Origin of the sequence: Paraburkholderia antibiotica (genome assembly GCF_012927125.1) — a bacterium.
GTDB lineage: Bacteria > Pseudomonadota > Gammaproteobacteria > Burkholderiales > Burkholderiaceae > Paraburkholderia > Paraburkholderia antibiotica.
In genome coordinates this window covers 1-55,495 of the sequence record NZ_JABBFZ010000016.1, presented here as the reverse complement: position 1 = coordinate 55,495, position 55,495 = coordinate 1, and the positions used below count along the sequence as shown (strand labels likewise).

The window sequence follows — 55,495 nt, the reverse complement described above, 5'->3', positions numbered from 1 at the left end:
CGCTGGTGCCCGCGAGCGAGAGCCGGACCCCGAGATTGCGCGAAAAACCATAGTCGCCCTCGACGATCTGCGCCTCGATCAGCACCTGGCGGGTCGGCCGGTCGACGGCGACGATCAGCGCCGCAATCTGGTCGAGCCGCCCGGCCAGATCGGTCACGAACAGCAGATTGGTGCGCGGATCGGCGGTAACCGCGCCGCGTTTGGACAGCACGCGCTGCGTGCCGGAGCCGGTCAGCAGGCGCCGCACGTCCTCGGCATGTGCGTAATGCAGCTCGAAGGTACGGCTCGCGAGCGGTTCGAGGTCCGCGGCGCGCGCGTGCGCTTCGAAGCGTTGGCGCTCGCGCGCGGCCAGCTCGGCGGCCGGCGCGACCCAGATCACGTTGCCGTGGCGCTCCATCGCCAGATTGTTGACGTCGAGCAGCGTGTCGAACGCCGTGCGCCACGGCACCTTGTCGAGCCGTAACGACACGGCGCCGCGCACTTTGTCGCTGGCGACGATATTGAGGCCGGTGAACTCGGCGAACGCCTTGAGCACGGCGCCCAGGTCGGCGCGCTGGAAGCTCAGCGAGATCGGATTGTTGCCGGCCGGCAGGCCCGCGTCGGTGTTATTCGCGGCGTCGCTCAGGCGTTTGGGCGGCGGCAGCGGGACGGGCGGGCCTTCGAGCGCGGGCGGGCTCGTCGGGTCGTCGCGCGCTGCGGCTGCGGACTGGCGAGACGTCGACAGCACGGGGCCATTGGGGTCCAGCTCCGGAACCACACCCGGCGCGAGACTCGAAGGCAAGCTCGTTTGGGTCGCGTCGGCGTCCTGCGGCAGGTTCGCTGCCGCATCCGGGGCCGCGCCGTCGCCGAACGGATTCGCCACGTCACTGATGCCGCCACGCGGTAGCGGCGCCGTCTCGTACGTATCGTCGGTGGAGACGGTCCGGTCGTTGAGTGCCACGTAGGCCGGCAACGGCGGCAGCAGCGGCGCCGTTGACGCCTGCGCAATGCCAGCGCCGGACAACGCGCCGACATAAAGCCCCATCCAGCAGCCCACATTGCGTGCGACGCTCGCCCCGCACGCGTCCCAGCGCTTTCTCAAGCTCGTCATGAGGCCTCCATCAGCGTCAGCGTGCGCGTCGCGCCGCCGTTGGCGAGCGTGATGCCCTGCGCGTCGAGTTGCGTCACCCGCTCGACGCCCAGTTGCTGTCCGGTCGCGACCGTCGTCGCGCCATCCGGCGTGTCGAGCAACGCCAGCCCGCGCGTGCGATCGCGCAGCAGGCCGACGAGGCGCCATTGGACGGCATCGGCCGAAACGTCGCCGGCGGACATCTGCGGCTTCGCGAACGGGTCGAAGAACACGACGTCTTCGTCCTCGTCATCGTCGTCCGCCTCGTCGGCATCGAGGCTCGCGCCGGCGTTCGTCTGGCTAGCCTCGGGGACGGGCCGCAGCGCGTCGAACACGCGCAGCGTCGCGCTCATCGTCAGCGCGCCGCCGTCCTGCCTGACGGTCACGTCGACGGGAACGATCAGCACCGGCAGTTGCGTGAGGCCGTGAAAGAACGCCATCAGATGAACGAAGTCGGTGCGCGCGGTGAGTTGCAGCGGACGCATCCGCTCGATACCTTCGCCGCTCGCCGTACCCGGCTCCACCGCGAGCAACGCGACGCCGCTTTGCGTGGCCAGTTCGGAGACGATGCGCACGTCGTCGGCGGAACGCCACGGCATGGTGGCCGAAGCTGCGGCCGTGAACGTAGCCGATAACGTCGCGGCTTCACGGCGCAGCGACGGTAGCTGGGCAAGCGCGTGCTGCGCGTCCGCGAGACGCTGCATGCTGGCCGCGAGCGCGGCGCGACTCGCGTCGAGACCCGACATATCGGCGGTGCTCCAGCCGTAGGCGCCGACGCCGAACACGAGTGTGGCCAGGAGCGCCGCCACCGTCCAGCGACGACGCCCGCTCCACGCTTCGAGCGGCAAACGCGCGCGTCTGAGCCAGCGCGAAACACCGGCTGACGTAGGCGCCATGCCGACGGGGGCAAAAAAAGTCGTGCTCATCGTGCACCTCCGGATTGTTCTGATCGTGCGGACTTCGACGCACGCGCCGCCGTGGACATGGAAGCGGAAACGGCCGCGGCCCCAACCTGTCGGGCAGACTTCGGCGGCGGCTCGCCCCAACGCAGCCGCGCGCCGAACTCGATCGGGCCGCCCACCGCCTTGTCTGCTGCTTTGTCTGCTGCCTTATCTGCCGCCTTGTTGGCCCCCTTGCCCGCCGCCGCGCCACCACGCGCCGCCACTGGCCGATGCAGGTCGCGCATCTCCGCGCCCTGCACGCCGTGAACCGCGCCGAGCCGCTGCAGCCACTCGGCCGACGCGAGATGGCTGCCCGACGTCGCGAGCAACTCGGTCTCGTATTCGCGTTGCCGGAACTGCCGCAGCACGACGCCATCGCCAGGCTCGTAGCTGAGCGCCTCGAGCAGATCGCGCAGATGGGCGAGCGGCATCGCGAGACTGGTTGCGCGCACAATCTTGCTGCGCTGCTCGTCACGCACGCGTTGCCACTTCGCATGCTCCGCGAGCGGCGTCGCAAGCTGCGCGAGCGCCTGTTCGGTCGCCGCGCGCCGCGCTTCGAGCCGCGTCTTCGCCAACGCCTGCCAACCGGCCAGCGCGAGCACCGCCGCAGCGCCGACGCACGCCGCCACCGCCCAGTCGCGCAGACAGCGCCGCCGCGCGAGCCGCGCATCGCGCTGCCGGTACGGCAGCAGATTGAAGCCGCCCAGCCACGGCTCGACGACGCGCCGCTCACGCGTCGTGGCAGCCGCGCCAGTCCCAAACGGAAACGCAAACCCGCGCATCATTCGAGCACCCCGCGCAACGCGAGCCCGAACGCGACCGCACCGGCCGGCTCGTGCAGCAACGCGTCTTCGAATGGCTGCGCGCGGGTGGCCAGCAGCGCGCATTCGAACGGCAGCACGGAACAACCGAGCACGTCGCCGATGTCGGCGAGCGAAAAGCCGACGCCGTCGAGCAGATCGACTTCGCCGCCGATCAACGCGCAGTCGAACTCCGGTCCGTGCACGAGATCACGCAGGGCATCAGCGAGGTCGGAGTGCTCGGGCGCCGGGTAGCGCATCTCGGCGAGGATTCCGCCATCGACGATGCGCCAGCCGTACACGCCGTCCGAGCCAATCCACAGCGCCGCATACGGCTCGTTCGGATCGAGCTCGCGGTTCGCCGCGTAACGCAGCGCGCGCAGTGCCGCGTGCGGCTCGCCGTCGATCGCAGACAGCGAAATGCCCGCCGTCGCCGCGCACTCGATCCGCGCTTCGAGATGCTGCCGCGCGGTCGCGGCAATCGTCACCGAACGCACCGGCGACGGCGTTTCGTCGACAAACCAGTCGACCGCAAGCGCGTGCCGCTCGATCCCGGCAATGCGCTCCGCTTCGCCCATCACCGCCGGCGCGAGTCCGGCCAGCGCGGGACCGCCGTCCTCGTCCTCGCAGTAACTTTGCGCGGCGAGCTGCGCGAGCGGCACCGTCGTCGTCAGCGTCGCCGACGCGGGCATCGCCATCGCGCAGCGCAGTGCCTGACTCGCGCACACCTGCGGCAGCCCAGCGAACGCGTCGCGCAACGCACGAGCGACTGCCTGCCGGTCGACGATCTCCGTGCCCGTCATCACACCGGGCGCCAGCGGCACGGTGCTCATGTATTCGAGACGCAGCGCGCCACGCGCGCGCGAACGCCGGCTCAGTACCACCAACCGCACGCTTTGCGAACCGAGATCGATACCGGCGGCGAACCGCTGCCAGCCCGCCTGCACTGTCTGAAGCCACGAATTTGCATAGGTCATCACGCCCTCCCTTCGACTCGCGCAACGAACCATTTCGAACGCGAGTGACGAGCGATCATTGTCGGCAGACGGGCGTCTGAACGACATTCAGCCAAACGGCCAGCGCAGTGCCGAAGCCGCCCCGCGCGACATCAAACGGACTACAGTGGGGACTACAGCGAAGTCGTGACCGCGCCGCCCCGCACGCGCCATTCGTAAGCAGGACGAAAGCTGAAATGCGAGGCGGCTATAATCGCGGGACTGTTTTTCCGGTATTCCTATGCAAGCCACGTCTCCTACGTCCCCGCCGCCCGCCCCGAAAAAGCGCAAACGCCCGTTGTGGCAGAAGCTCGTCCTCGGCTTTGTCGGGCTGATCGTGGCGGGCATCGCATGCGTGGCGCTGCTGCTCGGCTACGCGCTCGTGGTCGCGACGCCGAACCTGCCCTCGCTCGATGCGCTGACCGACTACCGGCCCAAGGTGCCGCTGCGCATTTACACCGCCGACCACGTGCTGATCGGCGAATTCGGCGAGGAGCGGCGCGATATCGTGCACATCCAGGACGTGCCCGACAGTCTGAAGAAGGCAATCCTCGCGATCGAAGACGCGCGCTTCTACGATCACGGCGGCGTCGACCTCACCGGTATCGCGCGCGCCGGCTTCGTCGCGCTGACCAACGGCCACGCCACCCAGGGCGCGAGCACGATCACGATGCAGGTCGCGCGCAACTTCTTCCTCTCCAGCGAGAAGACCTACACGCGCAAGATCTACGAGATGCTGCTCGCGTACAAGATCGAGTCGAAGCTGACGAAGGATCAGATTCTCGAGGTGTACATGAATCAGATCTATCTCGGGCAGCGCGCGTACGGCTTCGCGAGCGCGGCGCGCGTGTACTTCGGCAAGGATCTGAAGGACCTGACGCTCGCCGAGTCGGCGATGCTCGCGGGGCTGCCGAAGGCGCCGTCCGCGTATAACCCGGTCGTCAATCCGAAGCGCGCGAAGGTGCGTCAGGAGTACATCCTGCAGCGCATGTACGAGCTGCACTACATCACCGAGGAGCAGTACGACGATGCGCGCCGCCAGCCGCTCGTCGTCAAGGGTCTCGGCAAGGAGTACAGCGTGCACGCGGAGTACGTCGCGGAAATGGTGCGGCAGATGATGTACGCGCAGTACCACGAAGAGGCGTACACGCTCGGCCTGAACGTCGTGACCACGATCGATTCGGCCGATCAGGACGTCGCCTATCGCGCGCTGCGCAAAGGCCTGATGGACTACGAGCGCCGTCACGGCTATCGCGGACCGGAAGCGTTCATCGACCTGCCCGCCGACGCCGACGAGCGCGAACAGGCGATCGACGACGCGCTGCTCGAACATCCCGACAACGGCGAAATCATCGCGGCGGTCGTCACCGCGGCGAGCCCGAAGCAGGTGCAGGCAACGTTCATCGACGGCAATGTCGCGACGATTCAGGGCGACGGCCTGCGCTATGCGCAGTTCGCGCTCGGCACGCGCGCGCAGCCGAATCAGCGCATCCGGCCCGGCGCGATCGTGCGGCTCGTGAAGAACGACAACGGCGACTGGTCGATCACGCAGTTGCCGCAAGTCGAAGGCGCGTTCATTTCGGTGGTCCCGCAGGACGGCGCGATTCGCGCGCTGGTCGGTGGCTTCGACTTCAACAAGAACAAGTTCAATCACGTGACCCAGGCGTGGCGCCAGCCGGGATCGAGCTTCAAGCCGTTCATCTATTCGGCGTCGCTCGAAAAGGGGCTGGGACCGGCCACGATCATCAACGACGCGCCGCTCTTTTTCAGCGCGGCCGAAACCGGCGGTCAGGCGTGGGAGCCGAAAAACTATGGTGGCGGCTTCGACGGTCCGATGACGATGCGCACCGCGCTGCAGAAGTCGAAGAACCTCGTGTCGATCCGCATCCTGAACCAGATCGGCACGAAGTACGCGCAGCAGTACATCACGCGCTTCGGCTTCGACGCGGATCGTCACCCGGCCTATCTGCCGATGGCGCTCGGCGCGGGTCTCGTCACGCCGCTACAGATGGCGGGCGCGTTCTCGGTGTTCGCGAACGGCGGCTACCGGGTCAATCCGTATCTGATCGCCGAAGTCACCGATCAGCGCGGCATTGTCGTGTCACGGGTGCAGCCGCTGGTGGCCGGACAAAACGCGCCGCTCGCGATCGAACCGCGCAACGCGTACGTGATGAATAGCCTGCTGCAGAGCGTCGCGCAGCACGGCACGGGGGCGAAGTCCAATTCGCTGAAGCGCACCGACCTCGGCGGCAAAACCGGCACCACCAACGATTCGCGCGACGCCTGGTTCGCCGGCTATCAGCACACGCTCACCGCGATCGCGTGGATCGGCTACGACAATCCGCGCAGCCTCGGCGACAAGGAAACCGGCGGCGGCCTCGCGCTGCCGGTGTGGATCGAGTACATGGGACGTGCGTTGAAGGGCGTGCCCGAGTACAAGATGGCGCGCCCCGACGACGTGACCGAAATCGGCTCGGAGCTGTATTTCGATGACTTCACGCCGGGACATGGCTTCGTCTCCACGGTCGGCGTCAGTCAGGCGACGCTCGATGCAGAAGCTGCGGCGAACGCCGCGTCGGTCGCGCCCGAACAGGTCGGCGAGCAGGAGAAGCAGGACATCATGAATCTGTTCCGCGGGCATTGAAGCCGAGGCGACGCATCGACGCGTCAGCGTCTCGCCAGAAAAGAAAAAAACCGCCGCGTTAGGCAAACGCGGCGGTTTTGTTTTTGGGGGCGGTGCACGGCGATTTACGCACGGCTTCGATGTCCACGCACGCCATCGCACCACGCGCATGATGCCACGGCCACATCCATCGTCACACGGCCGGAATCCGCACCGGCTCGCCCGCCTGCTCGCTCGCATATTGCGACAACGCCGAGAAAAACTCCGAGCCGCCGCGCGTATCGCGCCATTCGCCATCGATGAAACGGAAGTGGAAACCGCCGGCTTTCGCGGCGATCCAGATCTCTTTCATCGGCGGCTGGAGGTTGACGATGATCTTCGTGCGGTTCTCGAATTCGATCGTCAGAACGTTGCCGCTGCGCTCGAGTTCGATGTCGGCGTCGGTGTCGTCGAGCGCGCTCTCGATGGCGGCCAGCACGGCTTCCGCACGGGTCAGGTAATCACTATCGGACATGCTAAACTCCATCGATTATTCATTCAGGGACAGTCATGCGAGTCGTATCTCGGATGCGCGCGGCGGCGCCCGGCCGCGCGATTGTAGCGGTTTTAGCCATTCTCGCAGGTTGCGCGCTCGCCGGTTGCGGCCAACGCGGCTCGCTTTATCTGCCGACCGTACCGCCGCTGCCTGCCCCGCCGGCACATCGCACGCAAACGCCGCCGCCGGATCAAACGCAACCGGCTAACGGTAACGCAACAGGTAACGCTGCCGACATGGGCTCGATCCCGGACACCTCCGGCACGCCGCTCACGCTCGCGCCCGAAGAGCAACTCGCCACGCCGCCGGCTTCCGCCGCGTCGGGCCCGGCGGCACCGCTGCCCGCCTCTGCTGCCCCTCCCGTTCAATAAGACTTTCGCATGACTCGATCCGTATTTGACTACGTCGACGGCGTGTTGCACGCCGAAGGCGTATCCGCCATTTCCCTCGCCGAGCAGTTCGGCACGCCGCTCTACGTCTATTCGCGCGCCGCGCTGACCGCCGCATGGAATGCCTACGCGGGCGCCTGCGCAGGTCGCCGCGCGAGCGTGCACGTGGCCGTGAAGGCCAACAGCAATCTCGCGGTGCTCAACGTGTTCGCCCGACTCGGCGCGGGCTTCGACATCGTCTCGGGCGGCGAGCTCGCACGCGTGCTCGCGGCCGGCGGCAAAGCAGAAAACACCGTGTTTTCAGGGGTCGGCAAGCAGGCGGGCGAAATGCGCGACGCGCTCGCGGCGGGCGTCAAATGCTTCAACGTCGAATCGATTCCGGAACTCGATCGCCTGAATGCAGTGGCGGGCGAGATGGGCAAAAAGGCGCCGGTGTCGCTGCGCGTCAATCCGGACGTCGACGCGAAAACGCATCCGTACATCTCCACCGGTCTGAAGTCGAACAAGTTCGGCGTCGCCTTCGAAGACGCGCGCGCGACCTATCAGGCCGCCGCCGCGATGGCGAATCTCGAGGTGGTCGGTATCGACTGCCATATCGGCTCGCAGATCACCGAAGTCGCGCCGTATCTCGACGCGATCGACAAAATGCTGGAACTGGTCGAGCAGATCGAACAGGACGGCATGACGATTCGCCATATCGACGTCGGCGGCGGCCTCGGCATTACCTACGACAACGAAACGCCGCCGGAAATCGGCGAGTTCGTGCGGATGGTGCTCGATCGCATCGAGGCGCGTGGTCACGGCCATCGCGACGTGTATTTCGAGCCGGGCCGCTCGCTGGTCGGCAATGCGGGCGTGCTGCTCACGCGCGTCGAATTCCTGAAGCCGGGCGCGGAAAAGAACTTTGCGATCGTCGATGCGGCGATGAACGATCTCGCGCGCCCCGCGATGTACGAGGCGTATCACGGCATCGAACCGGTCGTGCAGCGCGACGTGCCGGCACACGTGTACGACGTGGTCGGCCCGGTCTGCGAAAGCGGCGACTGGCTCTGCCGCGAACGGCTGCTCGCGGTCGAACCGGGCGACCTGCTCGCGATCCGCTCGGCCGGCGCGTACGGCTTCGTGATGAGCTCCAACTACAACACCCGTGGGCGTGCCGCGGAAGTGATGGTGGATGGTACACAGGCGCATGTGGTTCGTGCGCGTGAAGAGGTCCAGCAATTGTTCGCGGGCGAAACGATTCTGCCGGCGTAAACGTCATGTGAGAGCGTGGCGTCCGATCCGGATGCCATGCCCAATGAAAAAGGCGAGGCCATCACGGCATCGCCTTTTTTGTTTTGCGCCCGACCCTGCGGGCCGAACCACCGCTCACCGTCAGCGTCGCGGTGTCTGCGCTGCGCGCCCACGCAGCCACACGATCAATCGCCACCCCAGCAACGCAATCATGATCGCGCCGTAAATCTTCGGCAGCAACAGATCGTGCTTGCCGGCCTTCATCCACCAGAAATGCAGGATCGCGAGCGCGCCGATTGGATAGATCGCGCGATGCAGCGTCTGCCAGCTTCGTCCGAGCTTGCGCACCATCGCGCGCGGCGACGTCACGGCCAGCGCGATCAGCAGCACGAAGGCCGCGAAGCCCACGGTGATGAACGGCCGCTTGCCGATGTCCTTCAGGATCGCCGCGAGATCAAACCACTTGTCGAACCACAGATACGTGGTGAAGTGCAGCGTCGCGTAGAAAAACGTGTAGAGCCCGAGCATGCGCCGGAAGCGCACGAACGCGGCGATGCCGGTGAGACGACGCAACGGCGTCACCGCCAGCGTGATGCACAGGAACACGAGCGTCCACAGGCCGGTCGAGCGCGTGATGAATTCGATCGGATTCGCGCCGAGCCGGTCGGTCAGACCGAACAGCACGAGGCGCGCGAGCGGATACAGGGCCGCGATAAAGACCGCGATTTTCGCCGGCACGACCCAGCGCGCGCCGCCGGCGGAGCGTGGCGTCGGTGCCGCCTTCGCGCGCGTACCCGCCGTCACGCGCGCCGCCGCGGGGTCGTTGCGGGGAGCCGGTTGCGTATCGGAAGCCATCGTCGCCGCCTCAGAAGTTCTTCTTCAGGTCCATGCCCTGGTACAGCGACGCGACCTGATCGCCGTAACCGTTGAACATCAGCGTCTTGCGCTTCGGCGTGAAAAAGCCGTCTTCGCCGATACGCCGTTCGGTCGCCTGGCTCCAGCGCGGATGATCGACGTTCGGATTCACGTTCGAATAGAAGCCGTATTCGTTCGCGGCGTAGGTGTTCCAGCTGGTCGGCGGCTGCTTCTCGACGAAGCGGATTTTCACCAGCGACTTCGCGCTCTTGAAGCCGTACTTCCACGGCACCACCACGCGCACCGGCGCGCCGTTCTGGTTCGGCAACACCTGACCGTAGACGCCCATCGTCAGCAGCGTCAGCGGATTCATCGCTTCGTCCATCCGCAGGCCTTCCGAATAGGGCCAGTCGAGCACTGGCGTGGACAGTCCCGGCATCTGCGACGGATCGGCGAGCGTGATGAACTGCACGTACTTCGCGTTGCCGGTCGGCTCGACGCGCTTGATCAGCTCCGCGAGCGGCACGCCGATCCACGGAATCACCATCGACCATCCTTCGACGCAGCGCAGCCGGTACACACGCTCCTCGAGCGGCGCGAGCTTCAGCAATTCATCGATGTCGTACACCTTCGGATTTTTGATCGCGCCCTCGACGCTCACTTTCCACGGCCGTGGCCGCAGCGTGCCCGCGTTCTGCGCGGGGTCGGATTTGTCGGTACCGAACTCGTAGAAGTTGTTGTAGGTCGTGATGTCCTTGAACGGCGTGATCTTGTCGAGCGCGACGAACTTCGCGTTGGTCTTCGCCGCGAGCTTCTGCGCCTTCGGGTCCGGCGACGTGTACGCGGCGAGCGCCTCGCCATTCACGCCGATCAGGCTGCCGAGCGCCATCGCGCCGGCCGCCTGCAGGATGCGCCGGCGGTTCTCGAACACATGTTGCGGCGTGATTTCGCTGCGCGCGATGTCATCGCCGGTCAGTTGAATTCTGTCGCTTCGCTTGATCCACATCGTGCTGCTCCTTGCCGGGTCGCCGGGATGTACCGCCGGCGGCCGCTATCTGATGATCGTCCGTTCGGACGCGTCTGTCATCCATGAAAACTTGCGCGGGTACTCGATCGGTGAACACATGGACGCAACGAATATTCCGCCAGTCGTGAAAAAACCGCCGGTGCGAATGCACGCGGCGGTTTTTTGTCGGTTCAGGTTCGGCGTAGCGGATTACAGCTTGCCGTAGCTATGCAAACCCGACAGGAACATGTTCACGCCAAGGAACGCGAAGGTCGTCACCAGCAGACCGGTCAGCGCCCACCATGCGGCGACCGCGCCGCGCAGCCCCTTCATCAGGCGCATGTGCAGCCACGCCGCGTAATTCAGCCAGACGATCAGCGCCCATGTTTCCTTCGGGTCCCAGCTCCAGTAACCGCCCCATGCTTCCGCGGCCCACAGCGCGCCGAGAATCGTCGCGATCGTGAAGAACGCGAAGCCGACTGCGATCGACTTGTACATCACGTCGTCGAGCACTTCGAGCGCGGGCAGACGGTCCGCCAGCACGCCGCGCTCCTTCGCCAGATACGCGACGGCCACCATCGCCGACAACGCGAAGCTGCCGTAACCGATGAAGTTCGCCGGCACGTGGATCTTCATCCACCAGCTTTGCAGCGCCGGCACGAGCGGCTGGATCTGCTGCGCGTCGCGCGCCACCGAATACCACATCAGGAAGCCGACTGCCGCGCTGATCACCAGCAGCACGAACGCGCCGAGCGCGCGCGTGTTGTAGTGCTGTTCGTAATACAGATAGAACAGCGCGGTGATCAGGCTGAACAGCACGAACACTTCATACAGGTTGGAAATAGGAATATGGCCGACGTCCGCGCCGATCAGGTACGACTCGTACCAGCGCACCATCAGACCGACGAAGCCCATCAGCACCGCGGCCCACGTCATCTTCGAGCCGATCGCGGCGCCCGTCGGCGAGCGCGACAGCAAGCCGATCCAATAGAACACGGTCGCGAATACGAACAGCGCGCTCATCCACAGGATCGCGGACTGGCTCGACAGGAAATACTTGAGGAAGAACGCGTTGTCGGCGCGGCTCAGATCGCCCTGGTAAATCTGAATGGCCAGCAGCGACAGCGCGGCGATCCCAACCATCAGCGGACGCACCGGCTTCCAGCGCCAGCCGAGCACGACGAACACCGGCACCGAGCACACCAGCACCAGCTTGTCGTAGTAGTTCATGAACGGGTGATAGCGCGACAGCGCAAACCCGGCGCCCGCAACGAGCAGCAGCGCGAACAACCAGTCGACGATGCCGAGCCGTTTCAGGAATGGCCGGTCGTCGTATTGCGCGAGTTCGGGCAAAGCGCCCGCGAACGCCTTGTCGGCGTGCTTGGCGGAGGAGGATGAGGAAACCTGAGTCAAGTCCATGATCTTACCGGGTCGAATCCTGTGAGCTTGCGTGCGGCGCGGCGGCCTGAGTGGACGAGCCGGCGGCGTCGGCTGCTTCGATGAGTTTCGCGCCCAGCGCGGCGCCCACGGCGTCGCGCGTCTGGACGAACTCCTTTTCGAAGTCGAGCGTCTTGCGTGCGCTCGACATCGCCATCACGACGTTCGTGCCGTGGTCGGTATCCTTGAGCCAGAACCACAGCCGCCGTTCGCGGACGTAGAACATCGAGAAGATGCCCAATACGAGAAGCAGGCTGCCAAGATACACGACTTTCTTGCCCGGCGCGCGCGTCAACTGAAATACCGAAGCTTGCACCTGCTTGAAGGAGTCAAGCTGCAAATAGACCGGCGATCCGTACAGAAAGCTGTCGGATATCGCATTCAGCGAACTCTGGATGAAGCGGCTCGAGTCCGCGTTGGCCACTGCGGCGGGCTCGCCATGCTGCTGCCGCGACAGCTGCCACAAATCCCACGTCACGCCTTCCAGCATGCGCAGCAGCAGGCCCGCGGCCTTCTCCTGCTCGCCCTTCGGCACCGAACGGTCGATAAAACCGGCGATCGCCTGGAAGCCGCCGAGCGTCTCGCCGTTCGGCATCTTCATGCTGGTGTCGGCGCCCGAGAAAAGGGTCAATACGCGCGATGCGCTTTCTTCCAGATGCTGCTGCAGATCGGGATTCGAGCCCGGCACCGAGCGTTGCGCGAACTGGTGAGCGGCCGTCGCGCGCATCGCCGGGTCTTCGAGCGTCGCGCGCAGGTTCATCCATTCGTTCAGCGTGCCGCCGCTGTCGGCGGGGATGCGCAGGTAGCGGAACGGATCGTCCGGATTCAGGCGCATGCCGGCGAGGAACATCTTCTCGCCGTTGACGTCGACCGGCAGCATGTAGTTGTTGTACTCGCGCGCCTGGCCATCCTTGCCGCGAATCTTGTACTGCACCGACGGGCCGACGTTGTGCAGGTCGAGCGGCTTCGAGGTCTTCGCGCCGGAGCCGAGGCGCTCGTCGAACGCTTCCTTCAGCGAGCGGTGCGCGGCGACACCGCGCGCATCGTTCTGGCCGTTGCCATTCGAGATGTTTTCGACGTTGATCGCGCGGAAGTCGGTGAATTCGACGGTCTGGCCGTCGGCGAGCGGCGTGGCCGTGCTCAGCGGCGCACTGCCGCCGATCGTGCCGCCGAACGGCGCGGTCTTCGCGCTCGGACCGGACATCGGATACGCGGTCATCTGCATCTGCGAGCCGCCGTCCTGGAAGCTCGACTGATAGATCGACACGCCGTCGTATTCGAACGGCTTGTTGACCTCGACACGGGCCGGCACGCGTGCGCCGGTCTTGTGGTCGATCACGACGATATCGCTCGCGAACAGCTTCGGCATGCCGGTCGAGTAGTAATCGACGATGAACTTGTTCAGCTCGATCGAAAACGGCAGGTCCTGGATCAGCGAGCCATTAGGCTGATTCAGGATCGCGGTCGACACGTGCTGCCCCTCGGGCACCCACGCGTAGCCGCGGAACGTCGGGTTCGATTGCGACAGACGATGCTCGGGCGGAATCTCGCTGATCACCGTATTCGCGTTGATCGGCGACTTGTTGAAGAGCCACATCTGCAGCTTGATCGGCAGATTGCTGTCGAGCAGACCGCCGAGGCAGATCACCACGATCGCGAGGTGCGCGGAGATGTAGCCGAACTTGGTCAGCGCGCCGCGCTTCGCAGCGATCAGCGTCGCGCCTTCGGACTCGCGCGTGACGAACTTGTAGCCGAGCTTCGCCGACAGCTTGCCGAGCACCGCCGCGGTCTGCGCACGCGTGCCGTGCACCGCGAACTCGCCCTTGTGATGGAACGCGCGCAGGCTGCCTTCGCGAACCTTGTCCTTCCAGCTTTTCGCGTCGGCGAGCATCTTCGGCCCGTTGCGGATCACGCACAGCGACACCGACACCATCAGGAAGCCGAGGATCAGCATGAACCACCACGAGCTGTACACCGTGTAGAGGCTCAGCGCGCGGAAGATGTCCGCCCAGAACGGGCCGAACTGGTTGACGTAGTTGGGATACGGATCGTCCTGCGTGAGGACGGTCCCGATGATGCTGGCGATCGACAGAATCACGAGCAGCGCGATCGCGAAACGCATCGAACTCAGAAGCTCGACGGTGCTGCGCATGACGCGATTGCCCGACTTCGACTGCAAACCCGACGTGGTGACGCTCATTCAAACTCCGACTGAACAGCAAAAAAGGGTGAAGGGCTGTCGTAGGCACGACGCCCTCACCCTTTTCTTGTTTTTCACCGGCCTCGCCGGGCCGGTTGCATGACGCGTGCGAGCTGCTTAACGCAGACCCGCGATGTAGTCGGCAACGGCCTTGATTTCGTTGTCCGACAGACGCGATGCTATCGCATGCATCGCGTCGTTGTTATTACGAGCGCCTGGACCTTGCGTGAACGCGGTCAGTTGCGCCACCGAATACTCGGCCCATTGTCCCGACAGGCGCGGATACTGGATCGGAATGCCCTGCCCCGTGGGTCCGTGGCAGCTTGCGCAAGCCGGCACGCCACGATCCGCAATCCCACCGCGATAGATCTGCTGACCTTGCGCCACGGTGTTCTTGTTGTGCGCGTAACCCGGCTTCGGCGTCTGCGTCGAGAAATAGGCCGCAACGTTGATCATGTCCTGATCGGACAGCGCGGCAGCCATGCCCGCCATGATCGCATTGTTGCGCGCGGGCTGTTTCGCGCCCGGTTGGATCTTGAAATCGCGAAGCTGTTTGACGAGATATTCGGGATGTTGGCCCGCCAGCTTCGGATACGCGCCGCCGGCACTGTTGCCATCCGCGCCGTGACATGACGCGCATACCTGTACCGCGATTGCCTGCCCTCGATTGATGTCCGGCTTTGCCGGATCCGCCGCTCGTGCCTGAATTGCCAAACCTGAAAGACCTGCCGCTACATGAAGCACCATCAGAGTCTTGCACAGTCGATTCATTCGCACACCCTGTCTCGTCTTGTGGGATTTTAGAGGTTCTGCAAAGTACGACGACGGCGACCGAATGACCGCCAGGAGGCCCCCAAGGCACGTGGGGCCGCCCCTTCAGGTTTTCAGTAAACCCTCATATTGTACAATAACTCGCTAATCGCTTAGACGCCAGTCGGGCTTGACCCCATTCCCGCTGCGGGCTCCGCGGCGTCACCAATCTGGCTTCCACCATGCCCTTCCTGCTCCACGAATCCCGCTTCTTTACCACCGTCAATCATCTGCGTGACTTGCCGGCCACCGCACAGCCCGAGATCGCTTTCGCGGGACGTTCGAACGCGGGCAAATCGACCGCGATCAACATCCTCTGCAATCAGAAGCGACTTGCGTTCGCGAGTAAGACGCCGGGACGCACGCAGCACATCAATTATTTTTCGGTCGGCAAGGCCGATGACGTGACCGCCTATCTGGTCGACCTGCCAGGCTATGGTTATGCGGAAGTGCCGGGCGCAGCGAAAGCTCACTGGGAGGCGCTGCTGTCCACCTATCTGCAATCGCGCGCACAACTGCGCGGCATGATCCTGATGATGGATTCGCGCCGTCCGTTGACGGAACTGGATCGACGCATGATCGAGTGGTTCGCACCGACCGGCAAGCCGATTCACTCGCTGCTGACCAAATGCGACAAATTGACGCGTCAGGAAAGCATCAACGCGTTGCGCACCGCGCAGAAGGGTTTGGCCGAATACCGTGCCGCCGGCTATCGCGGCGAACTGACCGCGCAGCTGTTCTCGGCGCTCAAGCGCACCGGCCTCGACGAGGCGCACGAGCTGATCGAAAGCTGGTTGATTCCCGACACGGCGGGCGTAACGGACGAAACACCGAGCGCCGGTTGAGCGTCATCGGCACGGAAACCGCGCGCCGGCATCATGCGAGACGCGTGAAATGCCGGCATCAGCAGCGTGAAACTGCACTTTCCGTCCGCCCATAAAAAAACCCGCCGCTTGAACGGCGGGTCAAACAGCCTAATCGAAAAAACGACAGGCACCCGCTCAGGGAGGAGAAGCGGGGAGGTCAGCGCAAGGCGCCTTGCTCGATCGGTATGATATACCATTGTCTCGAAAAGTTTCCGGGAGCGGAGCAAGGCACCATTGGTCCACTCCACCCATCCACGATCTTCGATTCGATAATGAGCTTCTACCCGCACTATCGTCCGCGCCGCATGCGCCGTGACGACTTCTCGCGTCGCATGATGCGGGAAAACATTCTCACCACCAACGATCTGATCTACCCCGTCTTCATCGTCGAAGGCACGAACGTGCGCCAGGCGGTGCCGTCGATGCCGGGCGTCGAGCGCGTGTCGGTCGATCTGCTGATGGGTGTCGCCGAACAATGCGTCGAGCTGGGCGTGCCGGTGCTGTCGCTGTTCCCGGCCATCGAGCCGTCGCTGAAGACGCCCGACGGTCGCGAGGCAGCCAACCCGGCCGGTCTGATCCCGCGCGCGGTACGCGAGCTGAAGAAGCACTTCCCGGAGCTCGGCGTGCTCACCGACGTCGCGCTCGATCCGTACACGAGCCACGGCCAGGACGGCGTGCTCGACGAAGCCGGCTACGTGATCAACGACGAAACCGTCGAGATCCTCGTCGAGCAGGCGCGTGCGCAAGCCGAAGCGGGCGTCGACATCGTCGCGCCGTCGGACATGATGGACGGCCGCATCGGCGCGATCCGCGAAATGCTCGAGAGCGAGAACCACATTCACACGCGCATCATGGCCTACGCGGCGAAGTACGCTTCGGCGTTCTACGGCCCGTTCCGCGATGCCGTCGGTTCCGCGACGAACCTCGGCAAGAGCAACAAGATGACCTACCAGATGGACCCGGCCAATTCGAACGAAGCACTGCGCGAAGTGCAAGCGGACATCAACGAAGGCGCGGACATGGTGATGGTGAAGCCGGGCATGCCGTATCTCGACATCGTGCGTCGCGTGAAGGACGAATTCCAGTTCCCGACTTACGTGTACCAGGTAAGCGGCGAATACGCGATGCTGAAAGCCGCCGCGCAAAACGGCTGGCTCGATCACGACAAGGTCATGATGGAATCGCTGCTCGCGTTCAAGCGCGCTGGCGCTGACGGTGTGCTGACCTATTTCGCGCTCGATGCGGCGCGGCTGCTGCGCGCTCAGAAATAAGACGATGCGCGGTTATCGCGCGCGGTTGTCGAGATGAAAAAACGGAGGCGGGCCATCAAGGTCGCGCCTCCGTTTTTTTATGCCGTGTTCTGGCTGATCGCAGCGTTGCGCGGTCGTTGCCTTTGGTCGTTGCGTAGTGCAACGAGTCGGTCGATTACACGCCCGGTGCGCCAGCCCGGTCCAGCGTGCGCAGGAATTTATCCGCGGATTCGTAGCCAACCACCCTCAGCACTTCCTTGCCGCCCTGATCGAAGAAAATAATGCCCGGCGGCCCGAATAGCTTGAAGCGCTTGAGCAGCGCCTGATCGTCGGGATTGTTCGCGGTGACGTCGGCGCGCAGCAGATTCATCTGCTTCAGCTTCGCCTGAACACGTGGATCGCTGAAAGTGAATTTCTCCATTTCCTTGCAGCTCACGCACCAGTCTGCGTAGAAATCGAGCATTGCGGGCTGTGCAGCCGTTTTGACGGCCTGGTCGAGCTGGTCCGTCGAACGTACCTGCGCGAATGTCAGATCGCTCTGTGATGCCGCTGCGCTCGCGCCTGAGGCATTTGCGATGCTCGCCTGATTTCCGCCGCGTGCAGCGAGCACGGCGAGCGGCCGCAGCGGATCCGACGATCCCGCCGCGAGACCGACCAGCAGCGTCGCCGCCCACACCGCCATCACCACACCGACCGCCCGGCTGAAGCGGCGCCACGCCGAGGCGCCAACAACCGGCGCCGAAAACAGCCCGAGCGCAACAGCGGCGATCAGCAACCAGAGCGCGCTCAGCAGCATCGTCGCGGCCGCGCCGAGCATCGGCCAGACGATCCACAACGCCGCGGCAAGCAACACCACGCCGAAAAACACCTTCACGCTGTCCATCCACTTGCCCGCGCGCGGCAGCAGCGTACCGGCGCCAAGGCCGATGATCAGCAGTGGCACACCAAGCCCGAGGCCCATCGAAAACAGAGCCGCACCACCGAGCACCGCGTTGCCGGTGTGCGCGATGAACGCGAGCACGGCGAAGAGCGGCGCAGTCATGCATGCGCCCACCACCAGCGCCGACAACGCGCCCATGACGGCGACCGCAGCGAATTTGCCGCCGGAACGCCCCTCCGAGGCGCGCGACATGCGATCGCGCCAACGCGCCGGCATCTCGATGTCGACACCCGCGATCAGCAGCAGTGCGAAAACGGTCAGCAGAACACCGAACGCACCGAGCACCCATGGATTTTGCAGCCATGCGCCGAGGCTTTGTCCAACAAGCGCCGCGGCGACGCCGAGCACCGTGTACACGAGCGCCATCCCAATCACGTACGCCAGCGATAACGCAAAACCGCGCCCCCGCGTGACCCGCGCGCCTTCACCAATGATGATTGCCGACAGGATCGGAATCATCGGATACGAACAAGGCAGCAGGCTCAAAATCGCGCCTGCGACAAAATAGAGCCCGATGATCGCGAAGAAGCCGCCTCGCTGCAGCAGCGACTGCGCGTAATCGGCACTCGTTGCGCGCTCATACCAAGGTTCGTCGTCGGCGGCGGCCGATTGCTGCGAGGCGGCCGCATCCGCAGTTGTGCTGCCGGCGGCTTGCAACGCGGCGCCGCTCACGTGATACACACGCTCCATCGGCGGATAGCAGATGCCGGCGTCCGCACAGCCCTGCGACGTCACCGCCAGATCGAACGGCCCCGCCGCCTGCTTGACCGGGATATGGATCGTCAATTCGTTGCGATACGTCTCGACGTTCTTGTTGAACGTCTGATCGAACTTGACGTGACCGTTTGGCAACTGGGGCTCGCCGAGCGTCGCCGTGCCGTTGCGGGTCGCGAACGCGAAGCGCTCGCGGTACATGTAGTAGCCGTCGGCGATCTTGTACGTGACGAGGACCTCGCCCGGCTTTTCGGACGCGCTGAATTTAAACGCAACCGAGGGATCGAGGAAATCGTCAGCGGCGTGCGCGAACGTGCTGAATTGCGCAAGAATCGCACAGCCGAGCAGAAAGAATACGGTGCGCAGTACAGCGCGCGCACGCCGGTCGAGGCCGTTAAACATGGAGAGGGCGTTGAGTTTCAGCAGTGATCCACTGGCCGTACGCGGCGGACGCCGTCGCTTGCCATGAAAGGATTTCCGGCGTGTCGTAGGGATGGTTCGCCTGAATGTATTGCTCGAGCTCGAGCGCGCGAACGGTGCTGGTCTTGAACAGCAGTTGAATTTCCTGCTCGGTTTCGATCGCGCCCTGCCAGTGATAACTCGACTGCACGCTGCCCAGTTGAGTGACGCACGCGCACAGCCGCGCGGCCAGCGCATCCGCAGCGAGCTTCTGAGCGACGGCCGCGTCCGGCACCGTCGTCAAAATCAAGGTCACGTTCACACTCACACAGGACTCCGGCAATCCACGATTCAGATGCCGATATCGTATCACCTGGCCCTATCGGCCCGCAGAAGGCGACATGGTACGGACACTGCGTCTGGCAACTGGTGGGCGTGACTCACTTCAACCAGACGGCGGCCCGAAAAACAAAAAAGCCAGGCAATGCGCCTGGCTTTTTCTTGAAGCTAAAAAGCTTACTCAGCTTCTTGCACTTCCGTTTCTTCAACTTCCGGACGGTCGAGCAGTTCGACCAGTGCCATCGGTGCGTTGTCGCCGACGCGGAAACCGAACTTCAGGATACGCAGGTAGCCACCCGGGCGGTTTGCGAAGCGCGGGCCGAGCACGTCGAACAGCTTCGTGACCGAGTCACGATCGCGCAGGCGGTTGAACGCCAGACGACGATTTGCCAGCGACGGCTTCTTGCCGAGCGTGATCAGCGGCTCGACGACTTTACGGAGTTCTTTCGCCTTCGGCAGCGTGGTCTTGATGACTTCGTGCTCGATCAGCGAGTTGGACATGTTACGGAGCATTGCCAGACGGTGGCTGCTCGTGCGGTTCAGTTTCCGCAGACCATGACGGTGACGCATGTTAATTCCTTCAGTTCAAAGTTTTGGTCCAGCTCTTCTATCGCGCTCGATCTGCCCCATTGACAGCGGCAGTGAGCGCACGGGCCGGTAGTGAAAAAAGACAAGACGCGGATTTTAAAGGAAAATCCGCGTCTTTGCCAGTACACAGTACGCCAATACGACGGCGGGCTACACCCGAAATTACTTGTCGAGACCAGCCGGCGGCCAGTTTTCGAGCTTCATGCCGAGCGTCAGACCACGCGAGGCCAGAACTTCCTTGATCTCGTTCAGCGACTTGCGGCCCAGATTCGGCGTCTTCAGCAGCTCGTTTTCCGTGCGCTGGATCAGGTCGCCGATGTAATAGATGTTCTCGGCCTTCAGGCAGTTCGCGGAACGAACCGTCAGTTCGAGATCATCGACCGGACGCAACAGGATCGGATCGATCTGCGGTGCACGCGACGGCGCTTCCGCAGCTGCTTCCGTACCTTCCAGCGCCGCGAACACCGACAGCTGATCGACCAGAATGCGCGCCGATTGACGGATCGCTTCTTCCGGCGAAATCACACCGTTGGTTTCGATGTTCATCACGAGCTTGTCGAGGTCGGTACGCTGTTCGACACGAGCGCTTTCGACTGCATAGCTCACGCGACGAACCGGCGAGAACGACGCGTCCAGCACGATACGGCCGATGATCTTGGCCGACTCTTCGCCGTAACGACGCACGTTGCCCGGCACATAGCCACGGCCCTTTTCGACCTTGATCTGCACGTCGAGCTTGCCGCCCTTCGACAGATGCGCAATCACGTGATCCGGGTTGATGACTTCGCAATCGTGTGCGAGTTCGATATCACCGGCAGTAACCACGCCTTCGCCGTCCTTGCGCAGCGTAACCGTCACTTCGTCACGGTTATGCAGCTTGAAGACGACACCCTTCAGGTTCAACAACAGGTTGACCACATCCTCTTGCACACCGTCGAGCGTCGAATACTCATGCACGACGCCTGCGATCGTCACTTCGGTCGGCGCATAGCCCACCATCGACGACAGCAGCACGCGCCGAAGCGCGTTACCCAAGGTGTGGCCGTAACCGCGTTCAAACGGTTCCATGACCACTTTCGCGTGGCTCTCGCCAAGCGATTCAACTGCAATGATCTTGGGCTTCAACAAACTGGTTTGCATAGGTTTTCCTTTTCAATACCCTCGGCTCGTTACACCGATAAGGCTGACCGGTAACAACCTGAAAATAAACAGCCGAGACGCCCCCTTGCGCAACGCAATCGGGGCGCCCCGGCCGTCAATCCGATTACCGCGAATACAATTCGACGATCAGGCTTTCGTTGATGTCGCCAGCGATGTCGCTGCGTTCCGGCTTCTGCTTGAAGGTACCTTCGAACTTCTTCGCGTCGACCGCGACCCAGCTCGGCATGCCGCCTTGTTCTGCGAGCGACAGGGCTTCGACGATACGAGCCTGCTTCTTCTTCGCTTCGCGCACAGCGACGACGTCGCCAGCCTTCACTTGCATCGACGGGATGTTCGACACGACGCCGTTCACCGTGATCGCCTTGTGGCTCACGAGCTGACGTGCTTCAGCGCGCGTCGAGCCGAAGCCCATGCGATACACGACGTTGTCCAGACGCGACTCGAGCAGTTGCAGCAGGTTTTCACCCGTGTTGCCCTTCAGACGGTCTGCTTCAGCGAAGTAGCGGCGGAACTGACGCTCGAGCACGCCGTAGATACGCTTCACTTTTTGCTTTTCGCGCAGCTGCGTGCCGTAGTCGGACGTACGTGCGCCCGACGTGCGGCCGTGCTGACCGGGCTTGCTGTCAAGCTTGCACTTGTCAGCGAGCGAGCGGCGGGCGCTTTTCAGGAAGAGGTCGGTGCCTTCACGGCGGGACAGCTTGGCCTTCGGGCCGATATAACGTGCCACGTTAATTCCTTCTGTGATTGATCACGCGAATGCTCGCACTCGCGCTAGTCCGAACCCTTTGGGTCGAACGGTGGACTTAGTCAATTCAATAACGCGTGCAGCCTGCCGCCGCGAAAAGCGGCAACAGGCATTCGCGAAACAGCGTCTTAGATACGACGACGCTTCGGCGGACGGCAGCCGTTGTGCGGGACCGGCGTCACGTCGGAGATCGCGGTGATCTTGATGCCAAGACCATGCAACGCGCGCACCGCCGATTCACGGCCAGGACCGGGGCCCTTGATCCGCACTTCGAGGTTCTTCACGCCGTATTCCATCGCCACGCGACCAGCCGATTCAGCTGCAACCTGAGCTGCAAACGGGGTCGACTTACGCGAACCCTTGAAGCCCTGGCCACCCGACGTTGCCCAGGCAAGCGCGTTGCCTTGACGGTCGGTGATCGTGATGATGGTGTTGTTGAACGACGCGTGAACGTGAACCACGCCCTCGGCGACGTTCTTCTTGACCTTCTTGCGAACGCGTTGCGCCGCGGAGTTGTTCGAAGCCTTAGCCATTACGTTTTCCTGTAACTGTCAGTTCCGCTTACTTCTTCAGCGATTGCGCTGCACGACGCGGACCCTTGCGCGTACGGGCATTCGTACGCGTACGCTGGCCGCGCAGGGGGAGACCCTTACGATGCCGCACGCCACGATAGCAGCCGAGATCCATCAGGCGCTTGATGTTCATCGTCGTTTCACGGCGCAGATCGCCTTCAACGATGAACTTGCCGACTTCTTCACGCAGCTTTTCGAGGTCTGCGTCAGTCAGGTCTTTGACCTTCTTCGAAAATGCCACACCAGCAGCGACGCAAATGTCGCGCGAGCGCGTGCGGCCGACACCGTAAATAGCCGTCAGGCCGATTTCGGTATGCTGGTGATTCGGGATGTTAACCCCTGCGATACGAGCCATTGTTTTTCCTCAAACAAAAAGCGCAAGCAAAAGCGCGGCGTTCAGCCTTGACGCTGTTTGTGGCGCGGATCAGAGCTGCAAATCACGCGCACAACGCCTTTGCGCTTGATGATCTTGCAATTGCGGCAAATGCGCTTAACCGATGCCATCACTTTCATGATATTACCCTTTTTTCAAATCACTTCGCCCGGAACACGATCCGCGCACGCGACAGATCGTAAGGCGTCAATTCAACCGTCACCTTGTCGCCCGGCAGAATCCGGATGTAGTGCATCCGCATCTTGCCGGATATGTGTCCCAATACGACATGGCCGTTTTCCAGCTTCACCCTGAAGGTAGCGTTAGGCAGGTTCTCAATTACTTCGCCCTGCATCTGGATAACATCGTCTTTGGCCATAAGTCCTTTCAACGCATCGGGACGCCGCCGCCTTTGAAATTAGCTTTCTTCAGCAGCGATTCATACTGTTGCGACATAACGTACGACTGCACCTGCGCCATGAAATCCATTGTGACGACGACAATGATCAGCAGCGACGTTCCACCAAAATAAAACGGCACGTTCCAGCGCAGCACCAGAAATTCGGGTAGCAGGCAAACGAACACGATGTAGATCGCACCGGCCAGCGTCAAACGCGTGAGGATGCGGTCGATATATCGCGCCGTCTGATCGCCCGGGCGGATGCCAGGAACGAAAGCGCCACTCTTTTTCAGGTTGTCGGCCGTTTCCCTGCTGTTGAACACCAGTGCGGTGTAGAAGAAGCAGAAGAAAACGATCGCCAACGCGTACAGCAACACGTACACGGGCTGACCGGGCTTCAGGGCTTCGGCCACGTTGTGCAACGTGTCTGCGAACCAGCTGGTACGCGACCCCGAACTAAACCAGTTCAGGATGGTTGCCGGGAAGAGAATGATCGACGATGCGAAGATCGGCGGAATCACGCCCGACATGTTCAGCTTCAGCGGCAAATGCGAAGACTGGCCGCCGTAAATCTTGTTGCCAACCTGCCGTTTCGCGTAGTTCACAAGAATCTTGCGCTGGCCGCGTTCGATGAACACCACCAGATACGTCACAGCAGCAATCAGCGCGACGACGATAATCGCCGAGATGATGCTCATCGAACCAGTTCGCACCAGTTCAAAGAGACCACCGATTGCGTTCGGGAAACCCGCCGCAATGCCGCCGAAAATGATGATCGAGATACCGTTGCCAAGCCCGCGCTCCGTGATCTGCTCACCCAGCCACATCAGGAACATCGTGCCGGTCACCAGCGTCACGACCGTCGTCAAGCGGAACACCATACCCGGATCGATCACGAGGCCCGGCTGATTTTCCAGTGCGACGGCAATACCGAACGCCTGGAACGTTGCCAGCACGACCGTAAAGACACGCGTGTACTGCGTAATCTTCCGTTGACCTGCCTGCCCTTCTTTTTTCAGCGCTTCGAGTTGCGGCGAGACAATCGCCAGCAACTGCATGATGATCGACGCCGAAATATACGGCATGATCCCCAGCGCGAAAATCGTGAACCGCGAAAGTGCGCCACCCGAGAACATGTTGAACATGCCAAGGATGCCGCCCGACTGGCTTTGAAACAACTTCGCCAGTTGGTCCGGGTCGATACCCGGCACCGGAATGTGCGCGCCGATACGGTAGACGATCAACGCCAGCAGCAGGAACACTGCTCGCCGACGCAGATCGCCAAACTTCGCCGCGCTGCGACCGGGTTTTGCGAGACTCGGGCTGTTAGCCAAGTACCTTCTCCGATGCAAATGCTAGTGACGGCAAATAATTTGCGCGTTACTCGGCAAAAGAGCCGCCAGCTGCTTCGATAGCAGCACGTGCGCCCTTCGTCGCACCCAGACCCTTCACAACGACCTTGCGCTTGAGCTCGCCCGTCGCGATGATCTTGGCGCTACGGATCAGCTCGCCGACCAGGCCGGCTTGCTTGAGAGCCAACAGATCGATTTCGTCGACCGGCAGCTTCTCGATATCCGAGAGACGCACTTCACCGACGAATTCCTTCGTCAGCGAGGTGAAGCCACGCTTCGGCAGGCGACGTTGCAGCGGCATCTGACCGCCTTCGAAGCCAACCTTGTGAAAGCCGCCCGAACGCGACTTCTGACCCTTGTGACCACGGCCAGCGGTCTTGCCGAGGCCGGAGCCGATGCCGCGACCAACGCGACGCTTTGCGTGCTTCGCGCCTTCAGCCGGCTTCAGGTTATTCAATTCCATTATCAACTCCTTGAGTCCTGGTCAGCCGCTTAGCCGATGACCTTAACGAGGTACGAAACCTTGTTGATCATGCCTCGCACAGCCGGCGTGTCCTGCAACTCGCTAACCGAGTTGAGTCGGCGCAGGCCCAAGCCACGCACCGTTGCGCGGTGCGATTCACGGGTGCCGATCAGGCTCTTGACGAGCTGGACCTTGACAATTTTTTCAGACATGGTGTCCACCTTTAGCCCAGAATGTCTTCGACGGACTTGCCACGCTTCGCAGCGATGTCGGCCGGCGTGGACTGCTTGCGCAGGCCGTCGAGCGTCGCACGAACGAGGTTGTACGGGTTCGTCGAACCGTGGCTCTTGGCCACAACGTTCTGCACGCCCATCACGTCGAACACTGCGCGCATCGGGCCACCAGCGATCACACCGGTACCGTCCTTGGCCGGAGCCAGGAGGACCATCGATGCGCCGTGCTTACCGTGCACTTCGTGTTGCAGGGTACCGTTCTTCAGCGGCACCTTGAACATGTTGCGGCGAGCCTGTTCCATCGCCTTCTGGACAGCGACCGGCACTTCCTTCGCCTTGCCCTTGCCCATACCGACGCGGCCATCACCGTCGCCAACCACGGTCAGTGCAGCGAAGCCGAGAATACGGCCACCCTTCACGACCTTGGTCACGCGGTTGACCGAGATCATCTTTTCACGAAGGCCGTCGTCGCGTTCGTCAGCCTGAACTTTAGCTTGCATCTTTGCCATGACGAATTCTTCCCTTAGAACTTGAGTCCGGCTTCGCGCGCCGCATCAGCCAGCGCTTTCACGCGGCCGTGGTAACGGAAACCCGAACGGTCGAAGGCGACGGATTCGATGCCGGCAGCCTTAGCCTTTTCTGCAATGCGCTTACCGATCAGGGTCGCAGCAGCAACGTTGCCGCCCTTGCCCGATTGATCGGCCAGTTGCGCACGCACTTCGGCTTCGAGCGTCGACGCGCTGGCGAGCACCTTGGTGCCGCACGGCGAGAACACTTGCGCATAGATGTGCGTGTTCGTGCGATGCACGGCGAGACGCGCGACCTGCAGCTCAGCGATCTTGATACGCGTCTGACGAGCGCGGCGCAGGCGAGATTGAGTCTTATCCATGATTGCGCACCCTTACTTCTTCTTCGTTTCTTTGAGGATCACAACCTCGTCGGAATAACGTACGCCCTTGCCCTTATACGGCTCCGGCGGACGGTAGCCGCGCACTTCTGCAGCGACCTGACCGACTTGTTGCTTGTTGATCCCCTTGATCACGATTTCGGTTTGCGACGGGGTTTCAGCCTTGATGCCGGTAGGCATCTGGTGCACCACCGGGTGCGAGAAACCCAGCGACAGGTTCAGCTTGTCGCCTTGCGCCTGTGCGCGGTAACCAACGCCAACCAGCGTCAGCTTGCGCTCGAAACCCTTCGTCACGCCGTGCACCATGTTCGCAACCAGTGCGCGCATCGTGCCCGACATCGCATTCGCTTCGCGGCTTTCGTCGACCGGCTCGAACTTCAGCGTGCCGTTGTCGTTCACCACCTTCACGAGGCTATTAACAGCCTGCGAAATCGTACCCAACGGACCCTTGACAGTGATGCTTTCGCCGCTCAGGGCCACTTCGGCGCCTTGCAGCGCGATCGGGCTCTTACCTACTCGAGACATGTTTCTCTCCTTTCGGCCTTAAGCGACGTAGCAGATGACTTCGCCGCCAACGCCCGTTGCACGTGCCTTGCGGTCCGTCATCACGCCCTTCGGCGTCGACACGATTGCCACGCCCAGGCCATTCATGACCACGGGGATGTCGTTACGGCCGCGGTACACACGCAGACCAGGCTTCGAGACGCGTTCGATGCGCTCGATGACCGGACGGCCAGCGTAATACTTCAACACGATGTTCAATTCCGACTTCGCACCTTCGGACTTCACTGCGAAATCGTCGATATAACCTTCGTCCTTCAGGACCTGCGCAATCGCAACCTTGACTTTCGACGAGGGCATAGTCACCGAAACTTTCTCGACCATCTGCGCATTGCGGATGCGAGTCAGCATATCGGCGATAGGATCACTCATGCTCATTTATGTTTCTCCTATTACCAGCTCGCCTTGGTCAGGCCAGGGATCTCGCCGCGGAACGCGATTTCACGAATCTTGTTACGCGCCAGCCCGAATTTACGGAACGTGCCACGCGGACGACCGGTAATTGCGCAGCGGTTGCGCTTACGAGTCGGATTAGAGTTGCGCGGCAATTGTTGCAGTTCCAGACGTGCGGCGTAGTGCTCTTCGTCCGACTTGCTCATATCGCCAATGATCGCCTTCAACTCTGCACGCTTGGGAGCGTACTTAGCAGCGAGGCGAGCACGCTTCTTTTCACGTTCGATCAGTGCCAGTTTAGCCACGGTAACCTCAGTTTCTGAACGGGAACTTGAAGCCGGCGAGCAGAGCCTTTGCTTCGTCGTCAGTCTTCGCAGTCGTCGTGATGCTGATGTTCAGCCCACGCAGTGCGTCGATCTTGTCGTAGTCGATTTCGGGGAAAATGATCTGCTCTTTCACACCGATGTTGTAGTTGCCGCGACCGTCGAACGCCTTGCCCGACACGCCACGGAAGTCGCGCACACGGGGGAGCGCAACCGTCACGAAACGGTCCAGGAATTCGTACATAGCCTGGCCACGCAGGGTGACCATTGCGCCGATCGGATAGCCCTGACGGATCTTGAAGCCAGCAATTGCCTTGCGTGCCTTCGTGATCACCGGCTTCTGACCTGCGATCTTCGTCAGATCGCCAACAGCGTTTTCGATGATCTTCTTGTCAGCGACGGCTTCGCCAAGGCCCATGTTCAGGGTGATCTTGGTGATGCGCGGCACTTCCATCACGGACTTGTAACCGAACTTCTCGACGAGAACGGGTACAACCTTTTCTTTGTAAAACTCTTGCAAACGAGCCATTTTTTACTCCGCAGCGTCAGGCGCTCAGCACGGCACCGGTCGTCTTCAGGAAACGAACCTTCTTGTCCCCTTCGACCTTGATGCCTACACGCGATGGCTTGCCATTCGCGTCGACCAATGCGACGTTCGAAATTTGCAGCGGCATCGTCTTGGCTTCCACACCGCCAGTCGTACCCTTCATCGGGTTCGGCTTGACGTGCTTCTTGACGAGGTTGATGCCCTCGACAGTCACGGTCTCGCCGTGAACGGCCAGCACAACGCCACGCTTGCCCTTATCTTTGCCGGTGATGACGATAACTTCGTCACCTTTGCGAATCTTGTTCATCGCGACTCCTTACAGCACTTCTGGCGCCAGCGAAACGATCTTCATGAATCGTTCGCTACGCAACTCGCGCGTGACAGGCCCGAAAATACGGGTACCGATCGGTTCGAGCTTGGTGTTGAGCAACACAGCTGCGTTGCCGTCGAACTTGATCAGCGAGCCGTCCTGACGGCGCACGCCCTTGGCGGTGCGAACCACCACGGCGTTGTAGATTTCGCCTTTCTTCACGCGCCCGCGCGGCGTTGCCTCTTTGACAGTCACCTTGATGATGTCGCCAATGCTGGCATAACGACGCTTCGAGCCGCCGAGCACCTTGATGCACATGACTTCACGTGCACCCGTGTTGTCGGCCACTTCAAGCCGAGTTTCGGTCTGGATCATGGTTTATCTTTCCCAACTTAATCCGGTCACACCACCATGGCGCTTCCCGGTCAGTCTTGGTCCCGTCAGCCAATCGGCTGCTTGGGTTAGAACAGCAGCGACGGCAAACGAAACCCGCCATCGCAATCCGGTGAATCCTTCGGAACAGGCTGGCGCCCGATCCGCTTCCCCCACCAACTTCGCCCGCGACGGGGCTCCCATAAAGAGGGAAGACCGAGATTATAACAAATAATCTCGGTCTTGCAAGCGAAATCTACTGCGATTTCAATTACTTCTACAGCGGTGCGACATTAGATGACGCGAGCAGCCTCGACCAGGCGAGCCACAACCCAAGCTTTCGTCTTCGAAATCGGACGAGTTTCCTGGATTTCAACGAGGTCGCCCTCGTTGTACGTGTTCGCATCGTCGTGCGCGTGGTACTTCTTCGAACGCACAACGTACTTGCCGTAGATCGGGTGCTTCACGCGGTGCTCGACCAGCACGGTAACCGTCTTGTCCATCTTGTTGCTGACGACCTTGCCGACCAGCGTCCGCTTGAGCGAGGTTTTTACGCTATCGTTCATTTCTGGTTCGCCTTCTCAGTCAGGACGGTCCGCACACGTGCGATGTCGCGACGAACCTTCTTCAGCTGGCTCGTGTTCGTGAGCTGCTGGGTCGCGAGTTGCATGCGCAGGCCGAATTGCGCCTTCAACAGGTCCGACAGCTCCTTGTTGAGCGCGGCCTGATCTTTCTGGTGAAGTTCGGAAGCCTTCATCATTTGCTCCTTAGGCGCCGAGCTGACGAACGATAAACGTCGTCTTCAGCGGCAGCTTCGCTGCAGCCAGACGGAACGCTTCGCGTGCCAGTTCTTCGGTTACGCCGTCCATTTCGTACAGCATCTTGCCCGGTTGAATCTCAGCGACGTAGTACTCCGGGTTACCCTTACCGTTACCCATACGCACTTCCGCCGGCTTGGTCGAGATCGGCTTGTCCGGGAAGATCCGGATCCAGATGCGGCCACCGCGCTTGATGTGACGCGTCATTGCACGACGCGCCGCTTCGATCTGGCGCGCGGTCAGACGGCCACGACCGACAGCCTTCAGGCCGAATTCACCGAACGACACCGCGTTGCCGCGGGTAGCAACGCCGGTGTTACGACCTTTCTGCTCTTTGCGATACTTTCTGCGTTTCGGTTGCAGCATCGTTATTCTCCAGTCTTCCCGTCGCCGGCACCGCCGGTACGACGAGGAGCGCCACGGCGTGCACCTGCCGGGCCACCACCTTCACCATCACGACGCGGACGGCGATCGCCACCCGGACGTGCGTTGCGGCGCGGACGCTTTTCTTCGGCGACTTCTTCGACCACCGGTGCGTCGTTGCGGCCGAGCGTGTCGCCCTTGTAGACCCACACCTTCACGCCGATGATGCCGTACGTCGTCTTTGCTTCCGACGTCGCGTAGTCGATATCAGCACGCAGCGTATGAAGCGGCACGCGACCTTCGCGATACCATTCCGTACGAGCGATTTCGATACCGTTCAGACGGCCTGCGCTCATGATCTTGATGCCTTGGGCACCCAGACGCATCGCGTTCTGCATCGCACGCTTCATCGCGCGGCGGAACATAATCCGGCGCTCGAGCTGCTGCGTGATCGAATCAGCGATCAGTTGCGCATCGGTTTCCGGCTTGCGGATTTCTTCGATGTTGACGTGAACCGGGACGCCCATGCGCTTTTGCAGCTCGGACTTCAGCAGTTCGATGTCTTCACCCTTCTTGCCGATCACGACACCCGGACGCGAGCTGAAAATCGTGATACGTGCGTTCTTTGCAGGACGCTCGATCACAACGCGGCCGACGGACGCGTTCTTCAGCTTCTTCTTCAGGTATTCACGAACACCGATGTCTTCCTGCAACATCGCCGCGAAATTGTTGTTGTTCGCGTACCAACGCGAAGCCCAATTGCGGCTGACGGCCAAACGGAAGCCAGTCGGATGAATTTTCTGTCCCATCGTATGACCCCTTAATTCCCGACCGTCACAGTGATGTGACAGGATTGCTTCTCGATGCGGTTACCACGGCCTTTAGCGCGCGCGGTAAAACGCTTGAGCGACGCTGCCTTGTCGACGTAGATGCTCGTGATCTTGAGCTCGTCGATATCGGCGCCTTCGTTGTGCTCCGCATTCGCGATCGCCGACAGCACGACCTTTTTCACGATTCCCGCAGCCTTCTTCGGCGAGAACGTCAGAACGTTCAGCGCCTTGTCGACCGGCAAACCGCGGATCTGGTCAGCCACAAGGCGCGTTTTCTGCGCCGAGATGCGGGCACCGCGATGAATTGCTTTCACTTCCATCTTGATAGCCCCTTATTTCTTGGCCTTCTTGTCGGCCGCGTGACCCTTGAACGTACGGGTCAGTGCGAACTCGCCAAGCTTGTGGCCGACCATGTTTTCCGTGACATACACCGGAACGTGTTGACGGCCGTTATGAACGGCGATCGTCAGGCCGATGAAGTCCGGCAGGATCGTCGAACGACGCGACCAGGTCTTGATCGGTTTCTTGTCGCGCGTAGCTGCAGCCGCCTCAACCTTCTTCAGCAAATGGGCGTCGCAGAACGGACCTTTCTTAATAGAACGTGCCATTGCCTACTCCTTAACGCTTGTGACGGCGCTGGACGATCATGCTCGTCGTGCGCTTGTTGCTGCGGGTGCGATAGCCCTTCGCCGGCGTGCCCCACGGGCTTACCGGATCGCGACCAGCCGCAGTCTTGCCTTCGCCACCACCGTGCGGGTGGTCGACCGGGTTCATTGCAACGCCACGCACCGTCGGGCGGATACCGCGCCAGCGGTTCGCGCCAGCCTTACCGATTTGACGGAGGCTATGCTCTTCGTTGCCCACTTCACCGATCGTGGCGCGGCACTCAACGTGCACGCGGCGGATTTCGCCCGAACGCAGACGAACCTGCGCGTAGACGCCTTCGCGTGCCAGCAGCATTGCCGACGTACCAGCCGAACGCGCCATTTGCGCGCCCTTGCCCGGCAGCATTTCGATGCAGTGAATCGTCGTACCAACCGGAATGTTGCGGATCGGCAGCGTGTTACCTGCGCGGATCGGCGCTTCCGAACCCGACATCAGTTGCTGACCGACGGTGACACCCTTCGGAGCGATGATGTAGCGACGCTCGCCGTCTGCGTACAGAACCAGCGCGATGTTCGCGCTACGGTTCGGGTCGTACTCGAGACGCTCGACCTTTGCCGGAATACCATCCTTCGTGCGACGGAAGTCGACGACACGATAGTGATGCTTGTGACCACCACCCTTGTGACGCGTGGTGATGTGACCGTTGTTGTTACGGCCGGCGGTCGAGGATTGCGAATCGAGCAGCGCTGCGAACGGCTTGCCCTTATGCAGATCCTTGTTGACCACCTTGACCATCGCGCGGCGACCCGGCGAAGTCGGCTTAACTTTAACGATTGCCATGATTACTTGGCCTCCGCTTCAAAGTTGATTTCCTGGCCGGGCTTCAGGCAGACGTACGCCTTCTTCACGTCCTTGCGCTTGCCCATGAAGCGGCCAAAGCGCTTGGCTTTGCCCTTCGAGACCAGCACGTTGACGGAATCGACTTCCACCTTGAACAGCAGCTCGACTGCAGCTTTCACTTCCTGCTTCGTGGCATCCGGCGCGACTTCGAACACAACCTGCTCGTTTTTGTCAGCAACCAGCGTCGCCTTTTCGGAGACCACCGGCGCGAGCAGGACCTGCATCAAACGATGATCGTTCTTGCGAATCTCGCTCATGACAGCAACTCCTCGATCTGGGCGACCGCAGCCTTCGTGATCAGGATCTTCTTGAAGTAGATCAGCGACAGCGGGTCGGCGTAACGCGGCTCGACAACCGCCACGTGGGCGAGGTTGCGCGACGCGAGGTACAGGTTTTCGTCAACCGTGTCGGTAATCACCAGCACGGAGTCGAGACCCATCGCCTTGAATTTTTCGGCCAGCAGCTTCGTCTTCGGTGCTTCGAGCGTCAGCTCGTCGACCACCGAGATACGGCCTTCGCGGGCCAGCTGCGAGAAGATCGAGCAGAGACCTGCGCGATGCATCTTCTTGTTGACCTTGTGCGAAAAGTTTTCTTCCGGCGAATTCGGGAAGATACGGCCACCGCCGCGCCACAGCGGGCTCGACGACATACCGGCACGAGCGCGGCCCGTACCCTTCTGGCGCCACGGCTTCTTGGTCGTGTGCTTGACCTGCTCACGATCCTTCTGCGCACGGTTGCCGCTACGGGCATTCGCTTGATACGCCACCACGACCTGGTGAATCAGGGCTTCGTTGTAATCGCGGCCGAACACGACGTCCGACGCGCTAACGCCTGCACCTTCCTGACCATTGGCATTCAGGAGCTTAAGTTCCATTATTTCGCTCCTTTCACGGCACGCGTCTTCACGGCCGGCGTAACGAATACCTTGCCACCCTTCGCACCCGGAACGGCGCCCTTGACCAGCAACAGCTTGCGGTCAGCGTCGATACGAGCGATTTCGAGGTTTTGCACCGTTACCTTCTCGTCACCCATGTGACCGGTCATGCGCTTACCCGGGAAAACACGACCCGGATCCTGCGCCATACCGATCGAGCCCGGCACGTTGTGCGAGCGCGAGTTACCGTGCGATGCACGGCCAGACGCGAAGTTGTAACGCTTGATGGTACCGGCGTAGCCCTTACCGATCGACACGCCTTGCACGTCGACCTTCTGGCCTACTTCGAACAGCTCGGGACCAACCACGGTGCCGCTCGACAGCTCGGCAGCCTTAGCGGCATCGATCTGGAATTCTTTGAGGATTTCACCGGCTTGAACGCCAGCTTTGGCGAGATGACCTGCCAGCGGCTTCGTCACACGCGATGCACGGCGCGTACCGAAGGTAACCTGCACGGCCGTGTAGCCGTCGGTTTCAACAGTCTTGATCTGCGTCACGCGGTTGTCGGACACGTCCAGCACGGTGACGGGAATCGAATCCCCTTCAGCCGTGAAGATACGGGTCATGCCAACCTTGCGACCTACGAGTCCAAGGCTCATCGTTTTCTCCATTCCCGACTGCGATTGGTCGGGGCTAATTTACAAAATGCCGGCGCCGTTTCGGGCATGAAACCATGCTGCAGCACGCCGACTTTTTTACGCAAATGCGCGAAAAGCCCACTATTATAGCGAGCCGTTTCGTTTTTCGCAAGCAATCAATGACTTAGCGCCGTCCGGCTTACCAGACAAGGGCTGGAAGCCTTACTGCAGCTTGATTTCAACGTCCACGCCGGCCGGCAGATCCAGCTTCATCAGCGCATCGACGGTCTTATCCGTCGGATCGACGATGTCCATCAGGCGCAGGTGCGTGCGGATTTCAAGCTGGTCGCGCGACGTCTTGTTGACGTGCGGCGAACGCAGGATGTCGAAGCGTTGAATGCGGGTCGGCAGGGGCACCGGACCACGAACGATTGCGCCAGTCCGCTTTGCCGTGTCGACGATTTCAGCTGCCGATTGATCGATCAGGCGATAGTCGAAAGCCTTCAGGCGAATGCGGATTTTCTGATTCTGCATGACGAATTCCTTGAAAAGAGCGAGGCGGTATTGCGCCGCCAGATAGTAAAAGAACGTAGAACCGGGCGTCCCGCTTGGGGCGGGCGCCCGACTCCGGGCACCACTACTGCATGTACTACAAGATCAATCCGTGATTTTACTCGAGAATCTTTGCAACCACACCAGCGCCGACCGTACGGCCGCCTTCGCGAATTGCGAAACGCAGACCTTCTTCCATCGCGATCGGGTTGATCAGCTTCACCGTGATCGACACGTTGTCGCCCGGCATGACCATTTCCTTGTCCTTCGGCAGCTCGATCGAGCCCGTCACGTCCGTCGTACGGAAGTAGAACTGCGGACGGTAGTTGTTGAAGAATGGCGTATGACGGCCACCTTCGTCCTTGCTCAGCACGTACACTTCAGCCGTGAAGTGCGTGTGCGGGTTGATCGAGCCCGGCTTCGCCAGAACCTGACCACGCTCCACGTCTTCACGCTTCGTGCCGCGCAGCAGGATACCAACGTTGTCGCCTGCCTGACCCTGGTCGAGCAGCTTGCGGAACATTTCCACGCCCGTGCAGGTCGTCTTCGCCGTCGCCTTGATACCGACGATTTCGATTTCTTCGCCGACCTTGATGATGCCGCGCTCAACGCGACCCGTCACCACCGTGCCGCGACCCGAGATCGAGAACACGTCTTCCACCGGCATCAGGAACGCACCGTCAACCGCGCGCTCCGGCGTCGGGATGTACGTGTCCAGTGCGTCGGCCAGGCTCATGATCGCCACTTCGCCCAGCTCGCCCTTGTCGCCTTCCAGCGCCAGCTTGGCCGAACCCTTGATGATCGGCGTGTCGTCGCCCGGGAAGTCGTACTTCGACAGAAGTTCGCGAACTTCCATTTCGACGAGTTCCAGCAGCTCAGCGTCGTCCACCATGTCGCACTTGTTCAGGAACACGATGATGTACGGAACGCCAACCTGACGCGCCAGCAGGATGTGCTCACGCGTTTGCGGCATCGGGCCGTCTGCAGCCGAGCACACCAGGATTGCGCCGTCCATCTGCGCTGCGCCCGTGATCATGTTCTTCACGTAGTCAGCGTGGCCCGGGCAGTCGACGTGTGCGTAGTGGCGGTTAGCCGTTTCGTACTCGACGTGCGCAGTGTTGATGGTAATACCACGTGCCTTTTCTTCCGGTGCTGCGTCGATCTGGTCGTATGCCTTCGCTTCGCCGCCGAACTTCTGCGTCAGAACCGTCGTGATCGCTGCCGTCAGCGTGGTCTTGCCGTGGTCAACGTGACCGATCGTGCCCACGTTCACGTGCGGCTTGGTCCGTTCGAATTTACCTTTAGCCATGTTTCTCTTCTTTCAGAAAGTTAATCGTTGAATGACTTTGCCGCGCGATTACTTCGACTTGGCGTTGATGATCGCTTCCGACACGTTACGCGGTGCTTCAGCGTAGTGCTTGAACTCCATCGTGTACGTTGCACGACCTTGGGTCAGCGAACGCAGCGACGTCGAGTAGCCGAACATTTCCGACAGCGGCACTTCTGCGCGGACGATCTTGCCGCCGCCAACCATGTCGTCCATGCCCTGAACGATACCGCGACGGCCCGACAGGTCGCCCATCACGTTGCCCATGTAGTCTTCCGGCGTTTCGACTTCAACAGCCATCATCGGTTCGAGGATGACCGGTTGAGCCTTGCGCATTGCTTCCTTGAACGCCATCGAACCGGCCATGCGGAACGCATTTTCGTTCGAGTCAACGTCGTGGTACGAACCGAACGTCAGGTGAACCTTGACGTCGACAACCGGGAAGCCTGCCAGCACGCCTGCCTTCAACGTTTCCTGGATACCCTTGTCCACCGCCGGGATGTATTCGCGCGGAATCACACCGCCCTTGATCTCGTCGAGGAACTCGTAGCCCTTGCCCTGCTCGTTCGGCTCGAGCGTGATGACCGCGTGACCGTACTGGCCGCGACCACCCGACTGCTTGACGAACTTGCCGTCAACGTCTTCCGCCTTGCCGCGAATCGTTTCGCGGTAAGCAACCTGCGGCTTGCCGACCGTTGCTTCCACGCCGAATTCGCGCTTCATACGATCAACCAGAATTTCGAGGTGGAGCTCGCCCATACCCGAAATGATGGTTTGGCCCGATTCTTCGTCCGTTTGAACGCGGAACGACGGATCTTCCTGTGCCAGACGGTTCAGCGCCAGACCCATCTTTTCCTGGTCGGGCTTCGTCTTCGGCTCAACAGCCTGCGAAATCACCGGCTCCGGGAAAATCATGCGTTCGAGCACGATCGGGCTTTGCGGATCGCACAGCGTGTCACCCGTGGTTGCTTCCTTCAGGCCCACTGCTGCAGCGATGTCGCCTGCGCGCACTTCCTTGATTTCTTCGCGCTGGTTCGCGTGCATCTGCAGAATACGACCGAGACGTTCCTTCTTGTCCTTGGTCGCGTTCAGCACCGTGTCGCCCGAATTGACGACGCCCGAGTACACGCGGAAGAAGATCAACTGGCCGACGAACGGGTCGGTCATGATCTTGAATGCCAGTGCCGAGAACTTTTCGTCGTCGGATGCGCGACGCTCGCCCTTTTCACCGTTTTCGAGTTCGCCGGTAACCGGCGGAATGTCGATCGGCGACGGCAGGAAGTCCAGAACGGCGTCGAGCATACGCTGCACGCCCTTGTTCTTGAACGCGGTGCCGCACAGCATCGGCTGGATTTCGCAAGCGATCGTACGGTCGCGCAGACCCTTGATGATTTCCGCTTCGGAGAGCTCGCCCTCTTCCAGGTACTTGTTCATCAGGTCTTCGTTCGACTCAGCAGCCGCCTCGACCATCTTTTCGCGCCATTCGTTGCACGAATCGACCAGTTCAGCCGGGATGTCTTCGTACGAGAACTTGGTGCCTTGCGACGCGTCGTCCCAAATGATCGCCTTCATCTTCAGCAGATCGACGACGCCCGTGAAGTTCTCTTCCGCGCCGATCGGCACGACGACGGGAACCGGGTTCGCCTTCAGACGCAGCTTGAGCTGGTCGTAGACCTTGAAGAAGTTCGCGCCGGTACGGTCCATCTTGTTGATGAACGCGAGACGGGGAACCTTGTACTTGTTCGCCTGACGCCACACGGTTTCCGACTGGGGCTGAACGCCACCCACAGCACAGTAGACCATGCACGCGCCGTCGAGCACGCGCATCGAACGCTCGACTTCGATCGTGAAGTCGACGTGGCCCGGGGTGTCGATGATGTTGATGCGGTGCTCGGCGCGGTCGCCAGCCATACCCTTCCAGAATGCCGTCGTGGCAGCGGAGGTAATCGTGATACCGCGTTCCTGTTCCTGCTCCATCCAGTCCATGGTGGCAGCGCCGTCGTGAACTTCACCAATCTTGTGGTTCACGCCCGTGTAGAACAGAATGCGCTCGGTCGTCGTCGTCTTGCCGGCGTCGATGTGAGCGCTAATACCGATGTTACGGTAGCGCTCGATAGGAGTCTTGCGAGCCACTTTGATCCTCTATTGGGATGACGCGATGCGAGAAATACCCATCGCGCTGTAACACAAACGGGCGAGGCGCTTTTGAAGCGCACCCGCCCGGAATTTCTTTCCGTTTTTCCGCTAAACCCGAAGTCGGGAAGCTTAGAAACGGAAGTGCGAGAACGCCTTGTTGGCTTCTGCCATCCGGTGAACTTCGTCGCGCTTCTTCATCGCGCCGCCACGGCCTTCGGCCGCTTCGGAGAGTTCACCTGCCAGACGCAGGGCCATCGACTTCTCGCTGCGCTTCTTCGCGGCTTCACGCAGCCAACGCATCGCCAATGCCATACGACGCGACGGGCGCACTTCGACCGGAACCTGATAGTTCGCACCACCAACGCGGCGGCTCTTCACTTCGACCACCGGCTTGACGTTGTTGAGCGCCACCGTGAACACTTCCAGCGGGTCCTTGCCACCCTTGGTCTGGATCTGTTCGAAAGCGCCGTACACTATACGCTCGGCAACCGACTTCTTGCCGGAGAGCATCAGCACGTTCATGAACTTTGCTACATCAACGTTACCGAACTTCGGATCCGGCAACACTTCCCGCTTGGGGACTTCGCGACGACGCGGCATGTTTCTTCCTTTACTTTTCAGTTGGAGCTATTCATAGCCCCGCGGCCACCAACTAACCCGATTCATCCGTAAGACTTACCAGCCTGGTCGGGTGACCACTTACTCGATAGCACCGACTATTCCGGCACCATCGCCATTAACCGCCTGTGCAGGCGACCTGAAACTACGACTGACCGGCTAATTACTTGCCAGCCTTGGCACGCTTCGCACCGTACTTCGAGCGAGCCTGCTTACGATCCTTGACGCCCTGGGTATCCAGCGAGCCGCGAACCATGTGGTAACGCACACCTGGCAAGTCCTTCACACGGCCGCCGCGAATCAGCACGACCGAGTGTTCCTGCAGGTTGTGGCCTTCACCACCGATGTACGAAATGACTTCGAAGCCATTCGTCAGACGAACCTTGGCGACCTTACGGAGTGCCGAGTTCGGCTTCTTCGGCGTCGTGGTGTACACACGGGTGCACACGCCGCGACGCTGGGGGCAGTCCTGCAAGGCCGGGCTCTTGCTCTTCGTCGTTTCCGACGTGCGGCCTTTGCGAACCAGTTGATTGATGGTTGGCATTGTTTATTCCTGAAATTGAACAAAATCGACGCATCTGTTTCCGGGCAAAGCGGAAACGCCTGCGCATCGAACTTCCAGCTGGCCTGCTCATGCACGACTCGTTTTTGTTAACTCAAGCCGTGCGTGGGCATTCCAAGAACCGGAACCTAGCATAATATTCCGAAAATACTAAGGGAGTCAACAGGTTGCGATGTTTCGCACCCTGTGGATCCATGAAAACCGCCGGGCAAAGGTCGGCCGGGGTCAGTCCGCGGCCACGACGTGCAGCAATTCGTAGCCGAAACGATCGAGCTTACGCGCGCCCATACCGGGAATGCCACGCAGATCGTCGATCGAACCGGGGCCAAGCCGGGCAATTTCCGCAAGCGTCGCGTCGTGAAAAATCACGTACGCCGGCACGCCGTCGCTCTTCGCGGTTTCGGTTCGCCACATGCGCAGACGCTCCCAGCGGGCGCGCTCGCGCGGGCCCATGCCGATCGTCGGATCGGCGCGCTCGCTCGTGCGGCCGGACGACTGCCGCGTGCGCGTCGGTTTCACGTAGCGGCGCATCGTGACTTTCTGCTCGCCCTTGAGCACCGGCTTGCTCGCCTCCGTCAGCACCAGCGAGCCAAAGCCCTCGTGATCGACCGTTAGATAGCCGAACGCGACGAGCTGGCGAAACACCGCGCGCCATTCCGGCTCGCCGAGCGCCGCACCGATACCGAACGTGGTCAGTTTCTCGTGGCCGCGCTGCATGATTTTCTCGCTACGATTGCCACGCAGAATGTCGATCAGATGGCCGGCGCCGAAGTGAAAGCCGCTCGCCCGTTGCGCGCGAAACACGCACGACAGCGCCATCTGCGCCTCGCGTGTCCCATCCCACGTCGGCGGCGGTTCGAGGCAGTTGTCGCAGTTGCCACATGGCTGGCTCGCTTCGCCGAAGTACGCGAGCAGCCGCACACGCCGGCACGTCGCCGTTTCGCACAGACCGAGCAGCGCGTCGAGTTTGCCGGTCTGCACGCGCTTGTGCGCCTCGTCGGCTTCGGACTCGTCGATCATCTTGCGCTGCTGCACAACGTCGCCGAGCCCGTAGGCCATCCACGCGTTCGACGGCATGCCGTCGCGGCCCGCGCGGCCGGTTTCCTGGTAGTACCCTTCGACGCTCTTCGGCAGGTCCAGATGCGCGACGAACCGCACGTCAGGTTTGTCGATCCCCATGCCGAACGCGATCGTCGCACACATCACGATGCCTTCCTCGCGCTGGAACATCTCCTGGTGCTTCTGACGCACCTCGAATTCCATACCGGCGTGATACGGCAGCGCGCGCATGCCCTTTTCCTTCAGCCACTCCGCGGTCTCCTCGACCTTGCGGCGCGACAGGCAATAGACGACACCCGCGTCGGTCGTACCATCTGCCTTCGTATGTTCCGCGCGGATGAAGTCCAGCAACTGCGTACGCGCATTGTCCTTTTCGACGATCCGGTAGCGGATGTTCGGCCGGTCGAAGCTCGACACGAACACGCGCGCATCATCGAGCGCGAGGCGGTGAATGATTTCGTCGCGGGTGATCGCGTCCGCGGTAGCCGTAAGCGCGATGCGCGGCACGTCAGGAAAGCGCTCGTGCAGCACCGACAGCTGGATATATTCGGGCCGGAAATCGTGCCCCCATTGCGACACGCAATGCGCTTCGTCGATCGCGAAGAGGCCGATGCGCGTGCGCTCGAGCAACTCCTGAAAGCGCGGCGTCATCAGCCGTTCCGGCGCCACGTACAGCAGGTCGATGTCGCCGTCGCGCAGCGCGCGCTCGGTCGCCATCGCTTCCGCGCTCGACAGCGTCGAGTTCAGATATGCAGCGCGCACGCCGACTTCGGTCAGCGCGGCCACCTGGTCTTGCATCAACGCGATCAGCGGCGACACCACGATGCCCGTACCGAAGCCGCGTTCGCGCCGCACCAGCGACGGAATCTGGTAACACAGCGATTTGCCGCCGCCTGTCGGCATCAACACGAGGCAATCGCCGCCATCGGCGACGTGTTCGACAATTTCGCCCTGCTGGCCTCTGAATGCGGGATAACCGAAGACTTCGTTGAGGATTTCGAGCGGACGGGACATGAATTTGAGAGAGGCGGCGAAAGGGGCGGCTTTTAAGCAGTGACACGAATTTTACCAACGCATTCGCTCCACGCCCTCGGTTTGCGACAACGTTAGCCGATTGGCCTAGGCATCATCGACGCAATTCCGTCGACATGCGCCGTATCGCGCACGAAAGAAACGCGCATAAAAAAGCCGCTCAGTCGAAACTGAGCGGCTTTCGAGGCGGTTAAGCCGAGGCGGCGCAAGCCGCCCCAGGACTTATTCGCCCGAGTGCTGCTGTTCGGCAGCCGGGGCTTCCGGCGTACCGAAGTCGAACGACTCTTCCGCTGCGATCTGATCGAAACGCTCGCGGTCGGCCATTTCCTTGCTCTTGCGTGCCTTGTGGAACGCGAGACCCGTACCAGCCGGAATCAGACGGCCGACGATCACGTTTTCCTTCAGGCCACGCAGATCGTCGCGCTTGCCCATGATCGCCGCTTCGGTCAGCACGCGGGTCGTTTCCTGGAACGACGCCGCGGAGATGAACGAATCGGTCGACAGCGACGCCTTCGTGATACCGAGCAGCACGTTTTCGTACGTTGCCGGACGCTTGTCTTCCGCGATCATACGGTCGTTCTCGTCGAGCATGTCCGACCGCTCGACCTGTTCGCCCGGGATGAAACGCGTATCGCCGTTGTCCGTAATCTGCACGCGGCGCAGCATCTGACGCACGATCACTTCGATGTGCTTGTCGTTGATCTTCACGCCCTGCAGACGGTACACGTCCTGCACTTCGTCCACGATGTAACGCGACAGCGCTTCGACGCCCTGCAAACGCAGGATGTCGTGCGGATCCGCCGGCCCGTCGACGATCATTTCGCCCTTGTTGACGACCTGACCATCGTGCACCAGAACCTGCTTTTCCTTCGCGATCAGGAACTCGTGCTGGTTGCCCTCGAGGTCCGTGATAACGAGACGCTGCTTGCCCTTCGTGTCCTTACCGAACGACGTCGTACCCGTGACTTCCGCCAGGATACCTGCGTCCTTCGGCGAACGTGCTTCGAACAACTCCGCCACACGCGGCAGACCACCGGTAATGTCACGCGTCTTCTGCGATTCGGTCGGGATACGTGCGAGCACTTCACCGACCTGCACCTGCTGACCGTCCTTCACGGTGATCAGCGCGCCGACCTGGAAGCCGATCTGCACCGAGTGCTCGGTGTTCGGGATCTTCACTTCCTCGCCGTTCGCATCGAGCAGCTTGACCTGCGGACGCACCGTCTTCGACGCTTGCGAACCACGACGCTTCACGTCGATCACGACCAGCGTGGACAGACCCGTCACGTCGTCGATCTGCTTCGCGACCGTCACGCCTTCCTCGACGTTTTCGAACTTCACCGTACCGCCGTACTCGGTGATGATCGGACGCGTCATCGGATCCCACGTGGCCAGCTGCGTGCCCGCCTTGATCTGCGCACCGTCGAGCTGCAGCAGCGTCGCGCCGTACGGCACCTTGTGACGCTCGCGCTCGCGGCCGTGATCGTCGGTAATCATCGCTTCGCCCGAACGCGAGATGACGATCTGCTCGCCCTTCGCATTCGTCACGTAACGCATCGTCGACGTGAAACGCACCGTACCGTTCGACTTCGCTTCGACCGACGAAGCAACCGCCGCACGCGACGCCGCACCACCGATGTGGAACGTACGCATCGTCAGCTGCGTGCCCGGCTCACCGATCGACTGCGCAGCGATCACGCCGACTGCTTCGCCGACGTTGACCGACGAGCCACGGCCCAGGTCGCGACCGTAACAGGCCGCGCACAGACCGTAACGCGTTTCGCAGGTCAGCGGCGTGCGCACGCGCACTTCGTCGATGCCGAGACGTTCGATGTCTTCGACCGCGTCTTCGTCGAGCAGCGTGCCCGCTTCGAACAGCGTTTCCTGCGATTCCGGGTTGACGACGTCAGCCACGGTCACACGACCCAGAATACGGTCGCGCAGCGCTTCGACCACTTCACCGCCTTCGACCAGCGCCTTCATTGCCACGCCGTTCGACGTACCGCAATCTTCCTCGACGACGACCAGATCCTGCGTCACGTCGACGAGACGACGCGTCAGGTAACCCGAGTTCGCGGTCTTCAGTGCCGTATCAGCCAGACCCTTACGTGCACCGTGGGTCGAGATGAAGTACTGCAACACGTTCAGGCCTTCGCGGAAGTTCGCCGTAATCGGCGTCTCGATGATCGAGCCGTCCGGCTTCGCCATCAGGCCGCGCATACCGGCCAGCTGACGGATCTGAACCGCGGAACCACGAGCACCCGAGTCGGCCATCATGTAGATGGAGTTGAACGACTCCTGACGCGTCTGGTTGCCGTCGCGGTCCGTGACCGGTTCCGTCGACAGCTGCTCCATCATCGCCTTGCCGACCGCTTCCGACGTTGCCGACCAGATGTCGACCACGTTGTTGTAGCGCTCTTGCGACGTGACGAGACCCGACATGTACTGACGGTCGTATTCCTTCACCTTCTTCGCGGCGTCGCCGACGATGGTTTCCTTCTGCGGCGGCACGAGCATGTCGTCGACGCAGATCGAGATACCAGCGCGCGTTGCCAGACGGAAACCCGACTGCATCAACTGGTCGGCGAAAATCACCGTCTCGCGCAGACCGCACTTGCGGAACGCCGTGTTGATCAGACGCGAGATTTCCTTCTTCTTCAGCGGCTTGTTCAGCACCGAGAACGGCAGACCCGGCGGCAGAATTTCCGACAGGATCGAGCGGCCCACGGTCGTCGCGTACAGCGTGATCTTCGGCACGAATGCCGGCGCGCCTTCCGACTTGTCTTCGTTGTGGACCATTTCAGTGATCCGCACGTTGACGCGCGAGGCCAGCTCGACTTCCTTGTTCTCGTACGCGCGCAGCACTTCCGACACGCCCGTGAACGACAGGCCTTCGCCCTTGCCATTCACTGCTTCGCGGGTCGCGTAGTACAGACCGAGCACGATATCCTGCGACGGCACGATCGACGGATCGCCGTTAGCCGGGAACAGCACGTTGTTCGACGCCAGCATCAGCGTGCGCGCTTCCATCTGCGCTTCGAGCGACAGCGGCACGTGAACGGCCATCTGGTCACCGTCGAAGTCGGCGTTGAACGCCGCGCAAACGAGCGGGTGCAGCTGGATTGCCTTACCTTCGATCAGCACCGGCTCGAAAGCCTGGATACCGAGACGGTGCAGCGTCGGCGCACGGTTCAGCATGACCGGATGTTCGCGGATCACCTCTTCGAGGATGTCCCACACGACCGGCGTCTGGTTCTCGACTTCCTTCTTCGCAGCCTTGATGGTGGTAGCGACACCCATCACTTCGAGCTTGTTGAAGATGAACGGCTTGAACAGTTCGAGCGCCATCAGCTTCGGCAGACCGCACTGATGCAGCTTGAGCGTCGGGCCGACCACGATCACCGAACGACCCGAGTAGTCGACCCGCTTACCCAACAGGTTCTGACGGAAACGACCGCCCTTACCCTTGATCATGTCGGCGAGCGACTTCAGCGGACGCTTGTTCGCGCCGGTCATTGCCTTACCGCGACGACCGTTGTCGAGCAGCGAGTCGACGGCTTCCTGCAGCATCCGCTTTTCGTTGCGGACGATGATTTCAGGCGCCTTCAGCTCGAGCAGACGCTTCAACCGGTTGTTACGGTTGATCACGCGGCGATACAGGTCGTTCAGGTCCGAAGTCGCGAAACGGCCGCCGTCGAGCGGCACCAGCGGACGCAGTTCCGGCGGCAGCACCGGCAGCACTTCGAGGACCATCCAGTCCGGCTTGATGCCCGAACGCTGGAACGCCTCGAGCACCTTCAGGCGCTTCGCGTACTTCTTGATCTTCGCTTCCGAACCGGTGTTCTTCAGTTCCGTGCGCAGCAGTTCGACCTGCTCGTCGATGTTGATCGCGCGCAGCAGTTCACGGATACCTTCCGCGCCCATTTCAGCGCGGAATTCGTCACCGTATTCCTCGACCTTGTTGTAGTAATCCTCTTCGGTCATGATCTGACGCGCTTTCAGCGGCGTCATGCCCGGATCGATCACCACGTATGCTTCGAAGTACAGCACGCGCTCGATGTCGCGCAGCGTCATGTCGAGCACCATGCCCAGACGCGACGGCAGCGACTTCAGGAACCAGATGTGCGCAACCGGCGAGGCCAGTTCGATGTGGCCCATCCGTTCGCGACGCACCTTCGCGAGCGTCACTTCGACGCCGCACTTCTCGCAGATCACGCCACGGTGCTTCAGGCGCTTGTACTTGCCGCAAAGGCATTCGTAGTCCTTGATCGGACCGAAAATCTTCGCGCAGAACAGACCATCCCGCTCCGGCTTGAACGTGCGGTAGTTGATGGTTTCCGGCTTCTTGACTTCACCGAACGACCACGAACGGATCTTGTCCGGCGAGGCCAGACCGATCTTGATCGCATCAAAAACTTCAGGTTGTTGGACTTGCTTGAATAGATCGAGCAAAGCTTTCATCGCTTCTCTCCAGTAGTCCGATTAGTTCCGGTCCAGGTCGATGTCGATACCCAGCGACCGGATTTCCTTCACCAACACGTTGAACGACTCAGGCATGCCGGCATCGATCACGTGATCGCCCTTGACCAGGTTCTCGTACACCTTGGTCCGGCCCGTCACGTCGTCCGACTTCACCGTCAGCATTTCCTGCAGCACGTACGATGCGCCGTACGCTTCGAGCGCCCACACTTCCATTTCACCGAAACGCTGGCCACCGAACTGCGCCTTACCGCCCAACGGCTGCTGCGTGACGAGCGAGTACGGACCCGTGGAACGCGCGTGCATCTTGTCGTCGACCAGGTGGTGCAGCTTCAGGTAGTGCATGTAGCCGACCGTCACCGTACGTTCGAACATCTCGCCCGTGCGGCCGTCGTACAGACGCACCTGGTTCTTCGACGGCGTCATGCCGAGGTTTTCAGCGATGTCGTCCGGGAATGCCAGATCCAGCGCGCGCGACATTTCTTCTTCCGTCGCACCGTCGAACACCGGCGTTGCGAACGGCACGCCTTCGCGCAGGTTCTTCGCCAGCTCGAGGATTTCGTCGTCGCTGAAGTTGTCCAGCTCTTCGGCGCGGCCCGATTCGTTGTAGATCTTGATCAGGAATTCGCGCAGTTCAGCGATCTTCGCCTGACGCTGCAGCATTTCGCCGATACGCCAGCCGAGACCCTTCGCGGCCCAACCCAGATGCACTTCGAGAACCTGACCCACGTTCATCCGCGACGGCACGCCGAGCGGGTTCAGAACGACGTCAGCCGGACGGCCGTCGGCCATGTACGGCATGTCTTCGATCGGCACGATCTTCGACACGACACCCTTGTTACCGTGACGGCCTGCCATCTTGTCGCCAGGCTGCAGACGGCGCTTCACTGCCAGGTACACCTTGACCATCTTCAGCACGCCCGGCGGCAGTTCGTCGCCTTGCGTGAGCTTCTTGCGCTTCTCTTCGAAGGCCAGGTCGAACTGGTGACGCTTTTCTTCGATCGAGTTCTTGATCGCTTCGAGCTGCGCCGCTGCTTCTTCGTCCGCGAGGCGGATGTCGAACCAGTGGTAGTGATCCAGATCTTCCAGGTAAGCCTGTTCGATCTTCGTGCCCTTCGCGAGCTTCTTCGGACCGCCGTTCGCGACCTTGCCGTCGAGCATACGTGCGAGACGCTGGAACGCGTCGCCTTCCACGATGCGCAGCTGGTCGTTCAGGTCGAGGCGATAGCGCTTCAGTTCATCGTCGATGATCTGTTGAGCACGCTTGTCGCGCTGGATGCCTTCGCGCGTGAACACCTGCACGTCGATCACGGTACCGCTCATGCCCGACGGCACGCGCAGCGACGTGTCCTTCACGTCAGATGCCTTCTCGCCGAAGATCGCGCGCAGCAGCTTTTCTTCCGGCGTCAGCTGGGTTTCGCCCTTCGGCGTGACCTTACCGACCAGCACGTCGCCCGCTTCGACTTCCGCGCCGATGTACACGATGCCCGACTCGTCGAGACGGCCAAGCTGCACTTCAGCGAGGTTCGAGATGTCGCGCGTGATTTCTTCCGGTCCGAGCTTCGTGTCGCGTGCAACGACGTTCAGTTCTTCGATGTGGATCGACGTGTAACGATCGTCCGCAACGACCTTCTCCGAGATCAGGATCGAGTCTTCGAAGTTGTAGCCGTTCCACGGCATGAACGCGATCAGCATGTTCTGGCCGAGCGCGAGCTCGCCCAGATCGGTCGATGCGCCGTCAGCCAGCACGTCGCCACGCGCAACCTTGTCGCCCATCTTCACGATCGGACGCTGGTTGATGTTCGTGTTCTGGTTCGAACGTGTGTACTTGATGAGGTTGTAGATATCCACACCAACTTCACCAGCAACCGCTTCGTCGTCGTTCACACGAATCACGATACGGCCTGCGTCGACGTAATCGACCACACCGCCACGCAGTGCCTGAACCGTCGTACCCGAGTCGACCGCAACCGTGCGCTCGATGCCCGTACCGACGACCGGCTTTTCCGGACGCAGACACGGCACAGCCTGACGCTGCATGTTCGAACCCATCAACGCGCGGTTCGCGTCGTCGTGCTCTAGGAACGGAATCAGCGAAGCTGCCACCGACACGATCTGCGACGGCGCCACGTCCATGTACTGGATGCGGTCCGGCGTAACCATCAGCGTTTCGCCCGCTTCACGCGACGACACGAGTTCGTCGGTCAGCGTACCGTCGTCGGCCACTGCCGCGTTCGCCTGAGCGATCACGTAACGACCTTCTTCGATCGCCGACAGATAGTCGATCTGGTCGGTCACCTTGCCGTCCGCAACCTTGCGATACGGCGTTTCGAGGAAGCCGTATTCGTTCAGGTGCGCGTACAGAGCGAGCGAGTTGATCAGACCGATGTTCGGACCTTCCGGCGTTTCGATCGGGCACACGCGGCCGTAGTGGGTCGGGTGCACGTCGCGGACTTCGAAGCCTGCGCGTTCGCGCGTCAGACCGCCCGGGCCCAGTGCGGAAACACGACGCTTGTGCGTGATTTCCGACAGCGGGTTGGTCTGGTCCATAAACTGCGACAGCTGCGACGAACCGAAGAACTCGCGAATCGCCGACGAAATCGGCTTCGAGTTGATCAGGTCGTGCGGCATCAGGTTTTCGCTTTCTGCCTGACCGAGGCGTTCCTTCACGGCACGTTCGACACGCACGAGACCCGCGCGGAACTGGTTCTCCGCGAGTTCGCCGACGCAACGCACACGACGGTTGCCGAGGTGGTCGATGTCGTCCACTTCGCCCTTGCCGTTACGCAACTCGACGAGGATCTTGATCGTCGCGAGGATGTCGTCGTCCAGCAGCGTCATCGGACCGACGATTTCGTCACGGCCGACGCGGCGGTTGAACTTCATACGACCGACCTTCGACAGGTCGTACGCTTCTTCGCTGTAGAACAGACGGTTGAACAGAGCTTCGACCGCTTCTTCGGTCGGCGGCTCGCCCGGGCGCATCATGCGGTAGATCGCGATGCGCGCGGCCATCTTGTCGGCCGTTTCATCGATACGCAGCGTCGACGAGATGTACGGACCCTGGTCCAGATCGTTCGTGTAGAGCGTCTGGATGTCCTTGATCTTCGCTTCGCGCAGCTTGTCGAGCACGGTTTCGGTGATTTCGTCGTTCGCGTTCGCGATGACTTCGCCGGTATCACCGTCGATCACGTTCTTCGCGAGCACGCGGCCGAGCAGGTAGTCTTCCGGCACCGAGATGAACTTGGTCTTCGCGTTGTCGAGATCGCGAATGTGCTTGGCGTTGATCCGCTTGTCCTTCTGGACGATCACGTTGCCGTCACGGTCCGTGATGTCGAAACGCGCGACTTCACCACGCAGACGCTCCGGCACGAATTCCATCTGCGCGCCTTCCGGCATCAGCGTGAAATTATCGAACACGAAGAAGTTTGCGAGGATCTGTTCCGGCGTGAGGCCAATTGCCTTCAGCAGGATCGTGACCGGCATCTTGCGGCGACGGTCGACGCGGAAGTACAGCACGTCCTTCGGGTCGAACTCGAAGTCGAGCCACGAACCGCGGTAAGGAATGATACGTGCCGAGAACAGGAGCTTGCCCGAGCTGTGCGTCTTGCCCTTGTCGTGTTCGAAGAACACGCCCGGCGAACGATGCAGCTGGGAAACGATCACACGTTCCGTGCCGTTGATGACGAACGAACCGGTCGGCGTCATGAGCGGAATTTCGCCCATGTACACTTCCTGTTCCTTCACTTCCTTGACGACCGGCTTGCTCGGCGATTCCTTGTCGAGCAGTACCAGACGCACTTTGGCGCGCAGCGCCGAGCAGTACGTCAGGCCGCGCTGCTGACATTCCTTGATGTTGAATGCCGGCGGCGACAGCATGTAGCTGACGAACTCCAGACGCGCGAAGCCGTTATGTGAAACGATCGGGAAAACGGAAGTAAACGCAGCCTGCAGGCCTTCCGGCTTGCGTTGCGTGGACGACGTATCTGCTTGCAGAAACGTGCTGAATGATTCAAGCTGGGTAGCCAGCAGGAAAGGTACTTGGTGAACGATGGGGCGTTTCGCAAAACTCTTGCGAATACGCTTCTTCTCGGTGAAGGAATATTGCATACGATCTCCGAATCACGGCGGGCATAGTTGTCGAGGCAGGGTACCTTGATGAGACAACCCGAGTGTTCACCGACTGAGACCCGATGGCCGTCCGATGGCTTGAACGAGCCTAGAAGCTTGGTGGTTGGCCGCTACCAACCGCTGGCTGACGGCAGCGGATGCCTGTGTTGCCCGCTACCCGACCAAACTTGCCTTCTGCAGTCGCTTCAGAAGACAAAGAGAAACGCCGGTCAATGTTGCCGATTGGCGATTTTCTTTGGCTTCTGGGGTCACATTCTTGCCGGCTAGCACCTGCAAAAACGTAGCCCCCACAAAGCACAAAAAGGCCGGCGGTGAAAAACCGCCAGCCTTCGCACAGCGCGTTGAAACTTACTTGACTTCAACCTTCGCGCCGGCTTCTTCCAGCTTCTTCTTGGCTTCTTCAGCAGCAACCTTGGGCACCGCTTCCTTAACGGGCTTCGGTGCGCCGTCGACCAGGTCCTTCGCTTCCTTCAGGCCGAGACCCGTCAGTTCGCGAACAGCCTTAATGACCGAAACCTTGTTTGCACCGGCTTCAGTCAGGATGACCGTGAATTCGGTCTGCTCTTCAGCTGCAGCAGCGCCGCCGCCTGCACCTGCCGGGCCTGCCACTGCAACAGCAGCTGCCGACACGCCAAACTTCTCTTCGAACGCCTTAACCAGTTCGTTCAGTTCCAGAACCGACATCGAGCCTACGGCTTCGAGGATGTCTTCTTTTGCGATTGCCATTTGAAATACTCCTAAATTGAATTCGGATACAGCCAGCGATCAATCACGCTCGACTGAAGTGCATTACGCAGCGGTTTCTTCGCCTTGTTTCTTTTCTGCCAGCGCGGCCAGAGCGCGCGCAAAGCCAGAAACAGGAGCCTGCATAACGTACAACAGCTTGGAGAGCAGTTCTTCGCGGCTCGGGATGCTTGCCAGCGCTTGCACGCCAGCTTTGTCCATCACCTTGCCTTCGTAGGAACCAGCCTTGATGACCAACTTGTCATTGCTCTTGCTGAAGTCGTTGACGACCTTAGCAGCAGCAATTGCATCTTCCGAGATGCCGTAGATCAGGGGGCCAGTCATCTGCTCTGCCAGCGGAGCAAACGGGGTACCTTCGACAGCGCGACGCGCCAGCGTGTTCTTCAACACACGAAGATAAACCTGTTGCTCACGCGCTTTCGCGCGCAGCTTGGTCAGATCGCCAACCGCAATTCCACGATACTCAGCCAGAACCACGGTCTGAGCTTTCGCGACTTGCGCGGCAACCTCAGCGACGACGGCCTGCTTGCTTTCTTTGTTGAGTGGCACGGTTAACCTCCAGATTCGATACACGCAGCGTGCGCCTTGTGTACCGCGTTCAATAACGGCGTCCGACCAGTCAGGAGTATTTCGACCGCTTGAGCTCCACATTGCTGCGGATATCCAACGGCTTCATCACTACAAAACTTTTTCGGGTTCGCCATCTGCGTTGGCTTTACATTAAGGACTCGCCTACCTGCTGCGTGCCCGCCAACGGTCTTTGACAACCGGTTGTGCGATGCAGACTGCCACCTCACAACCGCCCAAAGCCCATAAAGACCGCCCCAGCCAGAACCGGAGCGGCAAATTCTTTACTGCGCTGCGATCGACGTTTGGTCGACGCGAACGCCAACACCCATCGTGCTCGACAGAGCAACCTTGCGCAGGTACACGCCCTTGCTCGTTGCCGGCTTTGCTTTTTGCAGCGCTTCGATCAGCGCGCTCAGATTGCTACGCAGAGCTGCAGCTTCGAACGAAGCACGGCCGATGGTCGCGTGGATGATACCGGCCTTGTCGACACGGAATTGCACCTGACCAGCCTTGGCGTTCTTGACCGCAGTCGCGACGTCCGGCGTAACCGTACCGACCTTCGGGTTCGGCATGAGGCCGCGCGGGCCGAGGATCTGACCGAGCGTACCGACGATACGCATCGTGTCCGGCGAAGCGATCACGATGTCGAAGTCGAGATTGCCGGCCTTGACCTGTTCTGCCAGGTCTTCCATACCGACGACTTCTGCGCCAGCTGCACGAGCCTGCTCAGCCTTTTCGCCCTGTGCGAACACAGCGACGCGGACCGACTTACCGGTACCAGCGGGCAGCACGACCGAACCGCGAACCACCTGGTCCGACTTCTTCGCATCGATGCCGAGCTGAACTGCAACGTCGATCGACTCGTCGAACTTTGCGCTTGCGCATTCCTTCACGAGCGACAGAGCGTCTTCGAGCGGGTACAGCTTCTGACGATCAACCTTAGCTGCAAATGCTTGCAGACGCTTCGAAAGCTTAGCCATTTACACGCCCTCCACGGTGATGCCCATCGAGCGGGCGCTACCAGCGATCGTACGAACCGCTGCGTCCAGATCAGCAGCCGTCAGATCGGGCATCTTGGTCTTGGCGATATCTTCAGCTTGAGCACGGGTGATCTTGCCGACCTTGTCGGTATGCGGCTTGCTCGAACCCTTCTCGAGCTTCGCTGCCTTCTTGATCAGAACCGTAGCCGGCGGCGTCTTCAGCACGAACGTGAAGCTCTTGTCCGCGAATGCCGTGATCACGACAGGAATCGGCAGACCCGGTTCCATTGCCTGAGTCTGCGCGTTGAACGCCTTGCAGAACTCCATGATGTTCAGGCCGCGTTGGCCCAGTGCCGGACCGACCGGCGGCGACGGGTTGGCTTTACCTGCAGGAATCTGCAGCTTGATAAAGCCGATGATTTTCTTTGCCATCTTGAGAACCTCTTTGGAACGCCGGATGCGTGATGCGGACGTTCAGTGAGTAGTAGCGCGTGTTCGCCGAAAAAACTGGCTAGTTACGCTCCTCAACGGTCATTACGCGGACCGTAAGCGCGAAATACGGAACGCACCATGCGGTGCGTTCCGTAGAATTCTGATTTACAGCTTTTCGACCTGGCCAAATTCCAGCTCGACCGGCGTTGCGCGGCCGAAGATCGTAACGGAAACACGGACTCGCGATTTTTCGTAGTTCACTTCTTCGACGCTGCCGTTGAAATCAGTGAACGGACCTTCCTTCACCCGCACCATCTCGCCTACTTCAAACAGGGTCTTCGGGCGCGGCTTCTCCACGCCTTCCTGCATCTGCGACATGATTTTCTCAACTTCCCGAGGGGAAATCGGGCTCGGGCGATTACGCGCTCCGCCAACAAAACCGGTCACCTTTGCCGTGTTCTTCACGAGGTGCCACGTTTCGTCTGTCATTTCCATTTCAACCAGCACATAGCCGGGAAAGAAACGACGTTCTGTCACTGATTTGTGACCGCCTTTCACCTCGACAACTTCTTCAGTAGGAACGAGAATCTGGCCAAACTGGTCTTGCATACCGGCACGCTCGATACGCTCCTGAAGCGCTCGTTGCACGCTCTTCTCCATGCCGGAGTAGGCGTGCACCACGTACCAACGTTTACCGCTCGGGGATGCCGGAGTATCGCTCATATCATTTCCAACCCAGAATCACCGAGAAAATCGCCCATTCGATGGATTTATCACTAATCCACAGAAAGATCGCCATCACGACCACGAAGCCAAACACCACGAGCGTTGTCTGGGTCGCCTCTTTGCGAGTAGGCCAAACAACCTTACGGACTTCTTTGTACGAGTCTTTGGCGAAAGCGATAAAACCCTTGCCAGGCGCAGAGAGAAGACCGACTGCAACACCCGCGATCGCACCAACAGCCAAGGCGGCTCCGCGGATGTACCATTCCTGGCCATTCAGCCAGAAGAACCCCACGAACCCGGCCAAGACCAGCAACACACCTAGGGCCAACATCAACTTGTCGCCAGATGCATTTACAGTTTCGACGGAAGGATTCGCCATAACACCTTAACGAAGCGCCACTACGACGCGATAGTTGGCAGGGGCAGAGGGAATCGAACCCCCAACCTTCGGTTTTGGAGACCGACGCTCTGCCAGTTGAGCTATGCCCCTAAACCATTTGGGGTTGACGACACCGCCAACCCCGATACAACCGATTATCGAGAACTGTCTGGCGTTACTCGAGAATCTTTGCAACCACACCAGCGCCGACCGTACGGCCGCCTTCGCGAATTGCGAAACGCAGACCTTCTTCCATCGCGATCGGGTTGATCAGCTTCACCGTGATCGACACGTTGTCGCCCGGCATGACCATTTCCTTGTCCTTCGGCAGCTCGATCGAGCCCGTCACGTCCGTCGTACGGAAGTAGAACTGCGGACGGTAGTTGTTGAAGAATGGCGTATGACGGCCACCTTCGTCCTTGCTCAGCACGTACACTTCAGCCGTGAAGTGCGTGTGCGGGTTGATCGAGCCCGGCTTCGCCAGAACCTGACCACGCTCCACGTCTTCACGCTTCGTGCCGCGCAGCAGGATACCAACGTTGTCGCCTGCCTGACCCTGGTCGAGCAGCTTGCGGAACATTTCCACGCCCGTGCAGGTCGTCTTCGCCGTCGCCTTGATACCGACGATTTCGATTTCTTCGCCGACCTTGATGATGCCGCGCTCAACGCGACCCGTCACCACCGTGCCGCGACCCGAGATCGAGAACACGTCTTCCACCGGCATCAGGAACGCACCGTCAACCGCGCGCTCCGGCGTCGGGATGTACGTGTCCAGTGCGTCGGCCAGGCTCATGATCGCCACTTCGCCCAGCTCGCCCTTGTCGCCTTCCAGCGCCAGCTTGGCCGAACCCTTGATGATCGGCGTGTCGTCGCCCGGGAAGTCGTACTTCGACAGAAGTTCGCGAACTTCCATTTCGACGAGTTCCAGCAGCTCAGCGTCGTCCACCATGTCGCACTTGTTCAGGAACACGATGATGTACGGAACGCCAACCTGACGCGCCAGCAGGATGTGCTCACGCGTTTGCGGCATCGGGCCGTCTGCAGCCGAGCACACCAGGATTGCGCCGTCCATCTGCGCTGCGCCCGTGATCATGTTCTTCACGTAGTCAGCGTGGCCCGGGCAGTCGACGTGTGCGTAGTGGCGGTTAGCCGTTTCGTACTCGACGTGCGCAGTGTTGATGGTAATACCACGTGCCTTTTCTTCCGGTGCTGCGTCGATCTGGTCGTATGCCTTCGCTTCGCCGCCGAACTTCTGCGTCAGAACCGTCGTGATCGCTGCCGTCAGCGTGGTCTTGCCGTGGTCAACGTGACCGATCGTGCCCACGTTCACGTGCGGCTTGGTCCGCTCAAACTTACCCTTGGCCATTTTCGACTCCTAAGAGGATTTTCCGTACGTTGCGCTGGGCGCAAACAATCACTGAGTACTTCTGGTGCCCATGGGCAGGATCGAACTGCCGACCTCTCCCTTACCAAGGGAGTGCTCTACCACTGAGCCACATGGGCGCTACTTCGTTGTTGCTGGAGCGGGTGAAGGGAATCGAACCCTCGTCGTAAGCTTGGAAGGCTTCTGCTCTACCATTGAGCTACACCCGCAAGGTCATGGATTCCCAACAACTGCTACAGCTTGCATTCTGGTGGAGGAGGTTGGATTCGAACCAACGTAGGCGTAAGCCAACAGATTTACAGTCTGCCCCCTTTAGCCACTCGGGCACCCCTCCGCAGAGAACTGATGATTATGGGGGAACAACAACTTTTTGTCAAGGCCTGCTTGACCGTTCCAAACCCAACGTTCTCACTTATATGTAGTGATTCCAGTCCTGCCGTAAACGCAAAAACCCCACCTTTTCGGGGTGGGGTTTCTGACTGAGGAGAAGCCTGACGATTACCTACTTTCACACGGGCAATCCGCACTATCATCGGCGTAGAGTCGTTTCACGGTCCTGTTCGGGATGGGAAGGGGTGGGACCGACTCGCTATGGTCATCAGGCATGACTTGTTG

The 55,495-nt window shown here is 61.0% G+C and carries 60 protein-coding genes, 4 tRNA genes and 1 rRNA gene (1 of these 65 cut by a window edge); 5 read left to right on the top strand and 60 right to left on the bottom strand.

All coding sequences use genetic code 11. The features are described from left to right. The 4 genes in view from HHL14_RS23410 to pilM are tightly spaced (each overlapping or abutting the next) and all read right to left on the bottom strand, a layout consistent with a single transcriptional unit that may run on beyond the window. A protein-coding gene (locus HHL14_RS23410; protein ID WP_169499967.1) for a type IV pilus secretin PilQ crosses the window boundary here: on the bottom strand, positions 1-1,090 show its 5' portion. Its footprint begins 626 nt before the window's first position; the window shows 1,090 of its 1,716 coding nt (coding positions 1-1,090); it begins with the start codon at positions 1,088-1,090; its stop codon lies off the left edge, out of view. Continuing rightward, positions 1,087-2,034 carry a type 4a pilus biogenesis protein PilO gene (gene pilO / locus HHL14_RS23405; protein ID WP_169499966.1) on the bottom strand — a complete coding sequence of 316 codons (948 nt, stop codon included), beginning with the start codon at positions 2,032-2,034 and terminating at the stop codon, positions 1,087-1,089. The genes HHL14_RS23410 and pilO overlap by 4 nt, the downstream gene beginning before the upstream one ends. After that, a complete protein-coding gene (locus HHL14_RS23400; protein ID WP_169500073.1) occupies positions 2,031-2,831 on the bottom strand; it encodes a fimbrial assembly protein in 801 nt (266 codons plus the stop codon). The genes pilO and HHL14_RS23400 overlap by 4 nt, the downstream gene beginning before the upstream one ends. Continuing rightward, entirely contained in the window at positions 2,831-3,826 is a 996-nt protein-coding gene (gene pilM / locus HHL14_RS23395) for a type IV pilus biogenesis protein PilM (protein ID WP_169499965.1), read from the bottom strand. The genes HHL14_RS23400 and pilM overlap by 1 nt, the downstream gene beginning before the upstream one ends. A 259-nt stretch (positions 3,827-4,085) precedes the next feature. On the opposite strand from pilM, the gene HHL14_RS23390 reads away from it, so the two are divergent. Continuing rightward, positions 4,086-6,488 carry a penicillin-binding protein 1A gene (locus tag HHL14_RS23390; protein ID WP_169499964.1) on the top strand — a complete coding sequence of 801 codons (2,403 nt, stop codon included), beginning with the start codon at positions 4,086-4,088 and terminating at the stop codon, positions 6,486-6,488. Positions 6,489-6,660: 172 nt separating this feature from the next. On the opposite strand, the gene cyaY is transcribed toward HHL14_RS23390, so the two are convergent. Further along, positions 6,661-6,981: an iron donor protein CyaY gene (gene cyaY / locus HHL14_RS23385; protein WP_169499963.1), complete on the bottom strand. Its 321-nt coding sequence runs from the start codon at positions 6,979-6,981 to the stop codon at positions 6,661-6,663. 35 nt (positions 6,982-7,016) lie between these two features. On the opposite strand from cyaY, the gene lptM reads away from it, so the two are divergent. Further along, a complete protein-coding gene (lptM, locus tag HHL14_RS23380) occupies positions 7,017-7,373 on the top strand; it encodes an LPS translocon maturation chaperone LptM (RefSeq protein WP_169499962.1) in 357 nt (118 codons plus the stop codon). A gap of 9 nt (positions 7,374-7,382) precedes the next feature. Then, the gene (lysA, locus tag HHL14_RS23375; RefSeq protein ID WP_169499961.1) at positions 7,383-8,645 is read left to right on the top strand and encodes a diaminopimelate decarboxylase; all 1,263 of its coding nucleotides are present in this window, start codon (positions 7,383-7,385) and stop codon (positions 8,643-8,645) included. Between the two features lie 120 nt (positions 8,646-8,765). Here the strand turns inward: lysA and msrQ are convergent, their stop codons facing one another. The 5 genes from msrQ to HHL14_RS23350 form a co-directional block, all read right to left on the bottom strand. Further along, entirely contained in the window at positions 8,766-9,479 is a 714-nt protein-coding gene (msrQ, locus tag HHL14_RS23370; RefSeq protein ID WP_169499960.1) for a protein-methionine-sulfoxide reductase heme-binding subunit MsrQ, read from the bottom strand. A gap of 10 nt (positions 9,480-9,489) precedes the next feature. Continuing rightward, on the bottom strand, positions 9,490-10,485 hold the full coding sequence (gene msrP / locus HHL14_RS23365; RefSeq protein ID WP_169499959.1) for a protein-methionine-sulfoxide reductase catalytic subunit MsrP: 996 nt from the start codon (positions 10,483-10,485) through the stop codon (positions 9,490-9,492). A 210-nt stretch (positions 10,486-10,695) separates the two neighbouring features. Continuing rightward, positions 10,696-11,904 (bottom strand): c-type cytochrome biogenesis protein CcsB, encoded by a 1,209-nt coding sequence (gene ccsB, locus HHL14_RS23360; RefSeq protein WP_169499958.1) that lies wholly within the window; start codon positions 11,902-11,904, stop codon positions 10,696-10,698. A 4-nt stretch (positions 11,905-11,908) separates the two neighbouring features. Beyond that, on the bottom strand, positions 11,909-14,122 hold the full coding sequence (locus tag HHL14_RS23355) for a cytochrome c biogenesis protein ResB (RefSeq protein WP_169499957.1): 2,214 nt from the start codon (positions 14,120-14,122) through the stop codon (positions 11,909-11,911). A gap of 117 nt (positions 14,123-14,239) precedes the next feature. After that, the gene (locus HHL14_RS23350; RefSeq protein WP_169500072.1) at positions 14,240-14,893 is read right to left on the bottom strand and encodes a c-type cytochrome; all 654 of its coding nucleotides are present in this window, start codon (positions 14,891-14,893) and stop codon (positions 14,240-14,242) included. Between the two features lie 221 nt (positions 14,894-15,114). Between HHL14_RS23350 and yihA the strand changes: the two genes are divergently transcribed. Together yihA and hemB are read left to right on the top strand one after the other, a co-directional pair. Beyond that, on the top strand, positions 15,115-15,777 hold the full coding sequence (yihA, locus tag HHL14_RS23345) for a ribosome biogenesis GTP-binding protein YihA/YsxC (protein ID WP_169499956.1): 663 nt from the start codon (positions 15,115-15,117) through the stop codon (positions 15,775-15,777). A 293-nt stretch (positions 15,778-16,070) separates the two neighbouring features. Then, complete coding sequence (gene hemB, locus HHL14_RS23340; protein ID WP_169499955.1) at positions 16,071-17,069, top strand: porphobilinogen synthase; 999 nt, start codon at positions 16,071-16,073, stop codon at positions 17,067-17,069. A gap of 154 nt (positions 17,070-17,223) precedes the next feature. Here hemB and dsbD read toward each other — a convergent pair whose 3' ends face one another. The 50 genes from dsbD to rrf all read right to left on the bottom strand — a co-directional run bounded on the left by dsbD (position 17,224) and on the right by rrf (position 55,483). Further along, positions 17,224-19,104, bottom strand: coding sequence for a protein-disulfide reductase DsbD (gene dsbD, locus HHL14_RS23335; RefSeq protein ID WP_169499954.1), 1,881 nt, complete (start codon positions 19,102-19,104; stop codon positions 17,224-17,226). Further along, positions 19,097-19,429 carry a divalent-cation tolerance protein CutA gene (gene cutA, locus HHL14_RS23330; RefSeq protein ID WP_169499953.1) on the bottom strand — a complete coding sequence of 111 codons (333 nt, stop codon included), beginning with the start codon at positions 19,427-19,429 and terminating at the stop codon, positions 19,097-19,099. Before cutA ends, dsbD begins: the two co-directional genes overlap by 8 nt. 188 nt (positions 19,430-19,617) lie before the next feature. Next, positions 19,618-20,010 carry a 50S ribosomal protein L17 gene (gene rplQ / locus HHL14_RS23325; RefSeq protein ID WP_075303257.1) on the bottom strand — a complete coding sequence of 131 codons (393 nt, stop codon included), beginning with the start codon at positions 20,008-20,010 and terminating at the stop codon, positions 19,618-19,620. A gap of 180 nt (positions 20,011-20,190) precedes the next feature. Further along, entirely contained in the window at positions 20,191-21,168 is a 978-nt protein-coding gene (locus HHL14_RS23320; RefSeq protein ID WP_075303258.1) for a DNA-directed RNA polymerase subunit alpha, read from the bottom strand. A 124-nt stretch (positions 21,169-21,292) separates the two neighbouring features. After that, positions 21,293-21,916, bottom strand: a complete 624-nt coding sequence (gene rpsD, locus HHL14_RS23315) for a 30S ribosomal protein S4 (RefSeq protein ID WP_169499952.1) — start codon at positions 21,914-21,916, stop codon at positions 21,293-21,295. Positions 21,917-22,062: 146 nt separating this feature from the next. Further along, the gene (gene rpsK / locus HHL14_RS23310; protein ID WP_006052224.1) at positions 22,063-22,467 is read right to left on the bottom strand and encodes a 30S ribosomal protein S11; all 405 of its coding nucleotides are present in this window, start codon (positions 22,465-22,467) and stop codon (positions 22,063-22,065) included. Between the two features lie 28 nt (positions 22,468-22,495). Next, positions 22,496-22,861: a 30S ribosomal protein S13 gene (rpsM, locus tag HHL14_RS23305; protein ID WP_013589830.1), complete on the bottom strand. Its 366-nt coding sequence runs from the start codon at positions 22,859-22,861 to the stop codon at positions 22,496-22,498. A 41-nt stretch (positions 22,862-22,902) separates the two neighbouring features. Next, complete coding sequence (gene rpmJ / locus HHL14_RS23300; RefSeq protein WP_004199844.1) at positions 22,903-23,019, bottom strand: 50S ribosomal protein L36; 117 nt, start codon at positions 23,017-23,019, stop codon at positions 22,903-22,905. A 20-nt stretch (positions 23,020-23,039) separates the two neighbouring features. Continuing rightward, positions 23,040-23,258 carry a translation initiation factor IF-1 gene (gene infA, locus HHL14_RS23295; RefSeq protein WP_004521905.1) on the bottom strand — a complete coding sequence of 73 codons (219 nt, stop codon included), beginning with the start codon at positions 23,256-23,258 and terminating at the stop codon, positions 23,040-23,042. Between the two features lie 8 nt (positions 23,259-23,266). After that, complete coding sequence (gene secY, locus HHL14_RS23290; RefSeq protein ID WP_169499951.1) at positions 23,267-24,613, bottom strand: preprotein translocase subunit SecY; 1,347 nt, start codon at positions 24,611-24,613, stop codon at positions 23,267-23,269. Positions 24,614-24,659: 46 nt separating this feature from the next. Further along, positions 24,660-25,094 carry a 50S ribosomal protein L15 gene (gene rplO, locus HHL14_RS23285; protein WP_062128337.1) on the bottom strand — a complete coding sequence of 145 codons (435 nt, stop codon included), beginning with the start codon at positions 25,092-25,094 and terminating at the stop codon, positions 24,660-24,662. Positions 25,095-25,123: 29 nt separating this feature from the next. Further along, positions 25,124-25,306 (bottom strand): 50S ribosomal protein L30, encoded by a 183-nt coding sequence (rpmD, locus tag HHL14_RS23280; protein ID WP_169499950.1) that lies wholly within the window; start codon positions 25,304-25,306, stop codon positions 25,124-25,126. An 11-nt stretch (positions 25,307-25,317) separates the two neighbouring features. Then, entirely contained in the window at positions 25,318-25,836 is a 519-nt protein-coding gene (gene rpsE / locus HHL14_RS23275) for a 30S ribosomal protein S5 (protein ID WP_134197254.1), read from the bottom strand. Positions 25,837-25,850: 14 nt separating this feature from the next. Further along, entirely contained in the window at positions 25,851-26,216 is a 366-nt protein-coding gene (rplR, locus tag HHL14_RS23270) for a 50S ribosomal protein L18 (RefSeq protein WP_008923336.1), read from the bottom strand. 12 nt (positions 26,217-26,228) lie between these two features. Next, the gene (rplF, locus tag HHL14_RS23265; RefSeq protein ID WP_169499949.1) at positions 26,229-26,759 is read right to left on the bottom strand and encodes a 50S ribosomal protein L6; all 531 of its coding nucleotides are present in this window, start codon (positions 26,757-26,759) and stop codon (positions 26,229-26,231) included. Positions 26,760-26,777: 18 nt separating this feature from the next. After that, complete coding sequence (rpsH, locus tag HHL14_RS23260; RefSeq protein WP_006052216.1) at positions 26,778-27,173, bottom strand: 30S ribosomal protein S8; 396 nt, start codon at positions 27,171-27,173, stop codon at positions 26,778-26,780. Positions 27,174-27,187: 14 nt separating this feature from the next. Beyond that, positions 27,188-27,493: a 30S ribosomal protein S14 gene (rpsN, locus tag HHL14_RS23255; protein ID WP_006052215.1), complete on the bottom strand. Its 306-nt coding sequence runs from the start codon at positions 27,491-27,493 to the stop codon at positions 27,188-27,190. A 7-nt stretch (positions 27,494-27,500) separates the two neighbouring features. Continuing rightward, complete coding sequence (gene rplE, locus HHL14_RS23250) at positions 27,501-28,040, bottom strand: 50S ribosomal protein L5 (protein WP_169499948.1); 540 nt, start codon at positions 28,038-28,040, stop codon at positions 27,501-27,503. Positions 28,041-28,056: 16 nt separating this feature from the next. Then, positions 28,057-28,365 (bottom strand): 50S ribosomal protein L24, encoded by a 309-nt coding sequence (gene rplX, locus HHL14_RS23245; RefSeq protein WP_008923340.1) that lies wholly within the window; start codon positions 28,363-28,365, stop codon positions 28,057-28,059. A gap of 9 nt (positions 28,366-28,374) precedes the next feature. Next, positions 28,375-28,743 carry a 50S ribosomal protein L14 gene (gene rplN, locus HHL14_RS23240; protein ID WP_006998478.1) on the bottom strand — a complete coding sequence of 123 codons (369 nt, stop codon included), beginning with the start codon at positions 28,741-28,743 and terminating at the stop codon, positions 28,375-28,377. A gap of 290 nt (positions 28,744-29,033) precedes the next feature. Continuing rightward, positions 29,034-29,306: a 30S ribosomal protein S17 gene (gene rpsQ, locus HHL14_RS23235; RefSeq protein ID WP_007180129.1), complete on the bottom strand. Its 273-nt coding sequence runs from the start codon at positions 29,304-29,306 to the stop codon at positions 29,034-29,036. Beyond that, on the bottom strand, positions 29,303-29,497 hold the full coding sequence (rpmC, locus tag HHL14_RS23230) for a 50S ribosomal protein L29 (RefSeq protein ID WP_007180130.1): 195 nt from the start codon (positions 29,495-29,497) through the stop codon (positions 29,303-29,305). The genes rpsQ and rpmC overlap by 4 nt, the downstream gene beginning before the upstream one ends. 10 nt (positions 29,498-29,507) lie before the next feature. Continuing rightward, a complete protein-coding gene (rplP, locus tag HHL14_RS23225) occupies positions 29,508-29,924 on the bottom strand; it encodes a 50S ribosomal protein L16 (RefSeq protein WP_008923342.1) in 417 nt (138 codons plus the stop codon). 2 nt (positions 29,925-29,926) lie between these two features. After that, positions 29,927-30,730, bottom strand: coding sequence for a 30S ribosomal protein S3 (gene rpsC, locus HHL14_RS23220; RefSeq protein ID WP_169499947.1), 804 nt, complete (start codon positions 30,728-30,730; stop codon positions 29,927-29,929). Between the two features lie 11 nt (positions 30,731-30,741). Beyond that, positions 30,742-31,071, bottom strand: a complete 330-nt coding sequence (rplV, locus tag HHL14_RS23215; protein WP_007730533.1) for a 50S ribosomal protein L22 — start codon at positions 31,069-31,071, stop codon at positions 30,742-30,744. 12 nt (positions 31,072-31,083) lie between these two features. Further along, positions 31,084-31,359, bottom strand: coding sequence for a 30S ribosomal protein S19 (gene rpsS / locus HHL14_RS23210; RefSeq protein WP_027797286.1), 276 nt, complete (start codon positions 31,357-31,359; stop codon positions 31,084-31,086). 10 nt (positions 31,360-31,369) lie between these two features. Then, positions 31,370-32,197, bottom strand: a complete 828-nt coding sequence (gene rplB / locus HHL14_RS23205; protein WP_169499946.1) for a 50S ribosomal protein L2 — start codon at positions 32,195-32,197, stop codon at positions 31,370-31,372. Between the two features lie 2 nt (positions 32,198-32,199). After that, the gene (gene rplW / locus HHL14_RS23200; protein ID WP_169499945.1) at positions 32,200-32,514 is read right to left on the bottom strand and encodes a 50S ribosomal protein L23; all 315 of its coding nucleotides are present in this window, start codon (positions 32,512-32,514) and stop codon (positions 32,200-32,202) included. Further along, positions 32,511-33,131 (bottom strand): 50S ribosomal protein L4, encoded by a 621-nt coding sequence (gene rplD / locus HHL14_RS23195; RefSeq protein WP_007180136.1) that lies wholly within the window; start codon positions 33,129-33,131, stop codon positions 32,511-32,513. Before rplD ends, rplW begins: the two co-directional genes overlap by 4 nt. After that, complete coding sequence (gene rplC / locus HHL14_RS23190) at positions 33,131-33,790, bottom strand: 50S ribosomal protein L3 (protein ID WP_169499944.1); 660 nt, start codon at positions 33,788-33,790, stop codon at positions 33,131-33,133. The genes rplD and rplC overlap by 1 nt, the downstream gene beginning before the upstream one ends. A 201-nt stretch (positions 33,791-33,991) precedes the next feature. After that, a complete protein-coding gene (gene rpsJ, locus HHL14_RS23185; RefSeq protein ID WP_017777154.1) occupies positions 33,992-34,303 on the bottom strand; it encodes a 30S ribosomal protein S10 in 312 nt (103 codons plus the stop codon). A gap of 136 nt (positions 34,304-34,439) precedes the next feature. Continuing rightward, on the bottom strand, positions 34,440-35,630 hold the full coding sequence (gene tuf, locus HHL14_RS23180; RefSeq protein ID WP_169499934.1) for an elongation factor Tu: 1,191 nt from the start codon (positions 35,628-35,630) through the stop codon (positions 34,440-34,442). A 48-nt stretch (positions 35,631-35,678) separates the two neighbouring features. Further along, positions 35,679-37,781, bottom strand: a complete 2,103-nt coding sequence (fusA, locus tag HHL14_RS23175) for an elongation factor G (RefSeq protein ID WP_169499943.1) — start codon at positions 37,779-37,781, stop codon at positions 35,679-35,681. Positions 37,782-37,913: 132 nt separating this feature from the next. Then, on the bottom strand, positions 37,914-38,384 hold the full coding sequence (gene rpsG, locus HHL14_RS23170; RefSeq protein ID WP_006053291.1) for a 30S ribosomal protein S7: 471 nt from the start codon (positions 38,382-38,384) through the stop codon (positions 37,914-37,916). Positions 38,385-38,565: 181 nt separating this feature from the next. Further along, positions 38,566-38,946, bottom strand: a complete 381-nt coding sequence (gene rpsL, locus HHL14_RS23165) for a 30S ribosomal protein S12 (RefSeq protein WP_006053290.1) — start codon at positions 38,944-38,946, stop codon at positions 38,566-38,568. A gap of 243 nt (positions 38,947-39,189) precedes the next feature. Further along, on the bottom strand, positions 39,190-41,037 hold the full coding sequence (recQ, locus tag HHL14_RS23160; protein ID WP_169499942.1) for a DNA helicase RecQ: 1,848 nt from the start codon (positions 41,035-41,037) through the stop codon (positions 39,190-39,192). 240 nt (positions 41,038-41,277) lie between these two features. Beyond that, positions 41,278-45,516 (bottom strand): DNA-directed RNA polymerase subunit beta', encoded by a 4,239-nt coding sequence (rpoC, locus tag HHL14_RS23155; RefSeq protein ID WP_169499941.1) that lies wholly within the window; start codon positions 45,514-45,516, stop codon positions 41,278-41,280. Between the two features lie 21 nt (positions 45,517-45,537). Then, positions 45,538-49,644, bottom strand: a complete 4,107-nt coding sequence (gene rpoB, locus HHL14_RS23150) for a DNA-directed RNA polymerase subunit beta (RefSeq protein WP_169499940.1) — start codon at positions 49,642-49,644, stop codon at positions 45,538-45,540. A 369-nt stretch (positions 49,645-50,013) separates the two neighbouring features. Continuing rightward, on the bottom strand, positions 50,014-50,391 hold the full coding sequence (rplL, locus tag HHL14_RS23145; RefSeq protein WP_169499939.1) for a 50S ribosomal protein L7/L12: 378 nt from the start codon (positions 50,389-50,391) through the stop codon (positions 50,014-50,016). A 63-nt stretch (positions 50,392-50,454) separates the two neighbouring features. After that, the gene (rplJ, locus tag HHL14_RS23140) at positions 50,455-50,958 is read right to left on the bottom strand and encodes a 50S ribosomal protein L10 (RefSeq protein WP_169499938.1); all 504 of its coding nucleotides are present in this window, start codon (positions 50,956-50,958) and stop codon (positions 50,455-50,457) included. Positions 50,959-51,260: 302 nt separating this feature from the next. Then, positions 51,261-51,959 carry a 50S ribosomal protein L1 gene (gene rplA / locus HHL14_RS23135; RefSeq protein ID WP_169499937.1) on the bottom strand — a complete coding sequence of 233 codons (699 nt, stop codon included), beginning with the start codon at positions 51,957-51,959 and terminating at the stop codon, positions 51,261-51,263. Further along, a complete protein-coding gene (rplK, locus tag HHL14_RS23130; protein ID WP_169499936.1) occupies positions 51,960-52,391 on the bottom strand; it encodes a 50S ribosomal protein L11 in 432 nt (143 codons plus the stop codon). Positions 52,392-52,556: 165 nt separating this feature from the next. Beyond that, positions 52,557-53,114, bottom strand: a complete 558-nt coding sequence (nusG, locus tag HHL14_RS23125) for a transcription termination/antitermination protein NusG (RefSeq protein WP_075303275.1) — start codon at positions 53,112-53,114, stop codon at positions 52,557-52,559. 1 nt (position 53,115) lies between these two features. After that, positions 53,116-53,496: a preprotein translocase subunit SecE gene (secE, locus tag HHL14_RS23120; protein ID WP_169499935.1), complete on the bottom strand. Its 381-nt coding sequence runs from the start codon at positions 53,494-53,496 to the stop codon at positions 53,116-53,118. Between the two features lie 35 nt (positions 53,497-53,531). Then, a tRNA-Trp gene (locus HHL14_RS23115) sits at positions 53,532-53,607 on the bottom strand. A 64-nt stretch (positions 53,608-53,671) separates the two neighbouring features. Further along, positions 53,672-54,862, bottom strand: a complete 1,191-nt coding sequence (tuf, locus tag HHL14_RS23110; RefSeq protein ID WP_169499934.1) for an elongation factor Tu — start codon at positions 54,860-54,862, stop codon at positions 53,672-53,674. A gap of 62 nt (positions 54,863-54,924) precedes the next feature. Continuing rightward, positions 54,925-54,999, bottom strand: a tRNA-Thr gene (locus tag HHL14_RS23105). Between the two features lie 16 nt (positions 55,000-55,015). Beyond that, positions 55,016-55,089, bottom strand: a tRNA-Gly gene (locus HHL14_RS23100). Positions 55,090-55,128: 39 nt separating this feature from the next. Continuing rightward, a tRNA-Tyr gene (locus HHL14_RS23095) sits at positions 55,129-55,214 on the bottom strand. Between the two features lie 155 nt (positions 55,215-55,369). Beyond that, positions 55,370-55,483 (bottom strand): 5S ribosomal RNA (rrf, locus tag HHL14_RS23090). Positions 55,484-55,495: the final 12 nt, after the last annotated feature.

Excerpts from the sequence above, each read along its gene's own strand:
- rplO (WP_062128337.1), bottom strand. The coding sequence starts at position 25,094 with ATGGAATTGAATAACCTGAAGCCGGCTGAAGGCGCGAAGCACGCAAAG.
- msrP (WP_169499959.1), bottom strand. The coding sequence starts at position 10,485 with ATGTGGATCAAGCGAAGCGACAGAATTCAACTGACCGGCGATGACATC.
- rpsE (WP_134197254.1), bottom strand. The coding sequence starts at position 25,836 with ATGGCAAAGATGCAAGCTAAAGTTCAGGCTGACGAACGCGACGACGGC.
- rplN (WP_006998478.1), bottom strand. The coding sequence starts at position 28,743 with ATGATCCAGACCGAAACTCGGCTTGAAGTGGCCGACAACACGGGTGCA.
- rplE (WP_169499948.1), bottom strand. The coding sequence starts at position 28,040 with ATGGCTCGTTTGCAAGAGTTTTACAAAGAAAAGGTTGTACCCGTTCTC.
- rpsQ (WP_007180129.1), bottom strand. The coding sequence starts at position 29,306 with ATGAACGATAGCGTAAAAACCTCGCTCAAGCGGACGCTGGTCGGCAAG.
- msrQ (WP_169499960.1), bottom strand. The coding sequence starts at position 9,479 with ATGGCTTCCGATACGCAACCGGCTCCCCGCAACGACCCCGCGGCGGCG.
- lysA (WP_169499961.1), top strand. The coding sequence starts at position 7,383 with ATGACTCGATCCGTATTTGACTACGTCGACGGCGTGTTGCACGCCGAA.
- yihA (WP_169499956.1), top strand. The coding sequence starts at position 15,115 with ATGCCCTTCCTGCTCCACGAATCCCGCTTCTTTACCACCGTCAATCAT.
- cyaY (WP_169499963.1), bottom strand. The coding sequence starts at position 6,981 with ATGTCCGATAGTGATTACCTGACCCGTGCGGAAGCCGTGCTGGCCGCC.
- dsbD (WP_169499954.1), bottom strand. The coding sequence starts at position 19,104 with ATGTTTAACGGCCTCGACCGGCGTGCGCGCGCTGTACTGCGCACCGTA.
- rplP (WP_008923342.1), bottom strand. The coding sequence starts at position 29,924 with ATGCTGCAACCGAAACGCAGAAAGTATCGCAAAGAGCAGAAAGGTCGT.
- HHL14_RS23355 (WP_169499957.1), bottom strand. The coding sequence starts at position 14,122 with ATGAGCGTCACCACGTCGGGTTTGCAGTCGAAGTCGGGCAATCGCGTC.
- rpmJ (WP_004199844.1), bottom strand. The coding sequence starts at position 23,019 with ATGAAAGTGATGGCATCGGTTAAGCGCATTTGCCGCAATTGCAAGATC.
- pilM (WP_169499965.1), bottom strand. The coding sequence starts at position 3,826 with ATGACCTATGCAAATTCGTGGCTTCAGACAGTGCAGGCGGGCTGGCAG.
- rpsL (WP_006053290.1), bottom strand. The coding sequence starts at position 38,946 with ATGCCAACCATCAATCAACTGGTTCGCAAAGGCCGCACGTCGGAAACG.
- rpsS (WP_027797286.1), bottom strand. The coding sequence starts at position 31,359 with ATGGCACGTTCTATTAAGAAAGGTCCGTTCTGCGACGCCCATTTGCTG.
- tuf (WP_169499934.1), bottom strand. The coding sequence starts at position 54,862 with ATGGCCAAGGGTAAGTTTGAGCGGACCAAGCCGCACGTGAACGTGGGC.
- rpmC (WP_007180130.1), bottom strand. The coding sequence starts at position 29,497 with ATGAAGGCTTCCGAACTTCACCAGAAAGATCAGGCCGCGCTCAACAAG.
- rplQ (WP_075303257.1), bottom strand. The coding sequence starts at position 20,010 with ATGCGTCACCGTCATGGTCTGCGGAAACTGAACCGCACGAGCAGCCAC.
- rplA (WP_169499937.1), bottom strand. The coding sequence starts at position 51,959 with ATGGCTAAGCTTTCGAAGCGTCTGCAAGCATTTGCAGCTAAGGTTGAT.
- rplB (WP_169499946.1), bottom strand. The coding sequence starts at position 32,197 with ATGGCAATCGTTAAAGTTAAGCCGACTTCGCCGGGTCGCCGCGCGATG.
- recQ (WP_169499942.1), bottom strand. The coding sequence starts at position 41,037 with ATGTCCCGTCCGCTCGAAATCCTCAACGAAGTCTTCGGTTATCCCGCA.
- rplK (WP_169499936.1), bottom strand. The coding sequence starts at position 52,391 with ATGGCAAAGAAAATCATCGGCTTTATCAAGCTGCAGATTCCTGCAGGT.
- rplX (WP_008923340.1), bottom strand. The coding sequence starts at position 28,365 with ATGAACAAGATTCGCAAAGGTGACGAAGTTATCGTCATCACCGGCAAA.
- rplD (WP_007180136.1), bottom strand. The coding sequence starts at position 33,131 with ATGGAACTTAAGCTCCTGAATGCCAATGGTCAGGAAGGTGCAGGCGTT.
- rpsJ (WP_017777154.1), bottom strand. The coding sequence starts at position 34,303 with ATGCAGAATCAGAAAATCCGCATTCGCCTGAAGGCTTTCGACTATCGC.
- secE (WP_169499935.1), bottom strand. The coding sequence starts at position 53,496 with ATGGCGAATCCTTCCGTCGAAACTGTAAATGCATCTGGCGACAAGTTG.
- rpmD (WP_169499950.1), bottom strand. The coding sequence starts at position 25,306 with ATGTCTGAAAAAATTGTCAAGGTCCAGCTCGTCAAGAGCCTGATCGGC.
- rpoC (WP_169499941.1), bottom strand. The coding sequence starts at position 45,516 with ATGAAAGCTTTGCTCGATCTATTCAAGCAAGTCCAACAACCTGAAGTT.
- HHL14_RS23400 (WP_169500073.1), bottom strand. The coding sequence starts at position 2,831 with ATGCGCGGGTTTGCGTTTCCGTTTGGGACTGGCGCGGCTGCCACGACG.
- rplR (WP_008923336.1), bottom strand. The coding sequence starts at position 26,216 with ATGGATAAGACTCAATCTCGCCTGCGCCGCGCTCGTCAGACGCGTATC.
- HHL14_RS23390 (WP_169499964.1), top strand. The coding sequence starts at position 4,086 with ATGCAAGCCACGTCTCCTACGTCCCCGCCGCCCGCCCCGAAAAAGCGC.
- rpoB (WP_169499940.1), bottom strand. The coding sequence starts at position 49,644 with ATGCAATATTCCTTCACCGAGAAGAAGCGTATTCGCAAGAGTTTTGCG.
- rpsK (WP_006052224.1), bottom strand. The coding sequence starts at position 22,467 with ATGGCTAAGGCTTCGAACAACTCCGCGGCGCAACGCGTTCGCAAGAAG.
- rplF (WP_169499949.1), bottom strand. The coding sequence starts at position 26,759 with ATGTCTCGAGTAGGTAAGAGCCCGATCGCGCTGCAAGGCGCCGAAGTG.
- ccsB (WP_169499958.1), bottom strand. The coding sequence starts at position 11,904 with ATGGACTTGACTCAGGTTTCCTCATCCTCCTCCGCCAAGCACGCCGAC.
- rplV (WP_007730533.1), bottom strand. The coding sequence starts at position 31,071 with ATGGAAGTGAAAGCAATTCATCGCGGTGCCCGCATCTCGGCGCAGAAA.
- infA (WP_004521905.1), bottom strand. The coding sequence starts at position 23,258 with ATGGCCAAAGACGATGTTATCCAGATGCAGGGCGAAGTAATTGAGAAC.
- rpsH (WP_006052216.1), bottom strand. The coding sequence starts at position 27,173 with ATGAGCATGAGTGATCCTATCGCCGATATGCTGACTCGCATCCGCAAT.
- lptM (WP_169499962.1), top strand. The coding sequence starts at position 7,017 with ATGCGAGTCGTATCTCGGATGCGCGCGGCGGCGCCCGGCCGCGCGATT.
- HHL14_RS23350 (WP_169500072.1), bottom strand. The coding sequence starts at position 14,893 with ATGAATCGACTGTGCAAGACTCTGATGGTGCTTCATGTAGCGGCAGGT.
- tuf (WP_169499934.1), bottom strand. The coding sequence starts at position 35,630 with ATGGCTAAAGGTAAATTCGAACGGACCAAGCCGCACGTGAACGTGGGC.
- pilO (WP_169499966.1), bottom strand. The coding sequence starts at position 2,034 with ATGAGCACGACTTTTTTTGCCCCCGTCGGCATGGCGCCTACGTCAGCC.
- rpsC (WP_169499947.1), bottom strand. The coding sequence starts at position 30,730 with ATGGGACAGAAAATTCATCCGACTGGCTTCCGTTTGGCCGTCAGCCGC.
- rplW (WP_169499945.1), bottom strand. The coding sequence starts at position 32,514 with ATGAGCGAGATTCGCAAGAACGATCATCGTTTGATGCAGGTCCTGCTC.
- nusG (WP_075303275.1), bottom strand. The coding sequence starts at position 53,114 with ATGAGCGATACTCCGGCATCCCCGAGCGGTAAACGTTGGTACGTGGTG.
- rplC (WP_169499944.1), bottom strand. The coding sequence starts at position 33,790 with ATGAGCCTTGGACTCGTAGGTCGCAAGGTTGGCATGACCCGTATCTTC.
- HHL14_RS23320 (WP_075303258.1), bottom strand. The coding sequence starts at position 21,168 with ATGCAAACCAGTTTGTTGAAGCCCAAGATCATTGCAGTTGAATCGCTT.
- rplL (WP_169499939.1), bottom strand. The coding sequence starts at position 50,391 with ATGGCAATCGCAAAAGAAGACATCCTCGAAGCCGTAGGCTCGATGTCG.
- rpsG (WP_006053291.1), bottom strand. The coding sequence starts at position 38,384 with ATGCCGCGTCGTCGCGAAGTCCCCAAGCGGGAAGTGTTGCCGGATCCG.
- rpsM (WP_013589830.1), bottom strand. The coding sequence starts at position 22,861 with ATGGCTCGTATCGCAGGGGTTAACATCCCGAATCACCAGCATACCGAA.
- hemB (WP_169499955.1), top strand. The coding sequence starts at position 16,071 with ATGAGCTTCTACCCGCACTATCGTCCGCGCCGCATGCGCCGTGACGAC.